The sequence below is a fragment of the Yoonia sp. genome (assembly GCF_017854415.1).
Lineage (GTDB): Bacteria > Pseudomonadota > Alphaproteobacteria > Rhodobacterales > Rhodobacteraceae > Yoonia.
Genome location: NZ_JAFMHR010000007.1, coordinates 1 through 42993, shown reverse-complemented (window position 1 = coordinate 42993; position 42993 = coordinate 1). Strand labels below are relative to the sequence as shown.

Annotated in this window: 41 protein-coding genes; 24 read left to right on the top strand and 17 right to left on the bottom strand. The window is 55.2% G+C overall.

The genetic code is table 11. The annotated features are described in order from the left end of the window. Nucleotides 1-436 precede the first annotated feature (436 nt). The 3 genes from QZ197_RS01955 to QZ197_RS01945 all read right to left on the bottom strand — a co-directional run bounded on the left by QZ197_RS01955 (nucleotide 437) and on the right by QZ197_RS01945 (nucleotide 4399). Nucleotides 437-727 carry a hypothetical protein gene (locus QZ197_RS01955; protein ID WP_296429564.1) on the bottom strand — a complete coding sequence of 97 codons (291 nt, stop codon included), beginning with the start codon at nucleotides 725-727 and terminating at the stop codon, nucleotides 437-439. Nucleotides 728-785: 58 nt separating this feature from the next. Beyond that, nucleotides 786-3281: an FAD-dependent oxidoreductase gene (locus tag QZ197_RS01950; protein WP_296429563.1), complete on the bottom strand. Its 2496-nt coding sequence runs from the start codon at nucleotides 3279-3281 to the stop codon at nucleotides 786-788. 131 nt (nucleotides 3282-3412) lie between these two features. Next, nucleotides 3413-4399, bottom strand: a complete 987-nt coding sequence (locus QZ197_RS01945; protein WP_296429562.1) for a D-glycerate dehydrogenase — start codon at nucleotides 4397-4399, stop codon at nucleotides 3413-3415. A 109-nt stretch (nucleotides 4400-4508) separates the two neighbouring features. On the opposite strand from QZ197_RS01945, the gene QZ197_RS01940 reads away from it, so the two are divergent. Beyond that, nucleotides 4509-5039, top strand: a complete 531-nt coding sequence (locus tag QZ197_RS01940; RefSeq protein ID WP_296429560.1) for an SH3 domain-containing protein — start codon at nucleotides 4509-4511, stop codon at nucleotides 5037-5039. On the opposite strand, the gene QZ197_RS01935 is transcribed toward QZ197_RS01940, so the two are convergent. The 5 genes from QZ197_RS01935 to QZ197_RS01915 form a co-directional block, all read right to left on the bottom strand. Then, complete coding sequence (locus QZ197_RS01935) at nucleotides 5036-7063, bottom strand: M3 family metallopeptidase (protein ID WP_296429559.1); 2028 nt, start codon at nucleotides 7061-7063, stop codon at nucleotides 5036-5038. The genes QZ197_RS01940 and QZ197_RS01935 overlap by 4 nt on opposite strands. Before the next feature lie 64 nt (nucleotides 7064-7127). Then, nucleotides 7128-8180, bottom strand: a complete 1053-nt coding sequence (moeB, locus tag QZ197_RS01930; RefSeq protein ID WP_296429558.1) for a molybdopterin-synthase adenylyltransferase MoeB — start codon at nucleotides 8178-8180, stop codon at nucleotides 7128-7130. Beyond that, nucleotides 8177-8632: a dUTP diphosphatase gene (gene dut / locus QZ197_RS01925; protein WP_296429557.1), complete on the bottom strand. Its 456-nt coding sequence runs from the start codon at nucleotides 8630-8632 to the stop codon at nucleotides 8177-8179. Before dut ends, moeB begins: the two co-directional genes overlap by 4 nt. Next, nucleotides 8629-9822, bottom strand: a complete 1194-nt coding sequence (gene coaBC, locus QZ197_RS01920; protein WP_296429556.1) for a bifunctional phosphopantothenoylcysteine decarboxylase/phosphopantothenate--cysteine ligase CoaBC — start codon at nucleotides 9820-9822, stop codon at nucleotides 8629-8631. The genes dut and coaBC overlap by 4 nt, the downstream gene beginning before the upstream one ends. A 58-nt stretch (nucleotides 9823-9880) precedes the next feature. Continuing rightward, entirely contained in the window at nucleotides 9881-10759 is an 879-nt protein-coding gene (locus QZ197_RS01915; RefSeq protein ID WP_296429554.1) for an RNA polymerase factor sigma-32, read from the bottom strand. A 94-nt stretch (nucleotides 10760-10853) separates the two neighbouring features. Here QZ197_RS01915 and cobU point away from each other — a divergent pair, with 94 nt between their 5' ends. The 4 genes from cobU to QZ197_RS01895 are packed head-to-tail and all read left to right on the top strand — an operon-like array spanning nucleotide 10854 to nucleotide 14259. Beyond that, a complete protein-coding gene (gene cobU, locus QZ197_RS01910) occupies nucleotides 10854-11378 on the top strand; it encodes a bifunctional adenosylcobinamide kinase/adenosylcobinamide-phosphate guanylyltransferase (RefSeq protein WP_296429553.1) in 525 nt (174 codons plus the stop codon). Next, nucleotides 11375-11944 (top strand): histidine phosphatase family protein, encoded by a 570-nt coding sequence (locus QZ197_RS01905; RefSeq protein WP_296429552.1) that lies wholly within the window; start codon nucleotides 11375-11377, stop codon nucleotides 11942-11944. The genes cobU and QZ197_RS01905 overlap by 4 nt, the downstream gene beginning before the upstream one ends. A gap of 59 nt (nucleotides 11945-12003) precedes the next feature. Beyond that, nucleotides 12004-12693 (top strand): glutathione S-transferase, encoded by a 690-nt coding sequence (locus tag QZ197_RS01900; RefSeq protein ID WP_296429551.1) that lies wholly within the window; start codon nucleotides 12004-12006, stop codon nucleotides 12691-12693. 51 nt (nucleotides 12694-12744) lie between these two features. Continuing rightward, nucleotides 12745-14259, top strand: a complete 1515-nt coding sequence (locus tag QZ197_RS01895) for a YifB family Mg chelatase-like AAA ATPase (RefSeq protein ID WP_296429550.1) — start codon at nucleotides 12745-12747, stop codon at nucleotides 14257-14259. Here QZ197_RS01895 and gshB read toward each other — a convergent pair. The 3 genes from gshB to rsmI form a co-directional block, all read right to left on the bottom strand. After that, entirely contained in the window at nucleotides 14256-15194 is a 939-nt protein-coding gene (gene gshB, locus QZ197_RS01890) for a glutathione synthase (protein WP_296429549.1), read from the bottom strand. The genes QZ197_RS01895 and gshB overlap by 4 nt on opposite strands. A 67-nt stretch (nucleotides 15195-15261) precedes the next feature. Beyond that, on the bottom strand, nucleotides 15262-15618 hold the full coding sequence (locus QZ197_RS01885; protein WP_296429548.1) for a YraN family protein: 357 nt from the start codon (nucleotides 15616-15618) through the stop codon (nucleotides 15262-15264). Continuing rightward, nucleotides 15615-16475 carry a 16S rRNA (cytidine(1402)-2'-O)-methyltransferase gene (gene rsmI, locus QZ197_RS01880; protein WP_296429547.1) on the bottom strand — a complete coding sequence of 287 codons (861 nt, stop codon included), beginning with the start codon at nucleotides 16473-16475 and terminating at the stop codon, nucleotides 15615-15617. Before rsmI ends, QZ197_RS01885 begins: the two co-directional genes overlap by 4 nt. 103 nt (nucleotides 16476-16578) lie before the next feature. Between rsmI and QZ197_RS01875 the strand changes: the two genes are divergently transcribed. Genes QZ197_RS01875 through murJ form a run of 3 tightly spaced genes read left to right on the top strand, consistent with a single transcriptional unit; the run spans nucleotide 16579 to nucleotide 22098 of the window. After that, nucleotides 16579-17763, top strand: coding sequence for a penicillin-binding protein activator (locus tag QZ197_RS01875; RefSeq protein ID WP_296429546.1), 1185 nt, complete (start codon nucleotides 16579-16581; stop codon nucleotides 17761-17763). A gap of 13 nt (nucleotides 17764-17776) precedes the next feature. Further along, nucleotides 17777-20539, top strand: a complete 2763-nt coding sequence (locus QZ197_RS01870) for a [protein-PII] uridylyltransferase (RefSeq protein WP_296429565.1) — start codon at nucleotides 17777-17779, stop codon at nucleotides 20537-20539. Next, nucleotides 20536-22098, top strand: coding sequence for a murein biosynthesis integral membrane protein MurJ (gene murJ / locus QZ197_RS01865; protein WP_296429545.1), 1563 nt, complete (start codon nucleotides 20536-20538; stop codon nucleotides 22096-22098). The genes QZ197_RS01870 and murJ overlap by 4 nt, the downstream gene beginning before the upstream one ends. Here murJ and QZ197_RS01860 read toward each other — a convergent pair. Then, entirely contained in the window at nucleotides 22095-22793 is a 699-nt protein-coding gene (locus tag QZ197_RS01860; RefSeq protein WP_296429544.1) for a rhomboid family intramembrane serine protease, read from the bottom strand. The genes murJ and QZ197_RS01860 overlap by 4 nt on opposite strands. An 89-nt stretch (nucleotides 22794-22882) precedes the next feature. Between QZ197_RS01860 and trpS the strand changes: the two genes are divergently transcribed. The 15 genes from trpS (at nucleotide 22883) to QZ197_RS01785 (ending at nucleotide 35396) form a co-directional block, all read left to right on the top strand. Beyond that, complete coding sequence (trpS, locus tag QZ197_RS01855; RefSeq protein WP_296429543.1) at nucleotides 22883-23899, top strand: tryptophan--tRNA ligase; 1017 nt, start codon at nucleotides 22883-22885, stop codon at nucleotides 23897-23899. Between the two features lie 100 nt (nucleotides 23900-23999). Further along, nucleotides 24000-24494, top strand: coding sequence for a VOC family protein (locus tag QZ197_RS01850; RefSeq protein ID WP_296429542.1), 495 nt, complete (start codon nucleotides 24000-24002; stop codon nucleotides 24492-24494). A 25-nt stretch (nucleotides 24495-24519) separates the two neighbouring features. Beyond that, nucleotides 24520-25383, top strand: coding sequence for a branched-chain amino acid aminotransferase (locus QZ197_RS01845; protein ID WP_296429541.1), 864 nt, complete (start codon nucleotides 24520-24522; stop codon nucleotides 25381-25383). A gap of 59 nt (nucleotides 25384-25442) precedes the next feature. Continuing rightward, the gene (locus QZ197_RS01840) at nucleotides 25443-25898 is read left to right on the top strand and encodes a universal stress protein (RefSeq protein WP_296429540.1); all 456 of its coding nucleotides are present in this window, start codon (nucleotides 25443-25445) and stop codon (nucleotides 25896-25898) included. A gap of 81 nt (nucleotides 25899-25979) precedes the next feature. Next, the gene (locus QZ197_RS01835) at nucleotides 25980-26543 is read left to right on the top strand and encodes a NifU family protein (protein WP_296429539.1); all 564 of its coding nucleotides are present in this window, start codon (nucleotides 25980-25982) and stop codon (nucleotides 26541-26543) included. Next, nucleotides 26533-27108: a tRNA (adenosine(37)-N6)-threonylcarbamoyltransferase complex dimerization subunit type 1 TsaB gene (gene tsaB / locus QZ197_RS01830; protein WP_296429538.1), complete on the top strand. Its 576-nt coding sequence runs from the start codon at nucleotides 26533-26535 to the stop codon at nucleotides 27106-27108. Before QZ197_RS01835 ends, tsaB begins: the two co-directional genes overlap by 11 nt. Further along, on the top strand, nucleotides 27105-27524 hold the full coding sequence (locus QZ197_RS01825) for a GNAT family N-acetyltransferase (protein WP_296429536.1): 420 nt from the start codon (nucleotides 27105-27107) through the stop codon (nucleotides 27522-27524). The genes tsaB and QZ197_RS01825 overlap by 4 nt, the downstream gene beginning before the upstream one ends. A gap of 189 nt (nucleotides 27525-27713) precedes the next feature. Next, nucleotides 27714-28709, top strand: coding sequence for a BMP family ABC transporter substrate-binding protein (locus tag QZ197_RS01820; protein ID WP_296429535.1), 996 nt, complete (start codon nucleotides 27714-27716; stop codon nucleotides 28707-28709). 77 nt (nucleotides 28710-28786) lie between these two features. Then, the gene (locus QZ197_RS01815) at nucleotides 28787-30325 is read left to right on the top strand and encodes an ABC transporter ATP-binding protein (protein ID WP_296429534.1); all 1539 of its coding nucleotides are present in this window, start codon (nucleotides 28787-28789) and stop codon (nucleotides 30323-30325) included. After that, the gene (locus tag QZ197_RS01810) at nucleotides 30325-31416 is read left to right on the top strand and encodes an ABC transporter permease (protein ID WP_296429533.1); all 1092 of its coding nucleotides are present in this window, start codon (nucleotides 30325-30327) and stop codon (nucleotides 31414-31416) included. The genes QZ197_RS01815 and QZ197_RS01810 overlap by 1 nt, the downstream gene beginning before the upstream one ends. After that, nucleotides 31413-31832 (top strand): hypothetical protein, encoded by a 420-nt coding sequence (locus tag QZ197_RS01805; RefSeq protein WP_296429532.1) that lies wholly within the window; start codon nucleotides 31413-31415, stop codon nucleotides 31830-31832. The genes QZ197_RS01810 and QZ197_RS01805 overlap by 4 nt, the downstream gene beginning before the upstream one ends. Further along, nucleotides 31833-32801 (top strand): ABC transporter permease, encoded by a 969-nt coding sequence (locus tag QZ197_RS01800; protein WP_296429531.1) that lies wholly within the window; start codon nucleotides 31833-31835, stop codon nucleotides 32799-32801. Then, nucleotides 32785-33588: a purine-nucleoside phosphorylase gene (locus tag QZ197_RS01795; protein ID WP_296429530.1), complete on the top strand. Its 804-nt coding sequence runs from the start codon at nucleotides 32785-32787 to the stop codon at nucleotides 33586-33588. Before QZ197_RS01800 ends, QZ197_RS01795 begins: the two co-directional genes overlap by 17 nt. A 138-nt stretch (nucleotides 33589-33726) precedes the next feature. Further along, nucleotides 33727-34647 carry a sulfite exporter TauE/SafE family protein gene (locus QZ197_RS01790; protein WP_296429529.1) on the top strand — a complete coding sequence of 307 codons (921 nt, stop codon included), beginning with the start codon at nucleotides 33727-33729 and terminating at the stop codon, nucleotides 34645-34647. Continuing rightward, nucleotides 34647-35396: a TIGR02186 family protein gene (locus QZ197_RS01785; RefSeq protein ID WP_296429528.1), complete on the top strand. Its 750-nt coding sequence runs from the start codon at nucleotides 34647-34649 to the stop codon at nucleotides 35394-35396. Before QZ197_RS01790 ends, QZ197_RS01785 begins: the two co-directional genes overlap by 1 nt. Here QZ197_RS01785 and QZ197_RS01780 read toward each other — a convergent pair. The 5 genes from QZ197_RS01780 to QZ197_RS01760 form a co-directional block, all read right to left on the bottom strand. Next, a complete protein-coding gene (locus QZ197_RS01780; protein WP_296429527.1) occupies nucleotides 35393-36103 on the bottom strand; it encodes an SDR family oxidoreductase in 711 nt (236 codons plus the stop codon). The two genes, QZ197_RS01785 and QZ197_RS01780, sit on opposite strands and share 4 nt — an antisense overlap. Beyond that, on the bottom strand, nucleotides 36100-37626 hold the full coding sequence (locus QZ197_RS01775) for an AAA family ATPase (protein WP_296429526.1): 1527 nt from the start codon (nucleotides 37624-37626) through the stop codon (nucleotides 36100-36102). The genes QZ197_RS01780 and QZ197_RS01775 overlap by 4 nt, the downstream gene beginning before the upstream one ends. Nucleotides 37627-37674: 48 nt before the next feature. Beyond that, entirely contained in the window at nucleotides 37675-37869 is a 195-nt protein-coding gene (locus QZ197_RS01770; protein WP_296429525.1) for a hypothetical protein, read from the bottom strand. Nucleotides 37870-37986: 117 nt separating this feature from the next. Further along, entirely contained in the window at nucleotides 37987-39279 is a 1293-nt protein-coding gene (ccrA, locus tag QZ197_RS01765; protein ID WP_296429524.1) for a crotonyl-CoA carboxylase/reductase, read from the bottom strand. A 120-nt stretch (nucleotides 39280-39399) separates the two neighbouring features. Beyond that, the gene (locus QZ197_RS01760) at nucleotides 39400-40797 is read right to left on the bottom strand and encodes a 1-acyl-sn-glycerol-3-phosphate acyltransferase (protein ID WP_296429523.1); all 1398 of its coding nucleotides are present in this window, start codon (nucleotides 40795-40797) and stop codon (nucleotides 39400-39402) included. Nucleotides 40798-40934: 137 nt separating this feature from the next. Here QZ197_RS01760 and QZ197_RS01755 point away from each other — a divergent pair, with 137 nt between their 5' ends. Further along, the gene (locus QZ197_RS01755) at nucleotides 40935-42902 is read left to right on the top strand and encodes a protein meaA (RefSeq protein WP_296429522.1); all 1968 of its coding nucleotides are present in this window, start codon (nucleotides 40935-40937) and stop codon (nucleotides 42900-42902) included. Nucleotides 42903-42993: the final 91 nt, after the last annotated feature.

The following is a 42993-nucleotide window of genomic DNA, read 5'->3' as shown; positions in this document are numbered from 1 at the left end:
TGGCGGACCTGATCAGCGGCGCACCCTCGGACATTCCAGCACAAGCAATCGCCGCCCTCTCACCCGGCAGGTTCACATGACACAGCACAAAAACGCGTAAGGCTAACCAATCGGCGCACCAGTTCCCGTTTGGCAAGGCCGTCCGCCTGTTCCACATACGCCGATGCATGGGCGCACTTGTGATGTTGTACCGCCTGAACCCCGACACAGTGGGGATTAATCACTTTCTCACCCGCTCTCAAACGGACGGTTATGGCGACCTAAACTATTATCTGATAGCGTAGCTGGTGTTCGATGAGCTGGGTTATCGGCACAATGAATAGAGATACGACGCCTTGAGCGGCCTATCCAAGCGGGGTTCGAGGCGTGGCTGGCACCCGAAAGCTTTGACGCCAATGGCGTGCAAACATCACCACTTGCGGCCCGTAAAACCCGGCTAGGTCAGATGAAAACGTAAAGGCTTGGTTGCTTCGCGCACCACTACGCCTTTTGCTTCAAGGTCCAGTTGCACACATTTCAGCCACCAGCCCGATGTTGCCCCGCCAGGAAATAGCGCTTCGGGCAGGTGCGGTATGGCGGCTTCCTTTGCCTCTCTTGCGGTCATTCCTGGTGACGCCTTGGGCAAAGTAGCAAGCATCGCATCTTTCATCGCAAGGTATTTCGCCTTGTCGACATTCGCCGTTTGGCCCGGTGTATTGATGTTTTCAACGGCAATCTTGTCTGACATGTGCATCCCTTTCGCAAACGTAAGGTGGGTTTAAACCCACCTTACCAGCGCGCATCTGTCAACCATCCACACGGATTGCGGCGTTCTTGGGATCGTACGGGCTGTCTTCTACGACCTCTGCATTCCAAAGCTGGTCCAGCATTTTGACTTGCAGTTTCGTGCCAACCACGGCCTGTTCTGGTTTGACGTAGCCCATGCCAATCGACTTTTCGAAAGCCACCGAATATCCGCCCGACGTCAAGCGCCCAACGCGGGTGCCGTCCATCGCATAAAGCGCCTCACGGCCCCAAGGGTCGGCGTCTGCGGGTCCATAAATCAACAGTGTGACGCACTTTGAACGGATGCCCTTGGCTTCCATCGCGGCTTTGCCGTTAAAGTCCTTAGACAAATCAACAAATCGCGGCAAATCGGCCTCGAGCGGGGTAGCGTCACGGCCAAGTTCATTGCCGAACGCACGGTAGGATTTTTCCTGCCGCAGCCAGTTTTGTGCACGTGCACCCACAAGCTTCATGCCATGCGGTTCGCCCGCCTTTTCCAGCAGATCAAACAGGTAGTTCTGCATTTCGATCGGGTGATGCAATTCCCAACCCAGCTCGCCTGTATAAGCCACACGGATCGCATTGACCGGACACATGCCCAGTTCGATCTGCTTTGCGGACAACCACGGGAAACGCTTGTTAGAAAGCGCTGTTGCAGGATCAGCGTCCTTGATGATTGCATTCAAAACATCACGCGACTTTGGCCCAGCAATCGCAAAAACACCCCACTGTGTGGTCACATTCTGTACTTCGATGCGCCCAAAGTCAGCTTCTTTGTCCGCAACAGCTTTGCGCAGAAAATCAGCATCATAGGCCGTCCAAGCGCCCGCAGAGACCAAATAGTACTCGTCCTCTGACAACCGCACGATCGTGTATTCCGTGCGTGTCGTGCCGTGATCGGTCAGCGCATAGGTCAGGTTGATCCGACCAATCCGGGGCAGTTTGTTCGTCGTGAACCAGTCCAGAAACGCAGTCGCACCGGGGCCTTTGACGATATGTTTGGTAAAGGCGGTCGCGTCGATCAGGCCGACGCCCTCGCGCATTGCTTTTGCTTCTTCCACAGCATGTTTCCACCAACCACCGCGGCGGAACGACCGCGCTGCATGATCATCAAAACCCAACGGGGCAAAATAGTTTGGACGCTCCCATCCATTCACGAAACCAAACTGCGCGCCCCGCGCGGCTTGGCGGTCATAGGCCGGTGATGTGCGCAACGGACGGCACGCTGGGCGTTCTTCGTCGGGGTGGTGCAGCACGTAAACGTGGTCATAGCATTCTTCGTTTTTGCGTGCCGCAAATTCGGTCGTCATCCAATCGCCGTAGCGCTTGGGATCAAGTGACGCCATGTCAATCTCGGCTTCGCCCTCGACCATCATCTGGGCCAGATAATAGCCAGTTCCGCCCGCCGCCGTGATGCCGAAAGAAAACCCTTCGGCCAGCCACATATTGCGCAATCCGGGGGCAGGTCCAACCAGCGGGTTACCATCCGGCGTGTAGCAAATTGGACCGTTAAAATCGTCCTTCAGCCCGCTTTCTTCGCAAGACGGGATGCGGTGGATCATCGCCATATATTGTTCTTCGATCCGTTCCAGATCGAGGGGAAACAAATCCGCGCGGAAACTATCCGGCACACCGTATTCAAAGACTGCGGGTGCGCCTTTCTCGTAGACACCCAAAATCCAGCCGCCGCGTTCTTCGCGCACATAGGACTGCGCGTCGGCATCGCGCACGACGGGATGCTCAACATTTCCGGCCGCGCGAAATTCAACCAGCGCGGGGTCTTGATCCAACACTACGAACTGATGTTCGACGGGAATCGCGGGCATCTTTATGCCCAATTTCTTGGCTGTGGTTTGCGCGTGGTTTCCCGATGCGGTCACAACGTGTTCGGCGGTCACGACAATCTGCTCGTCGGACGGGACAAGATTGCCGCCCTTTTCGACCATTTTCGTGCACGTTACTTCCCACGCGTCGCCGTTCCAATTAAAGGCGTCCGCCTGCCACTTTCGTTCAATCATCACGCCGCGCTGACGCGCACCCTTGGCCATAGCTTGGGTCACATCAGCGGGGTTAATATAGCCGTCGGTGTGGTGATAAAGCGCACCTTTCAGGTCTTCAGTGCGGATCAGCGGCCATTTCGCCTTGATCTCATCAGGGGTCATCCAAACGTAAGGCACATCGCAAGTTTCAGCCGTGGATGCATAAAGCATGTATTCATCCATGCGCTCTTGGGTCTGGGCCATGCGCAGGTTGCCCACGACAGCGAAACCCGCATTCAGGCCGGTTTCAGCCTCAAGCGATTTATAAAAATCGACCGAGTATTTGTGGATATATGTCGTCGCGAACGACATGTTAAACAGCGGCAACAATCCTGCCGCATGCCATGTAGAGCCTGATGTCAGCTCGTCCCGCTCAAGCAGCATGACGTCGTCCCAGCCTGCTTTGGCCAAGTGATACGCAATTGATGTGCCAACGGCACCACCACCAACAACCAATGCTTTAACTTGCGTTTTCATGCGCGCGACTCCCTTGGGCACCTTTGATGCACAATGTGCGCGAATTGAAAACAAAGCGACAGAACCAGCCGACCGCTTTGTGCACAAAACCGACAACAGTTGCGGGTCAGCGGTTCAAAAGCACCCTTAGGTCAAAGCATTGACGGCACGACAAGATCAGGTGGCCTATGGCCATCTGCAAAGGTTTTGATGTTCACGATGACTTTTTCGCCCATCTCGATCCGCCCTTCAATGGTAGCTGATCCCATGTGCGGCAGCAAAATCGCGTTCGGCAGTTCCTTAAGGCGTGGGTTAATCTCGTGACCACGCTCGAACACGTCCAGACCGGCGCCTGCAATCTCGCCTGTGCGCAGCATGCGGGTCAGCGCATTTTCATCAATCACTTCGCCGCGCGAAGTATTCACGATCACCGCATCAGGTTTCATTAGCTTCAAACGACGCGCATTTAGAAGATGAAAAGTAGATGGCGTATGCGGGCAATTGATCGACAAAATATCAACGCGCGCAACCATCTGATCAAGGCTTTCCCAATAGGTCGCATCCAATTCTTCTTCGACCTCGGGGCGCAGGCGTTTGCGGTTATGATAATGTACCTGAATGCCAAACGCGGCCGCACGGCGGGCCACGGCTTGACCAATCCGGCCCATTCCCAAAATACCTAAACGACGACCGCGCAAACGACCGCCAAGCATCGCAGTTGGCGACCAACCCGACCAGTCACCGGATTTTGCCAATTGCATGCCTTCGGCCATCCGACGGGTCACAGCCAAGATCAAAGCCATCACCATATCGGCGGTATCTTCGGTCATCACCCCGGGCGTGTTGGACACATGAATGCCGCGTTGGCGGGCGGTTGCGACATCGATATTGTCAACGCCAGCACCATAGTTGGCAATCAGTTTCAGTTTTTCACCCGCACGACCCAACAGCTTGGCATCAATCTGGTCTGTGATGGTACTGACCAAGACATCAGCGCGCGCCATTGCGTCGGCCAGTTCTTCGGTCGTCATCGGCGTGTCATCATCGCGCAACTGAACATCGAAAAGTTCTTTCAGGCGGGTCTCGACGACCTCGGGTAACCGTCGCGTCACGACAACACTCAAATGCTTACCTGGCATGCAAGTCCCTCCTTTGGGTTTTCAAATTCGCCTTTGCATGGCAGGTTGCGCCAAAGGGACGCGCAGCACAAGAACCGCGCACCACAAAAAAGAGCAGTAAGGGCAAACAATGGGTGTATTGGCGCATTGGCGTCGTGTGATCCGGACCGCAATTCTTGTGGTCTGTCTCAGCACGACCATCGGCAACGCACAACAAAATGATGCGGGTCCCGCTATCGGGCCGGAAACCAACTTGCCGCTGCCGCGATTTGTATCCTTGCGCGCAAACGAAGCAAACGTGCGTCGTGGCCCGTCACTGTCCCACCGGATCGACTGGGTGTTCAAACGTCGCGATATGCCGTTGCAAGTAATCGCAGAATACGGCCATTGGCGGCGCGTGATCGACCGCGACGGTCAAGGCGGCTGGGTGCATTACCGGATGCTGTCAGGGGCCCGGACAGTTGTGGTCGAAGGCGAGCAAACAGCCTTGCGTTCACGCCCCCAGCAAGACGCGCTTGAAAACGCAACGCTAGAGCCGGGCGTCGTCGCCCGCCTAGAAGACTGCACGCCAGACTGGTGCGAACTGACCGCAGGTGGCTATCGCGGCTGGGTTCCGAAATCTGCCCTGTGGGGTGTGGCCGACGCGGAAATCCGCGACTAAGCCGCCTTGTCCAATCCGCGCCCTTTCAAAAGCGCCTCTACCCCCGGCAAACGACCGCGAAACGCCTTATATAGCTCTGCTGCATCCACAGAACCGCCTGAAGAAAGCACGGTCTGTTCTAGCAATTTAGCGGTGGCCGGATCAAACGGGTCGCCAGCCTCTTCGAACGCAGCAAATGCATCCGCGTCCATCACCTCGGACCACATGTAACTGTAGTAGCCACTGGAATACCCGTCGCCAGCAAATACGTGTGCAAAGTGCGGGGTCGCATGACGCATCCGGATTGCGCGCGGCATGCCGATGCTTTCCAGAATTTCAGCCTGTTTCTGCATTGGATCGGCAGGCGCTGGCCCATTGTGGAACTCTAGATCGACCAAAGCAGAGGCCACATATTCGACGGTCTGGAACCCCATGTCATAGGTCGCGGCCCCCAACATGCGGTTCAGCAAATCGGTCGGCATCGCCTCGTCCGTGTCCGCGTGGGTCGCAAATTCGGCCAAAACCTCTGGCACCTCTAACCAATGCTCATAAAGCTGGCTTGGTAATTCAACAAAATCACGCGACACCGACGTGCCAGAGATGCTTTCATAGGTCACGTCAGACAACATCTGGTGAAGTGCATGGCCAAATTCATGGAACAACGTGCGTGCATCATCATAAGACAACAGCGCAGGCTTGCCCGCCTCTGGCTTGGCGAAATTGCAGACGTTCACGACATGCGGACGCACATCACCCGACAGGCGATGCTGCGATTGCATTGCAGAACACCAAGCACCTGACCGTTTTGATCCACGCGCAAAGTAATCACCGATGAAAACGGCCACGTGCGCGCCGTCGCGGGTCACTTCCCAAAGGCGCACATCGGGGTGGTAGACTGGCCCTTCTATTGGTTCGAATTCTAGACCGAATAGGCGGTTGGCACAGGCAAAAGATGCTTCAATCATCCGGTCAAGTTGCAGGTACGGCTTCAGCTCTGCTTCATCCAGATCATGCAATTCCTTGCGCCGCTTTTCGGAATAATAGCGCCAATCCCAAGGCTCCAGCGGGCCATCAAAGCCTTCTGCGTGCAACATTCGTTCGAGGATTGCAGCATCATCCAGGGCAGCCGCCTTTGCAGGTTCCCAGACATTCATCAGCAAATCGCGGACTGCTTGCGGTGTTCCCGCCATTTCGGTTTCTAGTTTGAAATCGGCAAAGCTTTCATAGCCAAGCAGTTTTGCGCGCTCTTCGCGCAGCTTAAGCGTCTCGGCAGCAATCGCGCGATTGTCCGTTTTGCCCCCGTTTGCCCCGCGTGCGCCCCAAGCCTCATACGCCTTTTGGCGCAGATCACGGCGCCCAGAGAACTGCAAAAACGGCACAATCAGCGACCGCGACAGGGTCACGACAGGCCCGCCCGCATCCTTTTCGTCGCCCGCGGCCTTTGCTGTGGCGATCACAAAGTCAGGCAATCCAACAAGATCATCAGCCGCCAATGGCATGAACCATTCGCGTTCATCGGCAAGCAGGTTTTGCACGAAATCGGTTCCAAGCACGGAAAGACGCGACTTGGCAGCGCGCAGATTTTCAGCAGCGACACCTTCTAATTGTGCCCCTGCGCGGACGAACCCGCGATGGGTCAGCATCAAGACGCGCTGTTGTTCATCCGTCAGATCAAGCTCTTCGCGCTTATCCCAAACGGCTTGAACGCGGGCAAACAGCGCTTTATTTTCTGACACCTCAGAGCTGTAAGCGCTAAGTAGCGGTGCAAATTCACGCTGCAATGCCTCACGCGCAGGGTTACTGTCTGCACCAGCCACATTATAAAATGCACCCAAAACGCGACCCAGAGTTTCATCAGCACGCTCTAGCGCCTCGACCGTATTGGCAAAATCAGGGGTAGCAGGATCGTCGGCAATGGCTGCGATATTGGCGCGGGAACTGGCCAGCGCAGTTGCGACCGCTGGCGTGTAATCATCGTCAGAAATCAGATCGAAAGGCGGCAGGCCAAATGGTGTGTCCCATTTCGCGAGAAGTGGATTTGTCATGGGAATTCTCCTTTGCATGACAGGTAGTGTTTGAACGTTCACGCCGCCAGTTGCAGCGTAGAAATTATGTCGCCCTTGCGCCGCGCCCTTGGCAAACAGGGCAATCAGCGCTTGGTTTGACGGAAATCGTACGTACTTGCGCATAAAGTGCATCATAAATCAGCAATCGACCGCTTAGGCCTTCGCCTGCGCCAGTGATGTGTTTGACCGCCTCAACCGCCATCATTGACCCCAAAACGCCGGGCAGCGGCCCGATTACGCCTGCCTCGGCGCAACTTGGCACCAAAGAAGGGTCAGGGGTTTGTGGAAACACACAAGCGTAGCAAGGTGTCCCATTGGCGGCGTCATAAAGGCTGATTTGCCCTTCCCATTGCGTCAGTGCCGCCGCGATCAGGGGCGTTTCAGTTGCCACGGCCGTTTCATTTACCAGATAGCGGGTGGCAAAATTGTCAGAGCCGTCCAGCACCAAATCATATTCCGCAAACAGCGCCGCCGCATTTTCAACATCCAGTCGACGGTGATAAGGCAAGACAGTTACAAACGGGTTTTGTGCTTTCATCGCCTCTGCTGCTGAATGGACCTTCGGCATGCCAATATTGCGATCAAGGTGAATGACCTGTCGTTGCAGGTTGGCGTTTTCGACGACATCATCATCGATCACCCCGATTGTACCAACGCCAGCAGCAGCCAGATATTGCAAGGCAGGTGCGCCCAGACCACCGGCCCCCACCACTAAAACACGGGCATTGCGCAGGGCTTTTTGGCCCGGGCCGCCAACTTCGCGCAGAATAATATGACGGGCATAACGGTCGAGTTCGGTTTCGGAAAAACTACCCGATTGCACAACGGGAGCTTCGTTTTGGGCCACCCGCGCGCGCAACTTACCCAACAGCTTGCGATAGCCCCAGATCAAAACAGCGAGCACAAAGATGATGACCCAAAGCCGCGCATCGCCCCCCGTCGCCATTCGCAAAGGATGCCCATTTGGCAAAATGAGGTGACCCAGAATTACAGCGCCGATCAGAATCGCCATCATGTTCCAGCGCACTGCAATAGGCACCTTCATCGCCATTCCAATCACCCAAAGGGTAATTGCCATTGTGCCAACCATAATCATTGGCCCGTTGATCCAAATCCGCCTGCGCCGCGCGCTGTATCGGTTAGTGTTTTCACCACGTCAAAGTTGGCCTGCACAACGGGTGCGACCACCATCTGCGCAATACGCATCCCATGGGTCACTGTGAATTCACTTTCACCGAGATTTATTAGGATGACCCCAAGCGGACCGCGATAATCGCTATCAATGGTCCCCGGCGCATTGGCCAGCGTGACACCATGTTTCAGTGCCAAACCGGACCGCGGCCTTATCTGTACTTCAAACCCAGAAGGGATCGCCATACGCAAACCCGTCGGTACCAAAGCACGGCCAAACGGGGTGAGTGTCAGCGCAGCTTGGTCTACGAAATTTGCGCGCAAATCCGCACCAGCGGCACCTGCCGTTTCATAGGACGGCAAACCAAGGGATTGATCCGCATCTGCTTCCCATTGAAATTGGATTTCTACAGTCAAACGAGGGCCTCTGCGATACGCGCCGCCAACTTTGCCGCAACGGCGTCCTTGCCTATGCGCGGCCAGCTTTCGGCCCCGTGTTCCGATATCAGCGTGACCGCGTTTTCGGTCCCGCCCATGATCCCCGTTTCGGGTGATACATCGTTGGCAACTATCCAGTCACATTGCTTGCGCAGCCGCTTTGCGGTGGCATTCGCAATCACGTCGTCGGTCTCGGCGGCAAACCCGACGACCAGCTTTGGTCGCCCATCCGTCATCTGCGATACAGTCGCCAGAATGTCAGGGTTCTGAGCAAAATCGAGACGCGGCAGCCCTGTGCCGTCTTTCTTGATCTTGCTAACTGCAGCGTTTGCGACGTGCCAGTCCGCAACAGCAGCAGCAAATATGGCTGCGTCAGCGGCAGGTGCGTTCAAAACAGCGTCCAACATTTCTTTGGCGGTTTGCACCTTTACGACAGTGACCCCCATCGGCGGAGGCACATCAGCAGGACCCGTCACAAACGTCACATCTGCGCCCAGCGCCAAAAGCGCGCTCGCAATGGCAGTGCCTTGCGCGCCAGAAGACCGGTTCGCGATGTAACGCACAGGATCAATGGGTTCATGTGTCGGGCCAGACGTCACTAAGACATGCCGCCCCTTAAGTGGCCCATCCGACAATGCGATATCAATTGCCGCAATGATCTCAGGCACTTCTGCCATGCGTCCGGGACCGTATTCACCACACGCCATATCACCTTCGTTCGGGCCAACGACCAAAATGCCGTCACCTTGCAATGTCGCCAAATTGCGCTGGGTCGCAGGGTGTTCCCACATGCGCACGTTCATCGAAGGGGCGATCAGCACCCGCTTATCCGTTGCAAGCAGCAATGTCGAAGCAAGGTCATTTGCCAAACCACCCGCCATCTTTGCCATCAAATCAGCGGTGGCTGGGGCCACAACAATCAGGTCAGCCGCGCGAGACAATTCAATATGGCCCATTTCGGCCTCGTCATTCAGATCGAACAGCTCTTGATAAAGCTTCGATGCAGACAAAGCAGACAAGCTAAGCGGGGTGACAAACTCTGCGCCTGCTTTGGTTAAAACAGGTGTCACGCGCGCGCCGCGTTCACGTAACCTGCGGACAAGGTCCAACGACTTGAAGGCGGCAATGCCGCCTCCAACGATAAGTAGAATGTGTTTATTGGCCAGCATCTGCTGTCTCCGGTTTTTGTTGCCCTGACACTAGGTCAGAAGGCACCGGAATGACAATCTATGCAAAGAACGAATGCACCTCTGTACTTTGCGACTCGAGGCTTTTGCGCATTTTCCCAAATGCAGCCGCTTCAAGCTGGCGCACGCGCTCTTTTGACAGGCCCAACTCTGTTCCAAGACTTTCAAGCGTCCGTGGCGCATCGCGTAGCTTGCGTTCGCGCACAATAAACTGCTCGCGATCATTCAAGTCGGACAAAGCCGTCAATAACCACTGGCGTAAAGTGTCGTTATCATGGTTGTTCTCGACAGTTTCCGCAGCCTGTGGGCCGTCATCCTCGAGCGCGTCAATCCATTCGCGACCTTCATCTTCGGCTGACTGCGTGGCGTTCAGCGAGAAGTCAGAACCCGACAAACGCCCTTCCATCATTTCAACATCATGCAACGGCACGCCGACCTCTTTGGCGATCAATTCGCGCATTTCATGACGGTCAAGTGTACGGCCTTCAGCAGCAGCTTCACGCTCTAGCCGGGCTTGAACACGGCGCAGATTAAAGAAAAGTGACTTTTGAGAAGATGTAGATCCGGTGCGCACCATCGACCAGTTGCGCATCACGTGATCTTGGATGGATGCCTTGATCCACCAAACAGCGTAAGTCGAAAACCGCACGCCGCGGTCAGGATCAAACTTGTCAGCGGCTTTCATAAGACCAACTGACGCCTCTTGGATCAGGTCGTTCATTGGCGCGCCATAGCGCTTGAACTTAGAGGCCATCGAAATTGCCAAACGCATATATGCTGTGATCAAACGGTGCAGTGCTTGCTCGTCGCGGTGGTCGCGCCACGCATAAGCAAGTGCCAATTCGGTTTCAGCATCAAGCAGTTCTGCTTTCATCGCTGTCCGAGACAAAGTTTGATCAGAAAAACCGGTCGCACGCATGTTAACTCTCCCAAGTGGTCGCACGTTGCATTAACTTTGTTGTTGATAATAGTTACGCAGCGATGAACCGATTGGATCAGAAATAGTTTTGCCTATGACATTGCCCAAACTCACCCTCGTGCTAGGCGGTGCCGCCTCTGGAAAATCAGCATTTGCTGAAAACCTGATCTTGCGGGCAAGTGATTGCCCGACCTACATCGCAACAGCACAAGTCTATGACGATGAAATGGCCCAAAAAGTTGCCCGCCACCGCGACATGCGCGGCACGTCATGGCATACGGTTGAAGAACCCGTTGAGGTCGCGGCAGCAATGCGAACGGCCCCATCAGGCCAACCGATCTTGATTGATTGCGCCACGCTGTGGTTAACCAATCTAATCCTCGGGGACTTTGATGTCGCTGCATACAGCAAAATCCTTTTGGAAGCTGCGGCAAGTACCAAAAACCCAGTGGTCATTGTCTCAAACGAGGTCGGACAAGGCATTGTGCCTGACAATGCCCTCGCGCGGCAGTTTCGCAATGCGCAAGGCATTTTGAACCAACAAATCGCCTTGCAAGCTGAACTGGTCGTCGCTGTCATGGCGGGTCTTCCATTGTCACTAAAGGGTCCGCTGCCTTGACCCGTCTCTGGCTGATCCGGCACGGGCCAACCCACGCAAAATCAATGGTTGGTTGGTCCGATATTCCAGCGGACCTGTCTGACACCGCCGCGATTAGCCGCCTGCGCGAATACCTTCCTGCCGCGCCTGTCGTGTCATCCGACCTGATCCGCGCATCAGCCACAGCAGACGCGCTAAAGCGCGACGTCAGACTGCCCCATGACCCCAATTTGCGCGAAATTAACTTTGGTGACTGGGAGCTTAAGACATTCGCCGAAGTCGAATCCAAAGATCCCGAAACAATTCGTGCCTATTGGGAAACCCCGGGCGATGCCGCACCGCCAAAAGGCGAGAGCTGGAACACCGTGCGTAGCCGCGTCGACAATGCGATCGACGGGTACCTGAAACAAGGACATGCCGATCTGATCGTCGTCGCGCATTTCGGCGTAATCCTGACCCAAGTGCAACGGGCGTTGGGCATCGATGCGTACACTGCATTCAGCCACCGCATCGAAAATCTGTCTGTCACGGTACTTGAACACGGATCAAACGGTTGGGCCGCCGGGCACATCAATCACATCCCGTGATGGAATAGATCACACGATTTCGAGCGGCATTTTGATCAGCATCGGGTTATGAACAAGTTATGACATATCAACTTTACATTGGTGATCGCACCTTCAGCAGTTGGTCGCTACGCGGCTGGCTAATGCTTGAAAAATTCGGGCTTCCTTACAACGCGCATATGGTCGGGCTTTATTCTGGCACGATGCAGACAGACCTCGCGCATTTGCAGCCGGCACGCACTGTGCCGGTTTTACAAACTCCGGGCGGTCATGTTGTCACCGACAGCTTGGCAATGGCCGAAACACTCGTCGAAGAAAACCCAAGCGTTAACCTATATCCGCGCGACCCGGCAGCGCGCGCACTTGCGCGGTCAATCACGGCTGAAATGCACAGCGGATTTGGCGCATTGCGTGATGCCTGCCCAATGATGCTGGCGTTTTGCTATGACGGATTTGAAGTTTCTGATAACGTGCGCCGCGACCTTGCACGGATTGACGCGCTTTGGTCACTTGCCCGCAATCGCCACGGGGCAGACGGCCCATGGTTGTTCGGTGAATATTCGCTAGCGGACGTTTTCTATGCGCCCGTTGCAATGCGGATCACGGCATATGATCTGCCTGTCAGCGATGCAGCGCGCGACTATGTAAAAACCCATCTCGATGACCCTGCTTTCATGCAGTGGCGCACCGAAGGATTAAAGGATCGCTATGATCCATGGCCATATTCCAGCGATCTGGCACGTAAACCATGGCCAGAGGCGCAAAATTAACCATTCTTAAACTACCCTGACGTACCCATTAACCATTAACGGGAGTTGGTTATGGTCGCACGCGCCTACACAGTCGCCTTTGAAGGCATCGAGGCACGGCTGGTCGAAGTCCAATGTGCGATTTCACCCGGAATCCCGGCATTTTCAATCGTGGGTTTGCCTGACAAAGCCGTATCAGAAGCACGCGAACGGGTCCGGTCGGCATTGGGTGCGATGGCGATTGCGTTGCCGTCAAAGCGGATCACCGTGAACCTGTCGCCAGCGGATTTGCCAAAAGAAGGATCGCACTTCGACCTTCCCATTGCCTTGGCATTGCTTGCCGCTCTCGAAGTCGTACCCAAAGATCACGCAGCGCAGACCGTCGCATTGGGCGAATTGTCGTTGGACGGCAGCCTAGTGCCAGTGATCGGCGCACTGCCCGCTGCCATGACTGCGGCACAAGACGGACGCACATTGCTGTGCCCTGCTGGCTGTGGCGCAGAGGCCGCATGGGTTGGTGCAGCAAACGTGATCGCGCCACGAAACTTGGCCGAAATGGTGCGGCATTTTACGGGGCAATCCATCCTGACGCCCGCACAACCGGGCGAAGCAATAGGCCGCAATGCGTCCCGCGATTTAGCCGAAGTCAAAGGCCAGGAACGGGCAAAACGAGCGTTGGAAATCGCAGCGGCAGGTCGGCATCATTTGTTGATGATCGGATCACCAGGTTCTGGAAAATCGATGCTCGCGGCACGCATTCCGGGCATTTTGCCGCCGCTCTCCCCGGTCGAAGCGCTGGAAACGTCAATGATCCACTCACTTTCCGGACTGCTCGACGAAGGGGGCATCAGCCGCGAACCACCCTTCCGCGAACCGCATCACACCGCATCCATGGCTGCGATCGTTGGTGGCGGACGCAACGCCAAACCCGGGGAAATCAGCCTCGCGCACAACGGGGTTTTGTTCATGGACGAATTCCCCGAATACCCACGCGCTGTATTGGAAACGTTACGCCAACCGATTGAGACCGGCCAAATCATCGTGGCGCGGGCAAATGCGCATGTACGATATCCGTGTAAGTTCATGCTCGTCGCCGCAGCAAACCCCTACAAATGTGGATATTTGGCGGAACCGGAGCGTGCCTGTGCGCGGGTTCCGCTATGTGGCGAGGACTATCTTGGTCGTATTTCCGGTCCGTTGATGGACCGGTTTGATTTGCGTGTCGAAGTACCACCCGTTGCATTTACCGATTTGGACCTGCCCGCAGATGGTGAAACTTCAGCGAGGGTCGCAGCCCGTGTCTCCGCAGCACGCAACATCCAAACGGCCCGTTTTGACGGGCATGACCACATGCGCGTCAATGCCGATCTTGAGGGTCAAATGCTAGAGCATGCCGCGACACCCGATAGCGAAGGCCGCGCATTGTTGATCAAAGTCGCCGAGCGCTTTGGTTTGTCTGCGCGGGGCTACCACCGCGTTTTGCGTGTTGCCCGCACAATTGCAGACCTAGAAGGCGTCGCCGATGTGCGCAAACCCCATATCGCAGAGGCCGTCAGCTATCGCACCCCACTCACGAAAGAGGCTTAACGCCGTGCTTCGATCGCCTGCCAAATCTTTTCGGCGATGTTAACGCCGTCAAAACGCTCAAGCTCTTGGATGCCAGTGGGTGAGGTCACATTGATCTCTGTCAGCCAGTTTCCAATCACATCGATACCGACGAAAACCTGACCTTTTTCGCGCAAAAGCGGCCCGATCCGCGCGCAAATCTCGCGATCACGCGGTGTCAGATCAACCTTTTCCGGTCGCCCGCCGACATGCATGTTTGACCTTGTTTCACCGGCCGCTGGTACGCGGTTGATCGCCCCTACAGGTTCACCATCAATCAAAATCACCCGTTTATCGCCCTTGGACACATCAGGTAGAAACTTTTGCATAATCAAAGGCTCGCGGTTTATGCCCGCAAAAAGTTCATGCAACGACGCAAGGTTGCTGTCAGCGGAATGCATCTTGAATACACCTGCCCCGCCGTTTCCGTAGAGCGGCTTGAGGATCACATCACCATGTTGGGCACGAAATTCTTTGAGGGTCGCAAGATCACGCGCGATCATTGTCGGCGGCGTAAGATCAGGGAAATTTAGAACCAACAGTTTTTCTGGATAGTTACGCACCCAAAACGGGTCGTTCACGACCAACGTATCGGGGTGCACCATATCCAAGATGTGCGTGGTCGTAATGTAAGCCATGTCAAACGGTGGATCTTGGCGGAGCCACACAACATCAAAATCGGCAAGATCAACGGTTTCTTCAGCGCCCAATGTAAAGTGGTCGCCCTTGACCCGCTGCACTGTAAGTGGCCAGCCCTTTGCGGTGACTTTGCCTTGGTTATAAGCAAGCTTATCAGGTGTATAATAGAACAGGGTATGCCCGCGCGCTTGCGCCTCTTCCGCGATACGGAACGTGCTGTCAGCATCAATATCAATCGGCCCGATAGGGTCCATTTGGAAAGCGATCTTGAGTGACATATCAGGCCTCGTCCTTGCTATTGCACCAGCTTTCATGCCGCAGTGCTACGACTTGTGCAATGGGGTGTCAGGCTTCCATGAATGCATTTTCGATCACCTGAATGGCACCTGTCGCATCGACCATCGCCAAATCAAACCGCACATCGGTTAACTGGCCTTTTGGTTCGCCAGCAAGAAATTCGCCCGCACTGGCGCAGATCCGGTCCATCTGACGCCGTCCTAAACGGGTCGCCGCAGTCGCAAAATTGCGACTTTTCTTCACTTCGATGAACACAACCGTATCGCCCACACGCGCAATAAGATCGATCTCACCGGATTTTCCACGCCACCTGCGGGCTGCAATCCCATGATTTCTGCGGGTATAGTCAAGAGCAACAATATCCTCTGCTACCCGCCCTGCGTGGTATCCGACCGATCCTGTCATTCCTCATCCCCCAAACCCAGCGCAATTTGATAAACCTGCCTGCGCGGCAAACCAAGCGCACCAGCCACAACAGTGGCTGCATCTTTGACCCGCATGGTTTTCATCGCATCACGCAAAGCCTGCGTGACATCAATGTCCGCGACATCCTGCGCCCCTGCACGCCCAACCAACACGACAACCTCGCCTTTTACCTGACGTCCCGCAAAAGCATCGGCCAAACCGCCCAGATCACCGCGTGATACCTCTTCAAACTTCTTGGTCAGCTCACGACACACTACCGCCTGTCGATCACCCCCCAATACTTCGCGCAAATTTGCTAACATTTCGCCAACGCGCTTCGGGCTTTCATAAAAAACCAATGTAAATGGCACATCGCGCAAGCTCGCGATCTCTGTTTTGCGTTGTTCCTTTGCCGCGGGCAAAAACCCCACAAACGCAAAGCGATCAGTCGGCAAGCCAGATACAGTCAAGGCCGCAAGCACCGCAGACGGGCCCGGTGCCGATATGACATCCAACCCCTCTGCAATCGCGGCACACCCCAATTCATACCCCGGGTCAGCCACCAGTGGTGTTCCAGCTTCGGAGACATAAGCAACGGATTTTCCGCCTTTAATATCGCTGATCAGCCGCGCGACGGCACTTTCCCCGCTATGGTCATGAAAAGCCACAACCTTGCGCCCATTCAGCGGCACACCGTGAATTTCCATCAGTTTTCGGGCCGTGCGCGTGTCTTCTGCGGCGATCAAATCGGCAGTCGCCAAGATGTCGAGACCGCGCAATGTAATATCGCGCGCAGCACCGATCGGCGTCGCTACAAAATATAAACCGGCGGCAAGTGGCTTGATTAAAAAATTCATATCTAGACCCGCGTGTCCCCTGCTTTATGCTAGACTAAATTATCGAGACGCCCGCGAAGCATATTTCGCAGACCGTTCGCATGCTCCAGAAGGAATACCGCTCATGTTTGCCCGTTTCACCAGTACCCGCAAGCCGCTCTCGCGGTTTTTTGTTTTTATATCTCTGCTGTGGCTCGCCGCATGTGACGTGACCCTCGCGCCAGACGCCAATGTCGGGCAACAGATTGATGTGACCAAACCGATTCAAGTTGCTCTGCTCGTGCCGGGCGGTTCATCACAACCGAATGACAACGCGCTTGCGCAAAACTTTGAGAACGCGGCCCGTCTCGCAATTGCAGACTTGCAAGGTGCAAGGGTCGAATTGCGGGTCTACAACACTGCGGGCGGAAACCCGCAACAGGCCGCGATCGCTGCAACCCAAGCTGTGAACAACGGCGCAAAGATCATTATTGGGCCATTGTTTGGCGAAGCCGCAAATGCTGCAGGTGTCGCAATTGCAGGGCGCGACGTGAACGTTCTTGCATTTTCAAACAACGCTGCTTTTGCAGGCGGGAACGTATTTATTCTAGGGGCGACTTTTGACAACACAGCCAACCGTTTGGTGCAGTACGCCAGCCGTCAAGGCATCAGCCGTTACATGGTTGTGCATGGCGAGGACCTGCCCGGAAACGTCGGACGTGATGCAATCACTGCCGCTGTGCGCGGCAACGGCGGCCAAGTCGTTGGCGTCGAAAGCTATCCGCTGTCACAGCAAGGTATTTTTTCGTCGACACGTCGGATCGTTTCAAATGTGCAAAACTCTGGCGCGCAAGCAGTCTTTACCACTGCCGGCGCAAATGCTGACCTGCCGATTGTCGCAACCGCTTTGCCGGATGCTGGCATGGACATCACGCGCTCCCCCTTCATTGGTTTGACGCGCTGGGACACGTTGCCCCAACTGGTGGCATTGCCAGGACTTAATGGTAGTCTTTTCGCACTCCCTGACCAGAACACCACGACGCTTTTTGCAAATCGCTATGCCGCGACATATGGCACACAACCGCACCCGCTGGCGGGACTGGCCTATGACGGTATTGCGGCCATTGGCGCACTCGCGGCAGCTGGCAACGCAGATGCATTGACCAAAGATGCCCTGACACAGTCACAAGGTTTCCGTGGTACTGCTGGCGTGTTCCGGCTATTGCCAAACGGGCTAAATGAACGCGGCCTTGCAGTTGCGACAATTCGAGACAATCAGGTGGTAATCCTTGAACAAGCTCCAAGAAGCTTTGGCGGCCCCGGCCTCTGAGACCCAAACGATGATGGCGAACGACGTGCCGGATAATCTTATCTGTCCGGCGGCTGATATTTTTGACTATGCCGCAATCTGGTCCCAGATTGCGGATCAAATCAGCATTGCACCGTCCGAGAAGGATATCCGCGCGGCCACGGTGACAGTCCTTGCCCAAGCTCGCAAAGACGGCATGGCGACCATTGCAACCGCATTTCGTGCGCAACCATTCGCATCGCGTCCGACCACGCGCGCCTACAGTTGGCTCACGGATCAAATCGTCCAGATTGTGCTAAAGGTCGCCCAAGAAAGCCTGCACCCATTGGCAGCCCCAACCGAGGGCGAGCGGCTCTCTTTGATTGCCGTTGGCGGATACGGGCGCGGTGAAATGGCGCCACACTCGGACGTCGATTTACTATTTCTGACGCCCTATAAAATCACGCCTTGGGCGGAAAGCGTCATTGAATCGATGCTGTATATGATGTGGGACCTCAAACTGAAGGTCGGACACGCAAGCCGCACCATCAAAGACTGCGTGCGGCTGGCTGGCGATGACTACACCATCCGTACCTCGCTTGTGGAACGTCGCTTTCTTGCGGGTGATCAGGCTTTGGCCACAGCGTTAGGCAAACGGCTTTGGGAGGACTTGTTCAGATCCAGCGCCAGCGATTTCATCGAAGCCAAACTGACAGAACGTGGCGAGCGTCACCGCAAACAAGGCGGCCAACGCTATATGGTCGAGCCAAACGTCAAAGAAGGCAAAGGCGGCTTGCGCGACCTGCAGTCCCTGTTTTGGATCAGCAAATACGTTAATGGCGTGACGGACGCCGCTGAATTGGTCGATCTCAAAGTATTCACCGCCGAAGAGTTCGAAACCTTCGTGAACGCCGAGGATTTCCTTTGGGCCGTGCGCTGCCACCTGCACCTGATTTCAGGGCGCGCAATGGATCAGCTTACTTTCGACCTGCAAGTCGAAGTGGCCACAGCCATGGGGTACACAGATCACGGCGGGCGGCGCGGTGTTGAACACTTTATGCAAGCATATTTCCGTCAAGCCACCCATGTCGGCGAGCTAACACGTATCTTCCTGACAGCGCTCGAGGCAAATCACACGAAATCAGAACCGGTTCTTTTGCGGCTTCTGACCCGCAAAAAACGCGCCAAGGCCCCTTACGCAATCAAACAAAACCGCCTTACGGTTGCCGATCAAAAAGCGTTCTTTGCCGACCAGCTGAACATGTTGCGGATTTTCGAAGAGGCCCTGCGCACAGGTACGTTTTTGCATCCTGACGCGCTGCGCCTGATTGCTGCCAACCTTGATATTATTGATGAGGACATGCGCGATAGCCGCGAGGCCAGACGCATTTTTATCGACCTGCTGCTCAAACACGGTAATCCAGAGCGCGCTTTGCGGCGGATGAACGAAATCGGCGTGCTCGAGGCCTTCATCCCCGAATTTGGCCCCATCGTCGCAATGATGCAGTTCAATATGTATCACCACTACACGGTCGACGAACATACCATTCAGGTCGTCAGCAATCTGGCCCAAATCGAGCGGAAAGAACTGATCGAAGAACTGCCCGTGGCATCGGGTATTCTGGATCGCGGCGTGAACCGCAAAGTACTTTATGTGGCGTTGCTGCTTCATGATATCGGCAAAGGTCGCGACGAAGACCATTCAATCTTGGGTGCACAAATAGCGCGTAAGATCGCTCCGCGCTTGGGTCTAAGCAAGAAAGAATGCGACACAGTTGAATGGCTGATCCGCTACCACCTGCTCATGTCTGATGTGGCGCAAAAGCGTGATATTTCGGAACCGCGCACCGTGCGCGGCTTTGCCAATGCAGTGAAATCGGTTGAACGGCTTGATCTGCTGACCGTCCTGACCGTCTGTGACATTCGCGGCGTGGGACCGGGGACGTGGAACAACTGGAAAGCAGTCTTAATCCGTAACCTTTACAAAGCGACCAAGTCAGCCCTGCAAACAGGGCTTGAAGACCTTAACCGCGAACACCGCGAGGCCGAGGCCAAGCGCGCGCTTCGGGCGCAGCTGGAAGCCTGGACAAGCAAAGACCTTAAAACCGAAATCGGGCGGCACTACGGACCCTACTGGCAAGGTCTGCCGCTTGCAGCGCAAGTCGTTTTTGCCGAATTGCTGCGCAATATCTCTGATGACGAGATCAAGATCGACTTGATGTTGGACGAAGATCGCGACGCCACCCGCGCTTGTTTTGCAATGGTCGATCACCCCGGTCTGTTCAGCCGGATGACCGGCGCATTGGCCATTGTTGGCGCGAACGTCGTCGACGCGCGCACTTATACGTCAAAGGACGGCTATGCGACGGCGGTGTTCTGGGTGCAGGACAACGACGGCAACCCCTACGAAGTGGCCCGCCTTCCGCGCCTACGCTCAATGATCAAACGCACATTGATGGGCGAAGTCGTGGCGCGTGAAGCCCTGAAAGAAAAAGACAAGATCAAGAAACGCGAACGCGCGTTCCGGGTGCCCACGAATATCAGTTTCGACAACGAAGGTTCGGAAATCTACACGATCATCGAAGTGGATACACGCGACCGTCCCGGCCTGTTGTATGATCTGACACGTTCGCTCGCCGAAAACCACGTCTACATCGCCTCTGCGGTCATCGCGACCTACGGAGAACAGGTCGTCGATACCTTTTATGTCAAAGACATTGTCGGCCTCAAATATCATTCCGAATCAAAGCGCGCAGCACTTGAACGCAAACTGCGCGAAGCGATTATCAAAGGCGCAGAACGCGCGGCAACTGCATGAAACCTGTGCGCCTCATGGCGGGGTTCTTTACTGTCGGTGTCTGGACTCTTGTCAGCCGCGTCATGGGGTTCGTGCGCGACATCATGATCGCGGCCTACCTTGGCACTGGCCCCGTCGCCGAAGCATTTCTGGTCGCTTTTTCTTTGCCCAACCTGTTCCGCCGCTTCTTTGCGGAAGGCGCGTTCAACATGGCCTTTGTGCCGATGTTTTCCAAAAAGCTGGAGGGCGACGACGGCGCGCACCGCTTTGCCCAAGACGCTTTTGTCGGGCTGGCGGGGGTACTGACTGTTTTCACGGTCGTCGGCGTTATCTTTATGCCTGCGCTGGTCACTATGATGGCCAGCGGGTTTTTGGGAACCGAGCGTTTTGATCTGGCCGTTTATTATGGCCGCATCGCGTTTCCCTATATCTTGTTTATCTCGCTTTCGGCGCTGTTGTCAGGTGTTTTGAACGCCACTGGCCGCTTTACCGCAGCGGCAGCCGCCCCCGTTTTACTTAATGTCATCTTTGTTGCGGCCTTGCTTGTTGCAGGTTTCGGTTGCGAATGCACCGATCTGGCGGGGCAGATGTACATGGGCCAAGCGCTGGCTTATGCCGTGCCTATTGCCGGTGTCGCCCAACTTGCGGTCGTGTGGTTTGCAGCAAAACGGGCAGGCTATCCACTGCGGTTCGGCAGGCCCCGAATGACACCGGAACTTAAAAGATTGGCAATCATTGCAGCACCTGCTGCCTTGGCTGGTGGTGTGGTTCAAATCAACCTGCTTGTCGGGCGTCAGGTTGCCAGCTTCTTTGACGGGGCCGTCGCGTGGCTTAGCTACGCAGATCGGCTTTATCAGCTGCCGCTAGGAGTTGTTGGTATCGCAATCGGCATCGTTCTTTTGCCGGACCTGTCACGTCGCCTGCGCGCCAAAGACGATGTGGGCGGGCGCGATGCCTTCAATCGCGCATCAGAGATTAGCTTGGCGCTCACTATCCCCGCTTCTGTTGCTTTGATGGTGATCCCAATGCCCTTGGTCAGCGTTCTATTTGAGCGCGGCGCATTCACCAGCGACGATACCGCAGCCACCGCATTGGCGGTCGCGATCTATGGGCTTGGTCTGCCTGCGTTCGTGTTGCAAAAAACCCTACAACCGCTGTTTTTCGCCCGCGAAGACACCAAACGGCCGTTCTATTATGCGGTCATCGCGATGGTGCTAAATGCAGCGCTTGCTGTTGGTCTATCACCAGTGATTGGCTTCACCGCAGCCGCAATCGGCACGTCACTGACAGGCTGGGCAATGGTGCTTTTGTTGGTCCGCGGCGCGCGCACGATGGGTGATGCTGCAAAATTCGACGCGCGGTTCAAATCACGGCTGGGCCGGATCATTTTGTCAGCGCTTGGCATGGGGGCAACCTTGCTGATCGCATCAACCACGATGCAGCCATTCTTCGGCATTCCAACCCTGCGCTATCTGGCGCTGCTTGGCTTGGTTGTTATCGGGATCGTCAGCTACTTTGGTTTGGGCCACCTGATCGGCGCGTTTCGCCTGTCAGAATTCAAGCGGAACTTACGCCGCTAGGATCGCTCCCGCATCCGTGCCAACAACGTAGCCCACCCGCCGGGTGCCAAAACGATCGATAGCATAAATCCGGCAGAAAATCCTGCCAGCTCAGCAATCCACTGGTTGCCAGACCCGAAAAGCAAGCCGAAGAGCAGTTGCAGTCCCAGCAGGAAACCAATCAGACGAAACGCTTTGATCTGGTTTTCACCCGCCTGCCCTAAGCGCAGCCAAAGCGCATAGGTATAGGCCCCGATCAATCCGTAAACGGGCGTAAATCCACCCACGAGCGGAAAACGCCCTTCGACCATCAGACCAAAGGCAACGGCACCCAAAACGCTTGTGGCAAGGTAAAGCACCAAGACCTTGGCCCCGCCGTAAAACTCAGCCGTGAATTTGCCCAGCGCGAGGGTCAGAGCGGCACAAAACGCGACCTGCGTCAGCTGCACATTCACAAAAGGGTAGGTCACAAAGCGTTTGAGCATATCAATCGAATAATCGCCGTTCACTAACACGCGGTCCATCACAACGGATGAAAATCCATACTCTTCAATCGCGGCGATCCGCCAACCAACACCGCGCGCGCCGCCAATGATACCAGCGTTAGCCAGTTGGAAAATGACTTCGATCACAATGATCAACAACGTCAGCGCAATTACCACGGGTGGCAACGCATTGAACGGGCTTTCGAACTTATCCGAACTTTCGGGCTCCATGTCTGTCCCCTGAGGCAGTTGAAGTTGACGGGTCTGTCTGGCATGGGTATGCGACGCCTGCCCCGAAATCTAGCCCGGACACCAACATCATGACCGAGACCTCTTTCACCCCCCGCGTTTTCTCTGGCATCAAACCGTCCGGCGGTCTGACGTTGGGCAACTATCTGGGTGCGATCAAGCGCTTTGTCGGCATGCAAGGACAGATGGAAACCATCTACTGCGTCGTTGATATGCACGCGATCACGGTCTGGCAGGACCCCAAAGAGCTTGCCAATATGACCCGCGAAGTCGCCGCAGGCTATCTGGCTGCAGGTCTTGATCCAAGCCAATCGATTTTGTTCAACCAAAGCCAAGTGTCCGCGCATGCTGAACTGGGTTGGTTGTTCAATTGTGTCGCCCGTGTCGGATGGATGAACCGCATGACGCAGTTTAAAGACAAAGCAGGCAGCAATGCTGAAAAGGTATCGCTTGGGCTTTATGCTTATCCTGCGCTGATGGCAGCTGATATTTTGCTGTATCACGCGACCCATGTTCCCGTGGGCGAAGACCAAAAGCAGCACGTTGAACTGACCCGCGATATCGCAGCCAAGTTCAACCATGATTTCAAAACTGAATTCTTCCCGATCACCGAACCTGTGATTGATGGCCCAGCCACGCGGATTATGAACCTACGCGACGGCACCAAAAAGATGTCCAAGTCTGGCGAAAGCGACATGGAACGCATCAACATGACCGATGATGCAGACAAAATCGCCAAGAAATTCAAAAAGGCCAAATCGGATCCCGAACCGCTGCCTGAAACCATTGAGGGTCTGCAAGGTCGCCCAGAGGCCCGCAACTTGGTCGAGATTTACGCAGCCCTGAATGACATGACGCCAGAGGCCGTAATCGCCGAATACGCAGGTGCTCAGTGGGGCCGCTTCAAACCTGCTTTGGCTGATCTGGCGGTCGCAAAGCTGGCGCCTATTTCTGACGATATGGCACGTTACATGGCTGATCCGGCAGAGATTGACCGTATTTTAGGCGCTGGCGCAGCAAAAGCCCGTGAAATCGCAGAACCGGTCCTGCGCGACACCTACAACATCGTGGGGCTGTTGCGCAGCTAAGCGTCTATGTGAAATCACGCACATGGCCCGTGCGAGCGGGCATCTATTGTTGCCGTAAACGCAGGTCTATGTTGGTCCCAGTTTAAAAAGGAACCAACCCATGTCTGCATCCGCTACGGCCCGCGTCGGTCACGTTCATTTGCGTGTTTCTAACCTGGATCGCGCCATTGCATTTTATGAAGGCATATTGGGCTTCCGCGTGACAATGCGTTACGGCCACGGCGCTGCTTTCTTGGCAGCGGGCGACTATCACCATCATATTGGTCTGAACACTTGGGAAAGCCTTGGGGCGACACCGCCACCTGCGGGGCATACCGGCCTTTACCATTCGGCGTTCCTGTATCCTGATCGCGCGGCATTGGCCAAAGTTCTGGCCCGTGTTGATGCTGCAGGTATCACGCTGGACGGCGCCGCCGATCACGGTGTCAGCGAGGCTGTTTATTTGCGCGACCCAGACGAAAACGGGGTCGAACTTTATGTCGATAAACCGATGGACGCGTGGCCGCGCGATACCGACGGCAACCTGCAAATGGTAAATGACCGTCTTGATGTCGCAGCCATTCGCGCACTTTACGACGGTCCCGACGCAGCCTAGGTTTGCCCAAACGAAAGGGAGCAACATGGCCACCGGCAAAAACATCTGGACATATTTTGAAGGCAAATGGCACGAGGGCGATCTGCCCATCATGCGCGCCGCAGATCATGGGTCTTGGCTTGGCTCCACGGTGTTTGACGGTGCGCGTTTTGTGAACGGTCTTTGCCCTGATCTGGATTTGCATTGCGCGCGGGTTAACAGGTCCGCCGAGGCGCTGATGATCACACCGACGGTCAGCACCGAAGACATGATCGCAATCACCTTGGAAGGCTTGGCGCATTATCCAAAGGGGGCACCGGTCTATATTCGTCCCATGTATTGGGGCATTCACGGCGATCTGACAGCGATTGTGCCCAGCCGCGATGAAACCGGCTTTGCGATCTGCCTAGAGGAAATCCCTTTTGCGGCACCAACGGCATCAACCACGCTTGGCCTGACACGTTTTCGACGTCCTGTGATCGAAAGTGCCGTTGTGAACGCCAAAGCAGGCTGCCTTTATCCCAACAACGCGCGGATGTTGACCGAGGTTCGCGCGCGCGGATTTGGCAACGCACTTGTGGCCGATGCGATGGGCAATGTGGCTGAAACAGCAACGGCAAACGTGTTCATGGTCAAGGATGGCGAGGTGTTTACCCCCATAGCAAACGGTACATTCTTGTCAGGGATCACCCGCGCGCGGCATATTTCCAATCTTCGCCTTGATGGGACAAATGTGCATGAAACAGTTCTGACTTTTGACGACTTTCGCGCCGCCGATGAGATCTTTCTTTCTGGCAACATGTCCAAAGTGACGCCAGTCACTGCATTCGAGGATCAGCAATACCAAATCGGCCCAGTGACCCGCAAAGTTCGTGAAATGTATTGGGACTGGGCGGCCAGCACTGCATAAATGTGCCGTTGCCACGCGTGCCGTGATACGTCACAGTTAGGTCGAATAAGGAGTTCACTATGCGTAAGTTCTTGGTCGTTCTAGACGATAGCCGCGAGTGCCTGAATGCAATGCGCTTTGCTGCGATGCGCGCGTCACATACAGGTGGCGGCGTTGCCGTTCTAGCAGTCATTCCGCCGGACGAGTTCAACCACTGGATCGGTGTCGGCGAAATCATGCGCGCCGAAGCCCGCGAACGGATTGAAGTCCACTTTGAGGTGTTCGCAAAATGGATGCGCGACAAGCAAAATGTCGATCCAGAGCTGATCATACGCGAGGGCGAACCGCTTGCCGAAATCATGGCGCAAGTGAATGAAGATCCCGATATCGGCGTGCTTGTCCTAGGCGCTGGCGATGACAGCAAAGGCCCCGGCCCGCTTGTCACTCACATGAGCCGCCAAGCAGGCAGCCTGCCAATTCCGCTGACAATTGTCCCGGGTGACATTTCAAAAGAACGGCTTGAAGCGATCACGTAAGCCCATTTTAGAATCATTCCAAACCTTGACAGTTGGGCCTGCCGTGCGCATATCTATATTCTGATAAAAAAGGTTTGCACCATGTTCATCCAAACTGAATCGACACCAAATCCTGCAACGCTCAAGTTTCTGCCCGGTCAGAATGTACTTGAAGTCGGCACCGCCGATTTCCCAAGTATTGATGCCGCAGATGGTTCTCCGCTTGCGAAACGCATTTTTGCGACCGGCGGCGTGACAGGCGTGTTCTTCGGGATCGACTTTGTGACAGTCACCAAAGCTGACGAGATGGAATGGGACCACATCAAGCCCGGCATCTTGGGCGCGATCATGGAACACTACCAGTCGGGACAATCTGTGATGGCAGATGACCACAAACCCGCTAGCGGCCACGCTGAACATTCTGGTGAAGACGGCGAGATCGTCGACCAGATCAAAGAACTTCTTGATACGCGCGTGCGTCCTGCCGTCGCCCAAGATGGCGGCGACATTACATTTCACGGATTCGAGCGCGGGATCGTTTATCTGCACATGCAAGGGGCCTGCGCGGGTTGCCCATCGTCAACGTTGACGCTGAAAATGGGTATCGAAAATCTGCTGCGCCATTACATCCCCGAGGTGGTCGAGGTCCGGCCAGTTGCAGCCTAAGCCAACCTTACTTGCATTTGATACATCGGCGGCGCATTGCGCCGCCGCTTTGTTGTTGAATGGGCAGGTGGTCACACGCATTGACGAAATGGCCAAAGGTCAGGCCGAGCATCTGATGCCAATGTTGGAAGAAATGCTAGCTGCGGCAGATCTGACGTGGGCCGATCTTGACGGGATTGGCGTGGGCATTGGGCCGGGGAACTTTACCGGCATTCGGATTTCGCTTGGGGCGGCACGCGGTCTTGCGCTTGGACTTGGAAAGCCTGCAATCGGGGTGAACGGGTTTGACGCGCGGGCGTTTCAAGAACCGCTTCCCTTTACGGCCACCATTCCGGCGCCGCGCGAACAATCCTACGCGCAAGCCTTTACGCAGAATGGCATAAGCCCCCCTGAACAATGCGAAACACCTGCTGGGCCGCAAAAACCTGCAGCGATACTGATCTCTGCAATCGCATATATCGCAGCCGCTCGCTTGGACGATCCTGTGATACGCCCTGCCCCGCTTTATATCCGCAGCGCAGATGCAGCCCCACCGCGTGATCCCGCGCCAAACATTCTGCCATGACCCCTGAAACGCTGGCCGCGATCCACGCCAAAGCCTTCAGCGCGACCCGCGTTTGGTCGACTGCAGAATTCGCGTCCCTGCTGTCGCACACCGGCACATTTGTGCAAGGCGACGCCGACAGCTTTGCGTTGATCCGCGTGGTCACCGACGAAGCCGAAGTTTTGACGCTTGCCACTGACCCCAGAAAGCGGCGGCAGGGCCTTGCCAAGACCACGTTAACCCACGGTGAAACCGCAGCTCAAGCTGCAGGTGCAACAATGATGTTCTTGGAGGTAGGCGAAGACAACATCGCCGCAAAAGCGCTTTATGCCGCATGCGGGTACACCCAAGTCGGACGTCGCCCCGGTTACTATCTGCCTAAAGATGCCGCACCCGTTGCCGCATTGGTCATGCGCAAGGAACTAAATCGCTCCTGACCCAGCGTCATGCAGGCTTCGACGCGTGTTTAACATGGCGATACACCCGTTTTAGACCAAAAAGCAGTTGATCTTCGCGGCTAGGCAAGGCCTTATCTTGCGATGACCGGACTCGCTATGTCTGGGCTTTCAACAGAGGGGGCGCATGTTGCCCGCTAAACCTCGCGTAACGACCTGGGAGAATTATTAATGACACTTATGCACAAATTTCTTGGCGCATCTGCTGCGCTGGCACTGACTGCCGGTACTGCTTTTGCAGATCCAGCCATTCTTTTCGATCTTGGCGGCAAGTTCGACAAATCCTTCAACGAAAGCGCCTACAACGGTGCAGAGCGTTGGGCGACAGAAACTGGCGGTTCCTACGCTGAAGTCGAAATTCAGTCCGACGCACAGCGCGAACAGGCGATCCGTCGCTTTGCTGAATCCGGCGCGAACCCGATCGTCATGGCTGGCTTCTCTTGGGCCACACCATTGGCTGAAGTTGCGGCCGACTATCCAGACACCAAGTTTACGATCATCGACATGGTCGTTGATGCACCAAACGTGCGCTCTGTTGTGTTCAACGAGCACGAAGGTTCCTACCTTGTCGGCATGATGGCCGCGATGGCATCCGAGACAGGCACCGTGTCCTTTATCGGCGGCATGGACATCCCGCTGATCCGCAAGTTCGCTTGTGGCTATGCACAGGGTGCAAGAGCTGTGAACGCTGACGCGACCGTGATCGCCAACATGACAGGCACAACACCTGCCGCTTGGAACGATCCGGTAAAAGGCTCCGAGCTGACATTGGCGCAGATCAGCCAAGGTTCTGACGTTGTGTTTGCGGCCGCTGGCGGCACAGGCGTTGGCGTTCTGCAGACAGCTGCAGACGAAAGCATCCTGTCAATCGGTGTTGACGCGAACCAGAACTACCTGCACCCCGGTCAGGTTCTGACATCCATGATGAAGCGCGTTGATAACGCCGTTTATGAAGCTTTCACACAAGGTGAAATGCTCGAAACCGGCTTCAACGTGATGGGTGTTTCAAACGACGGTGTGGGCTACGCACTCGACGAATTCAACGCCGAGCTTGTTTCTGCTGAAATGCAGGCAACAGTTGACGCAGCCGCCGCTGCAATCACAGCTGGCGATCTGATGGTTCACGACTACACATCTGACGAAAGCTGCCCAGCGCTCGACTTCTAAGTTGACGCAAAGGCCATAAAACAAGGCCGCGCTGAGAAATCTGCGCGGCCTTTTGCATTCCAAGAACAGGTGCCCCAATGAACGACATAGCCCCCGCCATTGAACTAAAAGGCATCTCCAAGGCCTTTGGCCCTGTTCAAGCGAACAAAGATATTTCCATCCGCGTCATGCCTGGCACGATCCACGGGATCATCGGCGAGAACGGCGCGGGCAAATCGACGCTGATGTCGATTTTGTATGGGTTTTATAAGGCAGATGCCGGCGAAATCTACATTTCAGGTCGCAAAACTGCAATTCCCGATAGCCAAGCAGCGATCGCTGCGGGCATCGGCATGGTGTTCCAGCACTTTAAACTGGTCGAAAATTTCACAGTTCTTGAGAACGTCGTTCTAGGCGCCGAAGACAGCGCCCTGCTGCGCCCCTCACTAGCGCGCGCGCGGCGCGAGTTGAAAAGCCTCGCTGAAGAATATGAGTTGAACGTGGACCCAGATGCCTTGATCGAAGAAGTCGGCGTCGGCATGCAACAGCGCGTCGAGATTCTTAAGGCACTCTACCGCAAAGCCGACATTCTGATTTTGGATGAACCCACTGGCGTACTGACCCCCGCCGAGGCAGATCACCTGTTTCGCATTCTTGAAAACCTCAAGCGCGAAGGCAAAACGATCATCCTGATTACGCACAAACTGCGCGAAATCATGGAAATTACCGACACGGTAAGCGTGATGCGGCGCGGCGAAATGACCGCGACGGTCAAAACTTCTGAAACTAGCCCTCCTGCACTTGCCGAACTGATGGTCGGGCGCAAGGTTCTGCTGCAAGTCGACAAAGCACCCGCCACAATCGGACGCGAAATTCTTGAGGTGAAAAATCTTAATGTCACCGACGACAAGGGCGTTCACCGCGTCAAAGGCATCAGCTTTGATGTGCATGCGGGTGAAATCCTTGGCATCGCTGGTGTTGCGGGCAACGGCCAGTCTGAACTGCTCGAAGTACTTGGCGGTTACGAAAAAGCGACCGGCACAATCATTGTTAACGGCGAGGAACTTGATCTGACGGGCGCAAAATCCGACGGGCAAAGCAGGCGCGCCCGCGGCATCAGCCACGTTCCCGAAGACCGCCAGCGCGAAGGTCTGATCATGGACTTTCACGCATGGGAAAACACCGCGTTCGGCTATCATCATGACGCAGAATACCAACGCTCCAGGCTGTTCATGGACAACGCCGCAATCCGCAAAGATACCGAGGAAAAGATGGCCCGTTTCGACGTGCGCCCGCCCGATCCTTCACTCGCGGCCAAGAGTTTTTCAGGCGGCAACCAACAGAAAATCGTCCTCGCCCGCGAGATCGAACAGAACCCCGACTTGCTGCTGATCGGCCAACCGACACGCGGTGTGGACATCGGTGCGATCGAATTTATCCACCAACAAATTGTTGCACTTAGGGATCAGGGCAAAGCAATTTTGTTGGTTTCCGTAGAGTTAGAAGAGATTTTATCCCTCTCTGACCGGATTGCCGTTATGTTCGACGGAAAAATAATGGGCGAGCGGATGCCTCAAAATACAGATGAAAAAGAACTCGGGCTGCTAATGGCAGGCATGAACGGGGAGACGGCGTAATGGACGTTATGCCAAAGTGGGCCGATGTGATCTTGATCCCTTTGATCTCGATCTTGTTGGCCGCAATCCTGTCTGCGCTTGTGATTTTGGCGATTGGCGAAAGCCCTTGGGCCGCATTGAAATTGATGGTCGATGGCGCGCTCGGGTCCACCTATGGCTGGGGCTACACGCTTTATTACGCGACCAACTTTATCTTCACAGGTCTAGCGGTTTCCATCGCTTTTCATGCGCGTTTATTCAACATCGGCGGCGAAGGCCAAGCGTTGATTGGTGGCTTGGGTGTTGCCATTATCTGCTTGTTCATCCCTTGGCCACACTGGTCGTTGGCACTGCTGGGTGCTGCAATCGGTGCCGCCGTCTTTGGCGCGGCATGGGCCGCAATTCCAGCATTTTTGCAGGCCAAGCGTGGCAGCCACATCGTCATTACGACGATCATGTTCAACTTTATCGCAGCGGCCGTGCTGAACTACTTCTTGATCGGCGCACTCAAAGCGCCCGGCATGGAACCTGCCACACCCAAGTTCCCAGAAGCCACGCATCTGCCGTCTTTCCAAGACATGTTCAACTTTGGCGAAACCACGTTTTTCCGTGGTGCGCCTGCAAATGTGACATTCTTTGTGGCGCTAGCTGCATGTGTCGCGTTGTGGGCATTGATCTGGAAAACACGGCTTGGCTATGAAATCCGGTCGTTCGGTCATTCGGAATCCGCGGCTAAATACGCGGGCATCAGCCCGACCAAAATTATCATGGTCACCATGCTTATCTCAGGCGCTCTTGCCGGCATGATGGCCATCAACAACGTACAGGGCGAGGCCGAACGGCTGGTCCTGAACGCAGTGGAGGGGGCGGGCTTTATTGGCATCGCCGTCGCACTGATGGGGCGCAGCCATCCTTTCGGGGTACTGCTGGCGGCCCTTCTTTTCGGCTTTCTATATCAAGGCGGCGCAGAACTCGCCCTATGGACGTCGATCCCCCGTGAGTTGATCATCGTAATACAGGCATTGGTGATCCTCTTTACGGGTGCACTAGACAATATGGTGCGCATGCCGCTCGAGCGGCTATTCCTGGCAATGAGGAGAGCAAAAACATGACAGGACCATTCAAAATAGGTGTTGAAGACGACACCGGTGCGGATTTGGGCTTTGTGCTCAGCTGTCTCGCACTTGGCATGATTTCGATGGAAGAACTCCACCAATGGGTTCACCACGTGATTGACCTTACACCTAGCGCAGATATTCCACCGCATCTGGTAGCGTTGCTGTCGCTGAAAAAACCAAGCAGCGTCCTGCAATCGAATGGCGCGGGCTTACCGCGCATGCCGCATGACCCGCTCATCACAGATGACCGGTTTGATGCGATGCTGGGGCTGCAGTTCTTTCTGCGCCGGGACAAGACCCAAGCGGTCGACATCACACAAGCGCAGGCCGAAGCAGCTTTGCGCCAAAATCCAGAGGTCGCAGATCGTTTCTTTGCCCTCTTCCCGTTCCTGATGGAGAAAGCCGCCTAAATGGATTTCGCAACCCTCTTGCAAATGCTGGACGCCACTTTGCGTCTGGCGACCCCGCTTCTTTTGGCCTGCCTTGCAGGTCTATTTTCAGAGCGGGCCGGTATTTTCGATATCGGGCTAGAGGGAAAAATGCTGGCGGCCGCCTTTCTTTCGGCCGCCATCGCCGCTGTTTCCGGCAGCGTATGGCTAGGGCTTTTGGCAGGCATCGGCGCATCGCTGGCCTTGTCACTTGTCCACGGGTTGGCTTCAATCACATTCCGCGGCAACCAATTGATATCAGGGGTCGCAATCAACTTTCTGGCGGCTGGTTTGACGGTTGTCATCGCCCAAAGCTGGTTCCGCCAAGGCGGACGTACACCACAGTTGTCCGGTGATGCCCGTTTCAACCCAATTGAGCTGCCTTTTGCAGAAGCACTACAGAACGTCCCAATTCTAGGCCCAATTTATTACGAACTTATTTCCGGACACACGATCCTTGTCTACGTCGCCCTACTAACGGTGCCGCTGACATGGTGGATCTTGTTCCGTACGCGTTTCGGCCTGCGCCTGCGCGCTGTCGGCGAAAACCCTGCTGCGGTTGATACTGCCGGTGTTTCCGTCGTCTGGCTGCGTTTTGCGGCAGTCGGCATCTGCGGCATTCTTTGTGGCATCGCGGGTGCTTATCTGGCCACGGCCCTGCAAGCGGGGTTCGTCAAAGACATGAGCGCTGGTCGCGGCTTTATCGCACTTGCAGCCCTGATTTTCGCCAAGTGGCGCCCATGGTACGCGCTCTACGCCTGCCTGCTGTTTGGTTTTCTGCAAGCGATGTCGTTGCGCTCTGATGTCATCGAAAACGTTATTGGCTTCCAAGTGAACGGTCAGTTCCTTGATGTGTTGCCATACATCCTGACGGTCGTAATCCTGGCAGGTTTCGTCGGCAAAGCGATCCCGCCCCGCGCTGGTGGAGAGCCTTATGTCAAAGAACGCTAAGACCCTCGCCGACGCCATCCGCGCAAAGGTAGGCGATACGCCAGTGCAGATTGGCATGATCCTTGGCTCTGGCCTTGGGCATATCGCAAATGAAGTGGACGGGGTCGCTATCCCCTATTCAGACCTGCCTGGATTTCCGCATGCAGGCGTATCAGGACACAACCCAAACCTTGTGATTGGCAACCTTGAAGGCGTGCGTGTCGCGGTTTTTGGCGGACGCGCGCATTATTACGAAAGCGGTCGTGGTGATGCCATGCGACTGCCTTTGGAGGTTCTTAAAGAACTTGGCGCGGATACCATGATCGCGACGAATGCGGCCGGATCACTGCGGGCGGATATGCCAACCGGATCAATCATGTGCCTGTCCGATCATATCAATTTCTCTGGGCTGAACCCGCTGATTGGCGAACCAACCGACGCACGCTTTGTACCGATGAAGGATGCCTACGATCCAGACACTCGCAAAGCCTTGCGAGCAGCGGCGAATGCCGCTGAAGTCGAAATGGCTGACGGTGTTTATGCTTGGTACTCTGGCCCGTCATTCGAGACACCCGCAGAAATCCGCGCAATCGCAATGCTGGGCGCTGATGCCGTAGGCATGTCGACGGTCCCCGAAGTGATCCTCGCGCGGTTCCTTGGGCTTAAGGCCGCTGCAATTTCGACGATCACCAACATGGCGGCCGGCATGAGCGACGAAGCCATCAGCCATGAACACACAAAAGCCATGGCACCCATCGGTGCCGCCAAACTGGAAAAAGTCTTGCGCGGCTATCTGCGCACGCTTTGATAAGTCCAAATAGGTCACACCATTAGGTCCACGTTGCGGAATTGCTGCATTTGCAGCGTGAATTGCGTCGGAGCATTTGACAGGGACGCTTGAAACGTTTTTGGTGCATGCAGCGGCACAAGCGCCCCGGAATAGCTCATGCAAATTTATCTTCCAATCGCCGAAGTTTCGGTGAACGCCTTCCTATTACTTGGACTTGGCGGAATTGTGGGCGTTTTATCGGGCATGTTTGGCGTCGGTGGCGGTTTTTTGATGACGCCACTGTTGTTCTTTATCGGCATTCCACCGGCTGTGGCCGTGGCGACCGAAGCAAACCAAATTGTTGCATCCTCTTTTTCTGGCGTTCTTGCGCACCTGAAACGAAAGACGGTGGATCTCCGAATGGGGACGGTGCTGCTGATCGGGGGCCTTGTTGGCTCCGGTCTTGGCATCATCATATTTAACTACCTCAAGGCAATGGGTCAGGTCGAACTGCTGGTGCAGCTTTGCTATGTCGTGTTCCTTGGGATGATCGGCACGCTGATGTTCTTCGAAAGCCTGAAGGCTATTCGCAAAAGCAAAAAAGCGGGCGGTGTTTCTGTCCCGACGCGGCGCAAACATAACTGGGTACACAACCTGCCCTTCAAGATGAAGTTTCGGGTATCTGGCCTTTATATCTCTGTCATACCGCCCCTGATTGTCGGTGTTCTGGTTGGTGTGTTAGCCGCGATTATGGGCGTCGGTGGTGGCTTCATCATGGTACCAGCGATGATCTATTTGCTGGGCATGCCAACTAAAGTTGTTGTTGGCACTTCGCTGTTCCAGATCATCTTTGTGACCGCCTTTACTACTATGCTGCACGCGACCACGAACTTTACAGTTGATATCGTGCTTGCCGTTCTGTTGTTGGTTGGTGGCGTGATCGGCGCACAGATCGGCACGCGCATCGGCGTCAAAATGAAGGCCGAACAGTTGCGCATCTGGCTGGCCATCATGGTGTTGGCAGTCTGCGGCAAACTCGCGTTTGATCTGCTTGTCATGCCGAGCGAGCTGTTTTCACTCGGCACTGGGGGCCATTGATGATCCGCTTATTGGTCCTGTTCCTGCTGATTGCAGCCCCCGTCAAAGCCGAAGAAATCGTGCTTGGGCTTAGCCGCGACCAAGTATCCATTACAGCCACATTTGAAGGTTCCGAAATTCTGATTTTCGGCGCGATCAAAAGGGACGCGCCCATTCGCACCGATAGCGACCTTGGTGTGATTGTTACTGTTGCTGGTCCCGATATGCCGGTCACCGTGCGCAAGAAAGATCGGCGTTTGGGGATTTGGGTCAATACTGAATCGGTTGACGTCGATGTGGCACCAACATTTTACGCTGTCGCCACCAACCGCCCGTTGACCGAGATTCTGACCTTTACCGAAGATTTGAACACACGCATTAGCACGCAACGTGCGATCCGTTCTGTCGGGGCGACCGTTGACAGCGCCGAAACCTTTACAGAGGCCCTAATCCGCATCCGCGCCAACCAAGGCTTGTACCAGACATTGCCCACAGGCGTATTGGTCCAAGAGGAATCCTTGTTCCGCACTCTGATCCCGTTGCCCGCCAACTTGACCGAAGGTGACTACAAGGCCGAGATTTACCTCACCCGTGGCGGTGAGATCGTTGATTTGTATACAACGACAATTCCCGTCAAAAAGGTGGGTCTTGAGCGGTGGCTTTATAACCTCGCCCATGAAAATGCGTTTCTTTATGGCCTGATGTCGCTTTCGATTGCGATTGCGGCCGGCTGGGGCGCATCGGCGATCTTTACAGTGTTGCGCCGCTAGCCGCGCCCGATATGCGGCATCTTGGTGGCCATCACCATCATCGATTGCACATTCGCTTCTGGCGGCAATGTTGCCATGTGAAAAACTGACCGCGCGACGTCTAGAACGGCCATACTTGGCAGCGGCTCAAGCCCTTGTGCGGCACGCGTCTTTTCAAGGTTCAACACCAAATCAGTCCGCGCATTGCCGATGTCAATTTGCCCGCAAGCGATATCAAATGCACGACCGTCCAGCGATAGCGTCTTGGTCAGACCGCTCACGCCGTGTTTCGTGGTCGTATAACAGATCGAGCCTTCGCGCGGCGTATAAGCCGAAATTGACCCGTTATTAATGATGCGTCCACCTTGCGGCGTTTGGTTGCGCATCTGCCGAAAGGCTGCGCGGGCACACAAGAACATGCCAGTCAGGTTCACGTCGATAACCTGTTTCCAATCCTCGAGCGATATCTGATCGATCGTGGTCTGCGGGCCAAACATCCCCGCGTTATTAAACAGCACATCCAAATGCCCGAAAGCTGCAAAAGCTGCGTCGACCGCCGCCTCGTCTGTCACGTCACAAGGCAGATGAACGGCATTCTCGTGAACCACCTCTGCCAGCGCATCGGCACGACGGGCAATCAAACCAACCCGCCAGCCGTGCGCCAAAAAATACTCTGCCGTTTCGCGGCCGATACCACTGCTGGCACCTGTGATGATGATTGATTTCATATCTCTTCGCTCCTCAGTTCAAGGGGGACGGCGGGGACTTCTAGGTCATCGACCCGCAATATCCCCTGCGGCCGCCCAAGACGGTTTCTTACGACCCAGCGCAATTGGGTCTCGGCCCGGGTAATCGCCACATAGGCCAAGCGCTTCCAAAGCGGCTGCCCTGCCTCGATCCGACCCATCCGCGAGGCGGCATAAATGTCGGGAGCAAAGACTTGTACCGTGTCCCATTGCGACCCTTGGGCTTTGTGGATCGTGACCGCCGCACCATGCAAAAACGTAGCCCCCATACGGGCGGCAAACGGAATGAACGGTTCAGCATCGCCTTCTTGTTCGATTTTCACAATCGAGGCAGCACTGACCTGCGGATCTTCTGCGCCCATCACGTGTAGACGCGAAAATCCCGGTTTGCGGCCAGGTCCCAAATAGATGACTTGCGCGCCTTTGATCAGGCCGCGCGCCTCTAGATCAAGGCGCTTTTTACGGTGTTTCAGCGGCAATTCAATCCCGTCACAGACCAATGGCTCGCCTGCCAACAACTCGTCGGCGGGCGCGTCAAAAGCGGCCCGAAACGCATGAATTAAACGAATACGTGTTGCATTGCGCCATACCAAACAAGGCGAACGCGCCATCAAATCCGCCTCGACCCTCTGGGCCATCACGACACGTTCATCAGTTTGGGAGGCTTCTTCAACCATCCGTTCAAACGCGTGAAAATCAAGCTGGGGGTCGGCAAGCGCATGGGCCAGGTCAAGGATCGGGTTGCCTGCATCTTGGCGATGAATACGGCTAAGTGTCAGAACACGCGGGGCTGGCAAAGTCTCAAACACCATGCCACCACTCGATTGCACTGGCGGCAACTGCGCGGGATCACCAAACAGAAGGAGTGTCGGGAAAATCTCTTGAAGGTCCTCAAACTGCTTTGCGTCCAACATCGAGCTTTCATCGACAAACCCGATGTCCAGCCCCTCTTCGCGGCGCTTCCAACCTGTAATAAAATCGCTGCCGCGCAATCCGGCCGCGGCAAGTGCTGCAGGGATCGATTTGTTGATTTGATAAGACGCAAAGGCGCGATCAAGTGCAATCTCTGTCAGCCCTTCAATGTCGGGCTTTTCACCCTGCCCCGCCAGCCATTCCGCGACCTTTTCATATTCGGGATCATAGACGGGCGTGTACAGAATGCGGTGGATCGTGGTCGCGGGGACACCGTGATTGCGCAGGACGCTAGCCGCTTTATTGGTAGGCGCCAGAATAGCCAAGGTGCGGCGATCCTTGCGTTTACGCCCTTCCCAGTCGCCAGAGATAATATCGACGCCTGCGTCTTCCAACGCGCGATAAAGCTTGGCCAGCAACATCGTTTTGCCCGACCCCGCCTTGCCGATTACGGCCAGAACAGATGGGCTATCCGATTGCGGCGGCTGCAGCAGACTATCGTCTAAATCAATGCCGGACTGGCGCAAGACAGCTGCGATATTATCCCAAGCCTCTGCTTGATCTTCCGAAAATGTAATGGTGGGTGCGTTCATGCGGTGACTGTATCTGGACCAACCAAGTGCTGCCAGCGCTATTGGCGTCTAGTCTTTGCCAATTGCATCCGAAGGCGCACTGTCATCACCTGACCATTGCGCGGGATGATGTCGCCGCGTGGCAACTTCGACCGTAGCGATAAGCATAGCTTCATCTAACTGCGCGCATAACAGCGGCATGTCATTGTGATCGGCAAATGACTGTAAGTCAGCCAGAACCTCGATGATCCAGTCGTTGCCCATGCGTGACCGTCGCTGGGAAACATTAATTATCCATTAACAATTGAAGGCAAAGACCGAAGGTGCATAAAAAAGGGCGCAGCCTTTTCTGACCGCGCCCAGCTTAGGAATAAAAATGCCTTAGCGGTTTTGCGACGCTTCCAAGGTATCCTCGAAAGTACGCAAACCCATCACTGGCGCTTGCACGAGTACCGCCATATTGCCGGGCTTATGCTCATTGCGTCGCATTTTCGTGTGCGCCTTGGGAATATCCGCCCAGTCAAAGCATTCGGACATGCACGGATCGAGGCGTTGCTCGCGCATCAAATTGTTGGCGGCACTGGCCTGCTTGAGATGGGCAAAATGGCTGCCTTGCAGGCGCTTTTGATGCATCCACATATACCGCACGTCGAAAGTGCAGTTAAAGCCTGTGGTGCCCGCACAAATCACGACCATGCCACCCTTTTTACAGACCAAAGATGACACAGGAAATGTCGCCTCGCCGGGGTGTTCAAAGACCATGTCTACGTTAACGCCTTTACCTGTGATCGCCCAAATCGCTTTGCCGAACTTGCGCGCCTCTTTCAGCCAAATATCATATTCGGGGGTGTTCACGGTAGGCAATTGGCCCCAGCAGCTAAAATCATTGCGGTTGATGACGCCCTTGGCACCCAACGACATAACAAACTCGCGCTTGCTTTCGTCGCTGATGACACCGATTGCGTTGGCACCAGCGGTATTGATCAACTGGATCGCATAAGAGCCCAGACCGCCAGATGCGCCCCATACCAGCACGTTCTGACCGGGCTTGAGGTCATGCGGTTCGTGACCGAACAACATCCGATATGCAGTCGCAAGTGTCAGCGTGTAGCAAGCACTTTCTTCCCATGTGAGGTGCTGTGGGCGCGGCATCAATTGCTGGGACTGCACGCATGTAAACTGCGCAAATGATCCGTCGGGTGTTTCATACCCCCAAATCCGCTGGCTTTCAGAAAACATCGGATCGCCACCATTGCATTCCTCGTCGTCGCCGTCGTCCTGATTGCAATGGATCACGACTTCATCGCCGACCTTCCAACGCTTGACCTTGTCACCAACGGCCCAAACGATGCCAGCGGCATCAGAACCTGCAATGTGAAAATCTGCCTTGTGTACGTCAAAAGGACTGATCGGCACGCCGAGGCCTGCCCAGACACCATTGTAATTCACACCAGCGGCCATAACCAACACCAAGACTTCGTTGCTATCGGGCTTGGGACAATCGACAACTTCCAACTGGAAGGCCTTATCAGGCTCTCCGTGGCGTTCACGGCGGATCGTCCATGCGTGCATCTGACCGGGAACGTAACCTAACGGAGGCATTTCGCCCATGTCATAAAGATCTTTTTCGGGCGCTGCATAAGTTGCCCCGTGGGCAGATTGGTCAAGGGCCATCTCGGTCTCCATCACTCAGTTTTCAAATTTCGCCGCACCGCAGAATCGATGCCGTTGGCAAATGGATACAAGATCGCAAAGTAACTTTGCAACCCATTATGGTCCAGTTTTGTAATTTAATTACCCTGCAACCGCAGCAATTTCGTCCGTTTTTGCTGCAACTGCATCAAAATGATGCGCTATCGAGTTCGCATAGAAGGTCAAGACAGCCCGCCCTTGGTCGGTGACACTGACGCCTGCATCTGATTCCACGACAAGACCACGGGCCGTCAAACGGCTCATCGCATCTTTCACGACCTCCCCTGACTTTCGGCGCGGGCAGGGCACACGGCGCTCATTCAACGATGCTAGCGACCGTGTCACAGCCGCTTCCAGATCTGGAATCAGGATTGGCTCACTGTTTAGAATGTGTCGGGACACTAACGGAACCGCCAGAACAGGGGTCACGTTGGCGATACGCTGCATCAGTTCATTCGCGATTGCATGCGTCAGGTCGCTGTCACCTTCAACATGGTACTTCGACAGTTCAAGCGGCTCTCCAAAGCTAACAGATGCCACGCCAAATCCGCGGAAACGCCGCGTCATGCGCAAAATGATGTGGCGTCCCACGCGTCTGAAAACAGCAAACATCGACGGCTTGAAACGGCGCGTTCCTGATTGATCGGCTTTGATCAGGATCGTATCCTCAAGCACGCGGTCATAGTTAATCGCGACCGGCACAAAGATCACTTCGCGTGCGGCAGGGTCAAAGTCTTCGACAATATAATTCAGCAAACCCATACGGGGCGGGGCAAGCAAACCGTTTAGACTTAGCCCGCCTTCGGGGAACACAGCTTGGCTCACGCCGCCACGTGTGGCCATCTGCACATAACGCGCAAGCACCTTGCGATACAGCGCGCCACGCGATCTGCGCCGGATGAAATAGGCACCCATCGCACGAATAACCGCCGACAACGGCCAGACCCGCGCCCATTCCCCGACTGCATAAGACAGCGCACCAGCGTTGGCCGCCAGATACGTTACCAACACGTAGTCCATGTTACTGCGGTGGTTGATAACAAAGATTACGGCGGCATCTGGATCGATTTTCTCAAGGCGCTTGCGGTCAAATGTGCCCAGCTTGATCCGGTAGAGCGACTTTGAAAGCCAGCGCGCCAACCGGATACCAACACCGAAGTAAGCAGTTGCCGAAAACGATGGGACAATTTCGCGAGCATAGCGACGCGCCTGCTCGAACGCTACGTTCTCGGGGATCTTCTCGCTGCGGGCATGTTCAACAATCGCCTGCGTGACTTGCGGGTCATAAAGCAGGCGTTGGATCATGTCATAACGCAATGCCAACTTGAACGGTTCAATCGGGCGCTGCAGCCGCTTGTTGACCTTTGCAATCACCCGCTCTGCACGTTTACGGAAAAACCACCGCACAGACGGGAATAAGAAGTGGGACGCAAAAGTGACCCCTGCAAACAGGAGAATCAAAACAAAAACCCAGACGGGCATAGAGACAGTTTGCGTCATCTCATGAACGTGACAGGGAACGCGGGGAAGGTAAATCCCGTCATGCCGCAACGCAGCGAATTGACAGCGCCACAAAATGTCCGATAAACACCTCCATGAGTAATTAAATTACCCAAATTGATTCAGGAGTACCCCGTATGTCGCAACCGCAGAAAGATCGCCCTTGGCTGTTTCGGACATATGCAGGTCACTCTACCGCGAAAGCATCGAATGCGCTGTATCGCGGCAACCTTGCCAAGGGCCAAACCGGACTCTCGGTTGCCTTCGATCTGCCAACGCAAACGGGATATGACAGCGATCATATCTTGGCGAAAGGCGAGGTCGGCAAAGTTGGTGTGCCTGTTAACCACTTGGGCGATATGCGCGCCTTGTTTGACGATATTCCGCTCGATCAGATGAACACGTCTATGACGATCAACGCGACCGCCCCTTGGTTGCTGTCGCTTTATATCGCCGTGGCCGAAGAACAAGGTGCCGACATCAGCGCACTGCAAGGCACCGTGCAAAACGACATCATCAAGGAATACCTGTCGCGCGGCACTTACATCTGCCCGCCAGAACCATCGCTTCGCATGATCACGGACGTCGCCGCCTACACCCGTGAACACCTGCCCAAATGGAACCCGATGAACGTGTGTTCCTATCACTTGCAAGAAGCCGGAGCGACACCCGAGGAAGAACTCGCCTTTGCATTGGCCACCGCCACCGCCGTTCTAGACGATCTGAAAGGCAAAGTACCCGCCGAACATTTCCCCGCGATGGTGGGTCGCATTTCGTTTTTCGTAAATGCCGGAATTCGGTTCGTGACTGAGTTGTGCAAAATGCGCGCATTCGTAGAGCTTTGGGACGAGATTTGCGCAACACGCTATAATGTCGAAGACGCGAAATATCGCCGCTTCCGGTATGGCGTACAGGTTAATTCGCTTGGATTGACCGAACAGCAACCCGAAAATAACGTCTACCGTATTCTGCTGGAAACGCTTGCTGTGACGCTTTCGAAAAATGCCCGTGCGCGCGCAGTGCAATTGCCTGCATGGAACGAAGCATTGGGGTTGCCCCGCCCTTGGGACCAGCAATGGTCACTGCGGATGCAACAAATTCTGGCTTATGAAACAGACCTTTTGGAATTTGACGATCTATTCGACGGAAACCCCGCAATTGACCGCAAAGTAAATGAACTCAAAGAAGGGGCGCGTGCTGAATTGGCGCAGATCGACGGCATGGGTGGCGCAGTAGGCGCGATTGCTTATATGAAATCCCGTCTTGTCGAAAGTAACGCAGCGCGCATCGGCGGTATTGAACGCGGTGACACAATCGTTGTTGGCGTGAACAAGTGGCAAGCGGGCGAACCTTCACCGCTGACAGCTGGCGACGACGCAATCATGATTGCCGATCCGCAAGCCGAAGCCGATCAGCTGAACCGTTTATCCAAATGGAAATCGGCACGCGATGACAATGCCGTTCAAGCAGCACTTGGTGCCCTGCGTGCAGCCGCAAAAGACGGCAGCAACGTTATGCCGCCATCAATTCTATGTGCGCGCGCAGGTGTCACAACAGGCGAATGGTCGGACGTGATCCGCAGTGTTTTCGGGCAATACCGCGCGCCAACTGGCGTCAGCAGCAATCAGTCAAACCGGACCGAAGGGCTAGAGGAGTTGCGCGAACAGGTCGATCTGGTCAGTGCAGCCTTGGGTCGTCGCCTCAAGTTCCTTGTCGGAAAGCCGGGGTTGGATGGCCATTCCAACGGGGCAGAGCAAATCGCAACCCGTGCGCGTGATTGCGGAATGGATATTGACTACGAAGGTATTCGGCTAACCCCCGAAGAAATCGTGAGTGCGGCCCAGAATGGCGATGTGCATGTTATTGGCCTGTCCATTCTGTCCGGCTCGCATATTCCACTCGTGCGCGATGTCATGGCGCGTTTGAATACCGCTGGTATCACCCATATTCCGGTGATTGCAGGCGGTATTATTCCCGAAGACGACGCGCGTGAATTGCGCGCCATGGGTGTAGCGAAAGTCTACACGCCGAAGGATTTCGAATTGAATAAGATCATGGCAGATATCGTTACATTGGTTGATCCGCGCTCTGTTGCGGCAGAATAGTCGGCGATTTTTTACGCTTTAGTATAGGTGCTTCACTTTGAGGGTGTCCCTCGTAAAAACTGCTGCTATTGTCTGTTCCCAAAAACGGGAG

Excerpts from the sequence above, each read along its gene's own strand:
- QZ197_RS01845 (WP_296429541.1), top strand. The coding sequence starts at position 24,520 with ATGGCCACCGGCAAAAACATCTGGACATATTTTGAAGGCAAATGGCAC.
- QZ197_RS01945 (WP_296429562.1), bottom strand. The coding sequence starts at position 4,399 with ATGCCAGGTAAGCATTTGAGTGTTGTCGTGACGCGACGGTTACCCGAG.
- QZ197_RS01840 (WP_296429540.1), top strand. The coding sequence starts at position 25,443 with ATGCGTAAGTTCTTGGTCGTTCTAGACGATAGCCGCGAGTGCCTGAAT.
- QZ197_RS01835 (WP_296429539.1), top strand. The coding sequence starts at position 25,980 with ATGTTCATCCAAACTGAATCGACACCAAATCCTGCAACGCTCAAGTTT.
- QZ197_RS01850 (WP_296429542.1), top strand. The coding sequence starts at position 24,000 with ATGTCTGCATCCGCTACGGCCCGCGTCGGTCACGTTCATTTGCGTGTT.
- QZ197_RS01895 (WP_296429550.1), top strand. The coding sequence starts at position 12,745 with ATGGTCGCACGCGCCTACACAGTCGCCTTTGAAGGCATCGAGGCACGG.
- QZ197_RS01870 (WP_296429565.1), top strand. The coding sequence starts at position 17,777 with ATGGCGAACGACGTGCCGGATAATCTTATCTGTCCGGCGGCTGATATT.
- ccrA (WP_296429524.1), bottom strand. The coding sequence starts at position 39,279 with ATGGCCCTTGACCAATCTGCCCACGGGGCAACTTATGCAGCGCCCGAA.
- moeB (WP_296429558.1), bottom strand. The coding sequence starts at position 8,180 with ATGATTATGGTTGGCACAATGGCAATTACCCTTTGGGTGATTGGAATG.
- QZ197_RS01950 (WP_296429563.1), bottom strand. The coding sequence starts at position 3,281 with ATGAAAACGCAAGTTAAAGCATTGGTTGTTGGTGGTGGTGCCGTTGGC.
- QZ197_RS01795 (WP_296429530.1), top strand. The coding sequence starts at position 32,785 with ATGTCAAAGAACGCTAAGACCCTCGCCGACGCCATCCGCGCAAAGGTA.
- QZ197_RS01755 (WP_296429522.1), top strand. The coding sequence starts at position 40,935 with ATGTCGCAACCGCAGAAAGATCGCCCTTGGCTGTTTCGGACATATGCA.
- QZ197_RS01770 (WP_296429525.1), bottom strand. The coding sequence starts at position 37,869 with ATGGGCAACGACTGGATCATCGAGGTTCTGGCTGACTTACAGTCATTT.
- QZ197_RS01940 (WP_296429560.1), top strand. The coding sequence starts at position 4,509 with ATGGGTGTATTGGCGCATTGGCGTCGTGTGATCCGGACCGCAATTCTT.
- QZ197_RS01775 (WP_296429526.1), bottom strand. The coding sequence starts at position 37,626 with ATGAACGCACCCACCATTACATTTTCGGAAGATCAAGCAGAGGCTTGG.
- QZ197_RS01785 (WP_296429528.1), top strand. The coding sequence starts at position 34,647 with ATGATCCGCTTATTGGTCCTGTTCCTGCTGATTGCAGCCCCCGTCAAA.
- QZ197_RS01815 (WP_296429534.1), top strand. The coding sequence starts at position 28,787 with ATGAACGACATAGCCCCCGCCATTGAACTAAAAGGCATCTCCAAGGCC.
- murJ (WP_296429545.1), top strand. The coding sequence starts at position 20,536 with ATGAAACCTGTGCGCCTCATGGCGGGGTTCTTTACTGTCGGTGTCTGG.
- QZ197_RS01825 (WP_296429536.1), top strand. The coding sequence starts at position 27,105 with ATGACCCCTGAAACGCTGGCCGCGATCCACGCCAAAGCCTTCAGCGCG.
- QZ197_RS01915 (WP_296429554.1), bottom strand. The coding sequence starts at position 10,759 with ATGCGTGCGACCGGTTTTTCTGATCAAACTTTGTCTCGGACAGCGATG.
- QZ197_RS01885 (WP_296429548.1), bottom strand. The coding sequence starts at position 15,618 with ATGACAGGATCGGTCGGATACCACGCAGGGCGGGTAGCAGAGGATATT.
- coaBC (WP_296429556.1), bottom strand. The coding sequence starts at position 9,822 with ATGCTGGCCAATAAACACATTCTACTTATCGTTGGAGGCGGCATTGCC.
- QZ197_RS01810 (WP_296429533.1), top strand. The coding sequence starts at position 30,325 with ATGGACGTTATGCCAAAGTGGGCCGATGTGATCTTGATCCCTTTGATC.
- QZ197_RS01800 (WP_296429531.1), top strand. The coding sequence starts at position 31,833 with ATGGATTTCGCAACCCTCTTGCAAATGCTGGACGCCACTTTGCGTCTG.
- QZ197_RS01875 (WP_296429546.1), top strand. The coding sequence starts at position 16,579 with ATGTTTGCCCGTTTCACCAGTACCCGCAAGCCGCTCTCGCGGTTTTTT.
- QZ197_RS01760 (WP_296429523.1), bottom strand. The coding sequence starts at position 40,797 with ATGACGCAAACTGTCTCTATGCCCGTCTGGGTTTTTGTTTTGATTCTC.
- QZ197_RS01805 (WP_296429532.1), top strand. The coding sequence starts at position 31,413 with ATGACAGGACCATTCAAAATAGGTGTTGAAGACGACACCGGTGCGGAT.
- rsmI (WP_296429547.1), bottom strand. The coding sequence starts at position 16,475 with ATGAATTTTTTAATCAAGCCACTTGCCGCCGGTTTATATTTTGTAGCG.
- gshB (WP_296429549.1), bottom strand. The coding sequence starts at position 15,194 with ATGTCACTCAAGATCGCTTTCCAAATGGACCCTATCGGGCCGATTGAT.
- QZ197_RS01935 (WP_296429559.1), bottom strand. The coding sequence starts at position 7,063 with ATGACAAATCCACTTCTCGCGAAATGGGACACACCATTTGGCCTGCCG.
- QZ197_RS01820 (WP_296429535.1), top strand. The coding sequence starts at position 27,714 with ATGACACTTATGCACAAATTTCTTGGCGCATCTGCTGCGCTGGCACTG.
- QZ197_RS01900 (WP_296429551.1), top strand. The coding sequence starts at position 12,004 with ATGACATATCAACTTTACATTGGTGATCGCACCTTCAGCAGTTGGTCG.
- QZ197_RS01955 (WP_296429564.1), bottom strand. The coding sequence starts at position 727 with ATGTCAGACAAGATTGCCGTTGAAAACATCAATACACCGGGCCAAACG.
- cobU (WP_296429553.1), top strand. The coding sequence starts at position 10,854 with ATGACATTGCCCAAACTCACCCTCGTGCTAGGCGGTGCCGCCTCTGGA.
- QZ197_RS01860 (WP_296429544.1), bottom strand. The coding sequence starts at position 22,793 with ATGGAGCCCGAAAGTTCGGATAAGTTCGAAAGCCCGTTCAATGCGTTG.
- QZ197_RS01790 (WP_296429529.1), top strand. The coding sequence starts at position 33,727 with ATGCAAATTTATCTTCCAATCGCCGAAGTTTCGGTGAACGCCTTCCTA.
- trpS (WP_296429543.1), top strand. The coding sequence starts at position 22,883 with ATGACCGAGACCTCTTTCACCCCCCGCGTTTTCTCTGGCATCAAACCG.
- QZ197_RS01780 (WP_296429527.1), bottom strand. The coding sequence starts at position 36,103 with ATGAAATCAATCATCATCACAGGTGCCAGCAGTGGTATCGGCCGCGAA.